Source organism: Halorubrum sp. FL23, assembly GCF_052439115.2.
Taxonomy (GTDB): Archaea; Halobacteriota; Halobacteria; order Halobacteriales; family Haloferacaceae; genus Halorubrum; species Halorubrum persicum.
Map to the genome: position 1 here is coordinate 332,145 of NZ_JBQVRO020000001.1, position 53,351 is coordinate 385,495.

Annotated in this window: 63 protein-coding genes (2 of these 63 cut by a window edge); 28 read left to right on the forward strand and 35 right to left on the reverse strand. The window is 69.7% G+C overall.

Annotated elements, in window-relative coordinates; all coding sequences use genetic code 11:
* From nuoL to purE, 10 genes are all read right to left on the reverse strand, one after another.
* Positions 1-255, reverse strand: the beginning of a protein-coding gene (gene nuoL / locus ACT4MF_RS01675; RefSeq protein WP_444681536.1) for an NADH-quinone oxidoreductase subunit L. It extends 1,788 nt beyond the left edge of the window; 255 of the gene's 2,043 nt are visible here — the first part of the coding sequence; it begins with the start codon at positions 253-255; its stop codon lies beyond the left edge, outside the window.
* A gap of 1 nt (position 256) precedes the next feature.
* Positions 257-577, reverse strand: a complete 321-nt coding sequence (gene nuoK / locus ACT4MF_RS01680; RefSeq protein ID WP_099254718.1) for an NADH-quinone oxidoreductase subunit NuoK — start codon at positions 575-577, stop codon at positions 257-259.
* Positions 574-933 (reverse strand): hypothetical protein, encoded by a 360-nt coding sequence (locus ACT4MF_RS01685; protein ID WP_099254717.1) that lies wholly within the window; start codon positions 931-933, stop codon positions 574-576. The genes nuoK and ACT4MF_RS01685 overlap by 4 nt, the downstream gene beginning before the upstream one ends.
* A complete protein-coding gene (locus ACT4MF_RS01690) occupies positions 930-1,196 on the reverse strand; it encodes an NADH-quinone oxidoreductase subunit J (protein ID WP_004049822.1) in 267 nt (88 codons plus the stop codon). The genes ACT4MF_RS01685 and ACT4MF_RS01690 overlap by 4 nt, the downstream gene beginning before the upstream one ends.
* A gap of 49 nt (positions 1,197-1,245) precedes the next feature.
* The gene (locus ACT4MF_RS01695) at positions 1,246-1,707 is read right to left on the reverse strand and encodes a NuoI/complex I 23 kDa subunit family protein (protein WP_099254716.1); all 462 of its coding nucleotides are present in this window, start codon (positions 1,705-1,707) and stop codon (positions 1,246-1,248) included.
* 1 nt (position 1,708) lies between these two features.
* Complete coding sequence (locus ACT4MF_RS01700) at positions 1,709-2,782, reverse strand: complex I subunit 1/NuoH family protein (protein WP_099254715.1); 1,074 nt, start codon at positions 2,780-2,782, stop codon at positions 1,709-1,711.
* Positions 2,782-4,446, reverse strand: coding sequence for an NADH-quinone oxidoreductase subunit D (locus tag ACT4MF_RS01705; protein ID WP_099254714.1), 1,665 nt, complete (start codon positions 4,444-4,446; stop codon positions 2,782-2,784). The genes ACT4MF_RS01700 and ACT4MF_RS01705 overlap by 1 nt, the downstream gene beginning before the upstream one ends.
* Positions 4,443-5,141 carry an NADH-quinone oxidoreductase subunit B gene (locus tag ACT4MF_RS01710; RefSeq protein ID WP_006113007.1) on the reverse strand — a complete coding sequence of 233 codons (699 nt, stop codon included), beginning with the start codon at positions 5,139-5,141 and terminating at the stop codon, positions 4,443-4,445. Before ACT4MF_RS01710 ends, ACT4MF_RS01705 begins: the two co-directional genes overlap by 4 nt.
* Positions 5,138-5,557: an NADH-quinone oxidoreductase subunit A gene (locus ACT4MF_RS01715; RefSeq protein WP_099254753.1), complete on the reverse strand. Its 420-nt coding sequence runs from the start codon at positions 5,555-5,557 to the stop codon at positions 5,138-5,140. Before ACT4MF_RS01715 ends, ACT4MF_RS01710 begins: the two co-directional genes overlap by 4 nt.
* Positions 5,558-5,699: 142 nt before the next feature.
* On the reverse strand, positions 5,700-6,320 hold the full coding sequence (purE, locus tag ACT4MF_RS01720) for a 5-(carboxyamino)imidazole ribonucleotide mutase (protein WP_444681537.1): 621 nt from the start codon (positions 6,318-6,320) through the stop codon (positions 5,700-5,702).
* Between the two features lie 122 nt (positions 6,321-6,442).
* Between purE and ACT4MF_RS01725 the strand changes: the two genes are divergently transcribed.
* On the forward strand, positions 6,443-7,666 hold the full coding sequence (locus ACT4MF_RS01725; RefSeq protein WP_444681538.1) for a PQQ-binding-like beta-propeller repeat protein: 1,224 nt from the start codon (positions 6,443-6,445) through the stop codon (positions 7,664-7,666).
* Positions 7,667-7,699: 33 nt separating this feature from the next.
* Here ACT4MF_RS01725 and ACT4MF_RS01730 read toward each other — a convergent pair whose 3' ends face one another.
* The 5 genes from ACT4MF_RS01730 to aglJ all read right to left on the reverse strand — a co-directional run bounded on the left by ACT4MF_RS01730 (position 7,700) and on the right by aglJ (position 13,232).
* Complete coding sequence (locus ACT4MF_RS01730; RefSeq protein ID WP_099254711.1) at positions 7,700-8,875, reverse strand: 5-(carboxyamino)imidazole ribonucleotide synthase; 1,176 nt, start codon at positions 8,873-8,875, stop codon at positions 7,700-7,702.
* Positions 8,876-9,009: 134 nt separating this feature from the next.
* Positions 9,010-9,744, reverse strand: a complete 735-nt coding sequence (locus ACT4MF_RS01735; protein ID WP_444681539.1) for a profilin-fold protein — start codon at positions 9,742-9,744, stop codon at positions 9,010-9,012.
* 59 nt (positions 9,745-9,803) lie between these two features.
* Positions 9,804-10,955 carry an FtsZ/tubulin family protein gene (locus ACT4MF_RS01740; RefSeq protein WP_444681540.1) on the reverse strand — a complete coding sequence of 384 codons (1,152 nt, stop codon included), beginning with the start codon at positions 10,953-10,955 and terminating at the stop codon, positions 9,804-9,806.
* Positions 10,956-11,073: 118 nt separating this feature from the next.
* Entirely contained in the window at positions 11,074-12,180 is a 1,107-nt protein-coding gene (locus ACT4MF_RS01745; RefSeq protein ID WP_099254708.1) for an AI-2E family transporter, read from the reverse strand.
* Positions 12,181-12,299: 119 nt separating this feature from the next.
* Positions 12,300-13,232, reverse strand: coding sequence for an S-layer glycoprotein N-glycosyltransferase AglJ (aglJ, locus tag ACT4MF_RS01750; protein ID WP_444681541.1), 933 nt, complete (start codon positions 13,230-13,232; stop codon positions 12,300-12,302).
* 101 nt (positions 13,233-13,333) lie between these two features.
* On the opposite strand from aglJ, the gene ACT4MF_RS01755 reads away from it, so the two are divergent.
* Complete coding sequence (locus ACT4MF_RS01755; RefSeq protein WP_099254752.1) at positions 13,334-13,714, forward strand: DUF7522 family protein; 381 nt, start codon at positions 13,334-13,336, stop codon at positions 13,712-13,714.
* 52 nt (positions 13,715-13,766) lie between these two features.
* Here ACT4MF_RS01755 and ACT4MF_RS01760 read toward each other — a convergent pair whose 3' ends face one another.
* Entirely contained in the window at positions 13,767-14,126 is a 360-nt protein-coding gene (locus ACT4MF_RS01760) for a response regulator (protein ID WP_099254706.1), read from the reverse strand.
* 191 nt (positions 14,127-14,317) lie between these two features.
* Between ACT4MF_RS01760 and ACT4MF_RS01765 the strand changes: the two genes are divergently transcribed.
* From ACT4MF_RS01765 to ACT4MF_RS01790, 6 genes are all read left to right on the forward strand, one after another.
* Positions 14,318-15,349, forward strand: coding sequence for a phosphate signaling complex PhoU family protein (locus ACT4MF_RS01765; RefSeq protein WP_099254705.1), 1,032 nt, complete (start codon positions 14,318-14,320; stop codon positions 15,347-15,349).
* A 107-nt stretch (positions 15,350-15,456) separates the two neighbouring features.
* Positions 15,457-15,639 carry a DUF7525 family protein gene (locus tag ACT4MF_RS01770; RefSeq protein WP_008004477.1) on the forward strand — a complete coding sequence of 61 codons (183 nt, stop codon included), beginning with the start codon at positions 15,457-15,459 and terminating at the stop codon, positions 15,637-15,639.
* A 51-nt stretch (positions 15,640-15,690) separates the two neighbouring features.
* The gene (locus ACT4MF_RS01775; RefSeq protein ID WP_007998354.1) at positions 15,691-15,918 is read left to right on the forward strand and encodes a DUF7123 family protein; all 228 of its coding nucleotides are present in this window, start codon (positions 15,691-15,693) and stop codon (positions 15,916-15,918) included.
* 104 nt (positions 15,919-16,022) lie between these two features.
* Positions 16,023-16,451, forward strand: a complete 429-nt coding sequence (locus ACT4MF_RS01780; RefSeq protein ID WP_099254703.1) for an SRPBCC family protein — start codon at positions 16,023-16,025, stop codon at positions 16,449-16,451.
* Positions 16,448-17,254 (forward strand): carbon-nitrogen family hydrolase, encoded by an 807-nt coding sequence (locus ACT4MF_RS01785; RefSeq protein ID WP_099254702.1) that lies wholly within the window; start codon positions 16,448-16,450, stop codon positions 17,252-17,254. Before ACT4MF_RS01780 ends, ACT4MF_RS01785 begins: the two co-directional genes overlap by 4 nt.
* Positions 17,255-17,878: 624 nt before the next feature.
* Positions 17,879-18,883: a presenilin family intramembrane aspartyl protease PSH gene (locus ACT4MF_RS01790; protein ID WP_444681542.1), complete on the forward strand. Its 1,005-nt coding sequence runs from the start codon at positions 17,879-17,881 to the stop codon at positions 18,881-18,883.
* A gap of 14 nt (positions 18,884-18,897) precedes the next feature.
* Here the strand turns inward: ACT4MF_RS01790 and aroA are convergent, their stop codons facing one another.
* Positions 18,898-20,259: a 3-phosphoshikimate 1-carboxyvinyltransferase gene (gene aroA, locus ACT4MF_RS01795; RefSeq protein ID WP_444681543.1), complete on the reverse strand. Its 1,362-nt coding sequence runs from the start codon at positions 20,257-20,259 to the stop codon at positions 18,898-18,900.
* Between the two features lie 154 nt (positions 20,260-20,413).
* Between aroA and ACT4MF_RS01800 the strand changes: the two genes are divergently transcribed.
* Positions 20,414-20,947: a multiprotein bridging factor aMBF1 gene (locus tag ACT4MF_RS01800; protein ID WP_099254699.1), complete on the forward strand. Its 534-nt coding sequence runs from the start codon at positions 20,414-20,416 to the stop codon at positions 20,945-20,947.
* A 38-nt stretch (positions 20,948-20,985) separates the two neighbouring features.
* Here ACT4MF_RS01800 and ACT4MF_RS01805 read toward each other — a convergent pair whose 3' ends face one another.
* Together ACT4MF_RS01805 and ACT4MF_RS01810 are read right to left on the reverse strand one after the other, a co-directional pair.
* Positions 20,986-21,402: a disulfide bond formation protein B gene (locus ACT4MF_RS01805; protein ID WP_444681544.1), complete on the reverse strand. Its 417-nt coding sequence runs from the start codon at positions 21,400-21,402 to the stop codon at positions 20,986-20,988.
* On the reverse strand, positions 21,399-22,229 hold the full coding sequence (locus ACT4MF_RS01810; protein ID WP_444681545.1) for a DICT sensory domain-containing protein: 831 nt from the start codon (positions 22,227-22,229) through the stop codon (positions 21,399-21,401). The genes ACT4MF_RS01805 and ACT4MF_RS01810 overlap by 4 nt, the downstream gene beginning before the upstream one ends.
* 152 nt (positions 22,230-22,381) lie before the next feature.
* On the opposite strand from ACT4MF_RS01810, the gene tpiA reads away from it, so the two are divergent.
* The 6 genes from tpiA to ACT4MF_RS01840 all read left to right on the forward strand — a co-directional run bounded on the left by tpiA (position 22,382) and on the right by ACT4MF_RS01840 (position 28,210).
* A complete protein-coding gene (tpiA, locus tag ACT4MF_RS01815; protein WP_444681546.1) occupies positions 22,382-23,026 on the forward strand; it encodes a triose-phosphate isomerase in 645 nt (214 codons plus the stop codon).
* Positions 23,027-23,272: 246 nt separating this feature from the next.
* Positions 23,273-25,204 (forward strand): molecular chaperone DnaK, encoded by a 1,932-nt coding sequence (gene dnaK, locus ACT4MF_RS01820; RefSeq protein ID WP_180271729.1) that lies wholly within the window; start codon positions 23,273-23,275, stop codon positions 25,202-25,204.
* An 81-nt stretch (positions 25,205-25,285) separates the two neighbouring features.
* The gene (gene dnaJ, locus ACT4MF_RS01825; protein ID WP_099254694.1) at positions 25,286-26,449 is read left to right on the forward strand and encodes a molecular chaperone DnaJ; all 1,164 of its coding nucleotides are present in this window, start codon (positions 25,286-25,288) and stop codon (positions 26,447-26,449) included.
* A gap of 54 nt (positions 26,450-26,503) precedes the next feature.
* The gene (locus ACT4MF_RS01830) at positions 26,504-26,824 is read left to right on the forward strand and encodes a cupin domain-containing protein (protein WP_099254693.1); all 321 of its coding nucleotides are present in this window, start codon (positions 26,504-26,506) and stop codon (positions 26,822-26,824) included.
* 81 nt (positions 26,825-26,905) lie between these two features.
* A complete protein-coding gene (locus tag ACT4MF_RS01835; RefSeq protein WP_444681547.1) occupies positions 26,906-27,640 on the forward strand; it encodes a hypothetical protein in 735 nt (244 codons plus the stop codon).
* 72 nt (positions 27,641-27,712) lie between these two features.
* On the forward strand, positions 27,713-28,210 hold the full coding sequence (locus ACT4MF_RS01840; RefSeq protein WP_099254691.1) for a LabA-like NYN domain-containing protein: 498 nt from the start codon (positions 27,713-27,715) through the stop codon (positions 28,208-28,210).
* 40 nt (positions 28,211-28,250) lie between these two features.
* On the opposite strand, the gene ACT4MF_RS01845 is transcribed toward ACT4MF_RS01840, so the two are convergent.
* Genes ACT4MF_RS01845 through dapA form a run of 6 tightly spaced genes read right to left on the reverse strand, consistent with a single transcriptional unit; the run spans position 28,251 to position 34,423 of the window.
* The gene (locus tag ACT4MF_RS01845) at positions 28,251-29,447 is read right to left on the reverse strand and encodes a M20/M25/M40 family metallo-hydrolase (RefSeq protein ID WP_444681548.1); all 1,197 of its coding nucleotides are present in this window, start codon (positions 29,445-29,447) and stop codon (positions 28,251-28,253) included.
* Entirely contained in the window at positions 29,444-30,361 is a 918-nt protein-coding gene (dapF, locus tag ACT4MF_RS01850) for a diaminopimelate epimerase (protein WP_444681549.1), read from the reverse strand. The genes ACT4MF_RS01845 and dapF overlap by 4 nt, the downstream gene beginning before the upstream one ends.
* Positions 30,358-31,743 (reverse strand): diaminopimelate decarboxylase, encoded by a 1,386-nt coding sequence (gene lysA, locus ACT4MF_RS01855; RefSeq protein WP_444681550.1) that lies wholly within the window; start codon positions 31,741-31,743, stop codon positions 30,358-30,360. Before lysA ends, dapF begins: the two co-directional genes overlap by 4 nt.
* Entirely contained in the window at positions 31,740-32,579 is an 840-nt protein-coding gene (locus tag ACT4MF_RS01860) for a 2,3,4,5-tetrahydropyridine-2,6-dicarboxylate N-succinyltransferase (RefSeq protein ID WP_444681551.1), read from the reverse strand. Before ACT4MF_RS01860 ends, lysA begins: the two co-directional genes overlap by 4 nt.
* A gap of 57 nt (positions 32,580-32,636) precedes the next feature.
* Positions 32,637-33,428, reverse strand: a complete 792-nt coding sequence (gene dapB / locus ACT4MF_RS01865; protein ID WP_444681552.1) for a 4-hydroxy-tetrahydrodipicolinate reductase — start codon at positions 33,426-33,428, stop codon at positions 32,637-32,639.
* Positions 33,425-34,423, reverse strand: a complete 999-nt coding sequence (dapA, locus tag ACT4MF_RS01870; protein ID WP_444681553.1) for a 4-hydroxy-tetrahydrodipicolinate synthase — start codon at positions 34,421-34,423, stop codon at positions 33,425-33,427. The genes dapB and dapA overlap by 4 nt, the downstream gene beginning before the upstream one ends.
* Before the next feature lie 317 nt (positions 34,424-34,740).
* On the opposite strand from dapA, the gene ACT4MF_RS01875 reads away from it, so the two are divergent.
* The 3 genes from ACT4MF_RS01875 to ACT4MF_RS01885 all read left to right on the forward strand — a co-directional run bounded on the left by ACT4MF_RS01875 (position 34,741) and on the right by ACT4MF_RS01885 (position 37,876).
* Positions 34,741-35,661, forward strand: a complete 921-nt coding sequence (locus ACT4MF_RS01875; protein ID WP_444681554.1) for an HD domain-containing protein — start codon at positions 34,741-34,743, stop codon at positions 35,659-35,661.
* Positions 35,662-35,711: 50 nt separating this feature from the next.
* Positions 35,712-36,245 carry a PUA domain-containing protein gene (locus ACT4MF_RS01880; protein ID WP_099254683.1) on the forward strand — a complete coding sequence of 178 codons (534 nt, stop codon included), beginning with the start codon at positions 35,712-35,714 and terminating at the stop codon, positions 36,243-36,245.
* Positions 36,246-36,703: 458 nt separating this feature from the next.
* Positions 36,704-37,876, forward strand: a complete 1,173-nt coding sequence (locus ACT4MF_RS01885) for an ArsA family ATPase (protein WP_444681555.1) — start codon at positions 36,704-36,706, stop codon at positions 37,874-37,876.
* Here the strand turns inward: ACT4MF_RS01885 and ACT4MF_RS01890 are convergent.
* Together ACT4MF_RS01890 and ACT4MF_RS01895 are read right to left on the reverse strand one after the other, a co-directional pair.
* The gene (locus tag ACT4MF_RS01890; RefSeq protein ID WP_394338353.1) at positions 37,873-38,460 is read right to left on the reverse strand and encodes a DUF2238 domain-containing protein; all 588 of its coding nucleotides are present in this window, start codon (positions 38,458-38,460) and stop codon (positions 37,873-37,875) included. The genes ACT4MF_RS01885 and ACT4MF_RS01890 overlap by 4 nt on opposite strands.
* Positions 38,461-38,522: 62 nt before the next feature.
* Positions 38,523-39,284 carry a hypothetical protein gene (locus tag ACT4MF_RS01895; protein ID WP_180271740.1) on the reverse strand — a complete coding sequence of 254 codons (762 nt, stop codon included), beginning with the start codon at positions 39,282-39,284 and terminating at the stop codon, positions 38,523-38,525.
* A 90-nt stretch (positions 39,285-39,374) separates the two neighbouring features.
* Between ACT4MF_RS01895 and ACT4MF_RS01900 the strand changes: the two genes are divergently transcribed.
* The 8 genes from ACT4MF_RS01900 to ACT4MF_RS01935 all read left to right on the forward strand — a co-directional run bounded on the left by ACT4MF_RS01900 (position 39,375) and on the right by ACT4MF_RS01935 (position 46,399).
* A complete protein-coding gene (locus tag ACT4MF_RS01900; RefSeq protein WP_444681556.1) occupies positions 39,375-40,163 on the forward strand; it encodes a DUF2103 domain-containing protein in 789 nt (262 codons plus the stop codon).
* Positions 40,164-40,252: 89 nt separating this feature from the next.
* Positions 40,253-40,912, forward strand: a complete 660-nt coding sequence (locus ACT4MF_RS01905) for a metal-dependent transcriptional regulator (protein WP_099254911.1) — start codon at positions 40,253-40,255, stop codon at positions 40,910-40,912.
* Positions 40,913-41,045: 133 nt separating this feature from the next.
* Positions 41,046-41,744, forward strand: coding sequence for a LysE family translocator (locus ACT4MF_RS01910; RefSeq protein ID WP_099254910.1), 699 nt, complete (start codon positions 41,046-41,048; stop codon positions 41,742-41,744).
* A gap of 80 nt (positions 41,745-41,824) precedes the next feature.
* A complete protein-coding gene (locus ACT4MF_RS01915; RefSeq protein ID WP_099254909.1) occupies positions 41,825-42,877 on the forward strand; it encodes an NAD(P)-dependent glycerol-1-phosphate dehydrogenase in 1,053 nt (350 codons plus the stop codon).
* Positions 42,878-42,986: 109 nt separating this feature from the next.
* Entirely contained in the window at positions 42,987-43,649 is a 663-nt protein-coding gene (locus ACT4MF_RS01920) for a DUF420 domain-containing protein (RefSeq protein ID WP_099254908.1), read from the forward strand.
* Positions 43,650-43,753: 104 nt separating this feature from the next.
* Positions 43,754-45,070: a M28 family peptidase gene (locus tag ACT4MF_RS01925; RefSeq protein ID WP_444681557.1), complete on the forward strand. Its 1,317-nt coding sequence runs from the start codon at positions 43,754-43,756 to the stop codon at positions 45,068-45,070.
* Between the two features lie 58 nt (positions 45,071-45,128).
* Positions 45,129-45,941, forward strand: a complete 813-nt coding sequence (locus tag ACT4MF_RS01930; protein WP_444681558.1) for an NAD(+)/NADH kinase — start codon at positions 45,129-45,131, stop codon at positions 45,939-45,941.
* Between the two features lie 14 nt (positions 45,942-45,955).
* Positions 45,956-46,399 carry a DUF7313 family protein gene (locus ACT4MF_RS01935; protein ID WP_099254905.1) on the forward strand — a complete coding sequence of 148 codons (444 nt, stop codon included), beginning with the start codon at positions 45,956-45,958 and terminating at the stop codon, positions 46,397-46,399.
* A gap of 413 nt (positions 46,400-46,812) precedes the next feature.
* Here the strand turns inward: ACT4MF_RS01935 and ACT4MF_RS01940 are convergent, their stop codons facing one another.
* From ACT4MF_RS01940 to ACT4MF_RS01970, 7 genes are all read right to left on the reverse strand, one after another.
* Positions 46,813-47,091 carry a DUF7314 family protein gene (locus ACT4MF_RS01940; protein ID WP_099254904.1) on the reverse strand — a complete coding sequence of 93 codons (279 nt, stop codon included), beginning with the start codon at positions 47,089-47,091 and terminating at the stop codon, positions 46,813-46,815.
* A 4-nt stretch (positions 47,092-47,095) separates the two neighbouring features.
* Positions 47,096-47,527, reverse strand: a complete 432-nt coding sequence (locus ACT4MF_RS01945; protein ID WP_099254903.1) for a DUF7315 family membrane protein — start codon at positions 47,525-47,527, stop codon at positions 47,096-47,098.
* Between the two features lie 39 nt (positions 47,528-47,566).
* Entirely contained in the window at positions 47,567-48,355 is a 789-nt protein-coding gene (locus tag ACT4MF_RS01950) for a cytochrome b family protein (RefSeq protein WP_444681559.1), read from the reverse strand.
* A gap of 4 nt (positions 48,356-48,359) precedes the next feature.
* Positions 48,360-49,169 (reverse strand): cytochrome b, encoded by an 810-nt coding sequence (locus tag ACT4MF_RS01955; RefSeq protein WP_099254901.1) that lies wholly within the window; start codon positions 49,167-49,169, stop codon positions 48,360-48,362.
* 7 nt (positions 49,170-49,176) lie between these two features.
* A complete protein-coding gene (locus ACT4MF_RS01960) occupies positions 49,177-49,566 on the reverse strand; it encodes a DUF7318 family protein (protein ID WP_099254900.1) in 390 nt (129 codons plus the stop codon).
* Entirely contained in the window at positions 49,563-50,207 is a 645-nt protein-coding gene (locus ACT4MF_RS01965) for a halocyanin domain-containing protein (protein WP_099254899.1), read from the reverse strand. The genes ACT4MF_RS01960 and ACT4MF_RS01965 overlap by 4 nt, the downstream gene beginning before the upstream one ends.
* A gap of 95 nt (positions 50,208-50,302) precedes the next feature.
* Entirely contained in the window at positions 50,303-51,151 is an 849-nt protein-coding gene (locus ACT4MF_RS01970) for a DUF7319 domain-containing protein (RefSeq protein ID WP_099254898.1), read from the reverse strand.
* A 126-nt stretch (positions 51,152-51,277) separates the two neighbouring features.
* Between ACT4MF_RS01970 and ACT4MF_RS01975 the strand changes: the two genes are divergently transcribed.
* Positions 51,278-51,760 (forward strand): DUF7321 family protein, encoded by a 483-nt coding sequence (locus ACT4MF_RS01975; RefSeq protein ID WP_099254897.1) that lies wholly within the window; start codon positions 51,278-51,280, stop codon positions 51,758-51,760.
* 115 nt (positions 51,761-51,875) lie between these two features.
* Positions 51,876-52,496, forward strand: a complete 621-nt coding sequence (locus ACT4MF_RS01980; protein ID WP_444681560.1) for an HAD family hydrolase — start codon at positions 51,876-51,878, stop codon at positions 52,494-52,496.
* 14 nt (positions 52,497-52,510) lie between these two features.
* Here the strand turns inward: ACT4MF_RS01980 and ACT4MF_RS01985 are convergent, their stop codons facing one another.
* On the reverse strand, positions 52,511-53,351 hold the 3' portion of the coding sequence (locus ACT4MF_RS01985; RefSeq protein ID WP_444681561.1) for an MBL fold metallo-hydrolase. Its footprint extends 68 nt past the window's final position; 841 of the gene's 909 nt are visible here — the last part of the coding sequence; its start codon lies beyond the right edge, outside the window; it ends in the stop codon at positions 52,511-52,513.

Below are 53,351 nucleotides of genomic sequence, written 5' to 3' on the forward strand. Positions count from 1 at the left end.
GATCCCGAAGGACAGTTCGATGTCCGTCGGACCGATCCCGCCTGCGTCGGACCACGTGTAGAGCGTACGGTTCGCCGCCTCCCCGCCCGCGACCGTCGCGAGCACCCACAGCGAGAGCAGGAACGATCCCGCCGTCGCCGCGATGCCGCCGAAGGCGCCGCCCTTCGGAAGGTGTTTGCCGACACCGAGGGCGACCAGGAACGAGAAGAACGGGAGGAGAACGATCGCCGGAACGTATGAGAACACGTCTATCATGTTACCACCTCATCTCCGTTGGAACGGTCACGTCGGTGACGCCGAAGTTGCGGTACAACACGAGGATGATGCCGATCCCGATCGCGACCTCTGCGGCCGCGAGCGCGATGACGAACAGCGCGAACACCTGTCCCGTGAGGTCACCGTAGTACAGCGCGAACGCGACGAAGTTGATGTTCGCGGCGTTCATCATGAGCTCGACGCTCATCAGGAAGTACAGCGCGTCGTTCCGCGTGAGCACGCCGAACAGGCCGATACAGAACACGGCGGTGGCGAGCAGCAGGTACCACTGGGGCGGTATCGAAGCGGCGACAGCGGTCATTTCCGCTCACCCCCCTCTTGCCCGCCGTCAGTAAGCGCCTTGCCCACCGCGGCGACGATGGAACCGTCCTCCTCGCGTTTCGCCAGGTAGACGGCGCCGTCGACGGCCACGTCGAGTGCGACAGCCGCGATCAGGAACGCCGCCAGGAAGCCCTCGGACGGCACCGAGCCGAGCTCGTACTCGCCGAGGTTGAAGAGGGCGTACCCGATGTTGTGGACGATTGACGCGTCCGCCGGGAAGCCCCCGACCGCGCCGAATTCGGCCGACAGCGCGGTCAGGGCCATGATGACGAACAGGAGTCCGACCGCAATTGCGGGCACGAGACGCCCGCGGCTCCGGGAGCCATCGTTACTCATGCGCTATTCACCTCCGTTTCCGTGTCCGATCGCGTGAGCATCACGGCGAACGTGACGAGAATCAAGACCCCGCCCACGTAGACGAGGATCTGCATGGCGGCGATAAACTCCGCCTGCAGCATCACGTAGTGCACCGCAACGCTCGTCAGGGCACCGCCCAGAAGCAACGCGGCGTGGAACACGTCGCGCGCCAGGACGACCCCGAGGCCGAACGCCAGCGTGACCGCGGCGAACAGCCCGAACGCGATGGTAGCATAAACCATTGTGTGTGTCTCCTATGAGAGTCCCTTTGAAGATTTCGAGACGCGCCCGCTACTGGTAGTCGACCTCGCCGTCTCCCTCCCCGATCCACGCGCCGCGATCGGGGTTCCGGGACTCCAGCGGGTCGATTCCCTTGTACCACGGGACGTTCTTGAGCTGTTCTTTGTTGAACACGAAGTCGTCCTTCGTGTCCGCGGTGAACTCGAAGTTCTGTGTCAGGAGGATCGCGTCGACCGGGCAGACCTCCTCACAGAGCCGGCAGTAGATGCACTGGCCGATGTGGAGGTTGTACTGCTCGCCGTTGCGCTGCTCGTCCTGCACGATCTGAATCGTGTCGTTCGGGCAGACGTTCTCGCACTGGCGGCACCAGATGCACCGCTCCTGACTGAACTTGTGGACGCCGCGGAAGCGCGGGCTGACCTCGGGCGCTTCCTCCGGGTATTCCACCGTGAACGTCTTCCCGTCCAGCGCGTGCTTCATCGTCGTCGCCATGGATTTCATGAGTCCAATCATATTACGCGATCACCCCCACGATTACGGCCGTGAGCACCAGGTTCGCGAACGACAGCACGAGCATTCCCTTCCAGCCGATCTCGATCAGCTGATCGATCCGGACACGAGGTATCGCCGCACGGGCCCACTGCGTGAACAGGAAGAAGCCCCAGACCTTCACCACGAACCAGATGAAGCTGATGCTCTCCGGGCCCGGACCGGACGCGCCGCCGAGGAAGACCACGGAGAGGATCGCACCGCCGAGGAAGATGTGGACGAACTCGCCGAGGTAGAACAGGACGAAGTACGCGGAGGAGTACTCCGTCTGGTACCCGGCGACGATCTCGGTCGGCGCTTCGGGGATGTCGAACGGGTTCCGGCCGATCTCCGCCATGTTCGCCGTGAGGAACAGCACGAACGCGAACGGGTTCACGAACGCGAACCACGCCGGGATCGAGACCCCGGCGATCGTCACGAGCGTCTCCGTCTGCGCCCCGACGACCCCGCTTATCTGAAGCGTCCCCGCGAAGATCACGACGGACATCGCGGTGACGATGAGCGGGATCTCGTACGCGAGGTTCTGTGCGACGGCGCGGAGGCCGCCGAGCAGCGAGTACTTGTTGTTCGACGCGTAGCCGGCCATCACCAGGGAGACCGAGGCGATGGACGCGAACGCGAACACCAGCGCCAGTCCGACTTCGGGATCGGCGAGATGGATGTTCAGCGGCCCGATATGCCCCATCGGAATGACGGAGAACCCGAGCATCGCCGACGCCGGCAGGATGATCGGGGCGATGTCCCACGTCGGGCGGTCGACGCCTTCGGGGATGATGAGCTCCTTCGCGAGCAGCTGGACCGCCGCCGCCGGAATGATGAGCAGCCCGTAGGGCCCGATCCGGTCGACCGCGATACGGTCGGTGAACGCGGCGGTGATCTTCCGCTTCGCCCACGGCCCGGCGACGCCGGAGAACGCGAGGATGATGTTGGCGACGAGCGCCGCCCCGATCAGGGAGGCCACGACATCGCCGAGGATGCTGTCGATCCCGAACGTGTCGACGAGGAACTCGGGGAACAGCTGTGCGGGCGCCGTCCCCATCAGCGGTCCACCTCCCCGAGCACGATGTCCAGGCTACCGAGCGCGGCGACCACGTCGGGGATGTACTCCCCGTTTGCCATCTCCGGGAGCGTCTGGAGGTTCGAGAAGCACGGTGAGCGGATCTTGAAGCGGGCGGGTTTGTCGGTGCCGTCCGCGCGGATGTAGATGCCGAGTTCGCCCTTCGCCCCCTCGACGGCGCGGTAGATCTCCGTGTCGTCGTCCGGGCGCAGCGTGCGCGGCACGTTCGCCTGGATGTTCCGCTCGTCTTCGGGCCAGTCCTCGAGCAGGTCGACGCACTGCTCGATGATCTTCGCGGACTCCTCGACCTCGCGCATCCGGACGAGGAGGCGGCTGAAGTTGTCGCAGCCGTCCTCGGTGATCACGTCCCAGTCGAGCTCGTCGTAGTAGCCGTACGGGTCGTCGCGGCGCAGGTCGTAGTCGACGCCCGACCCGCGGGCGACGGGACCGGTCGCGCCGTAGTTCTTCGCCACCTCCGGGGGGAGAACCCCGGTATCGATCGTCCGCATCTGGAAGATCTCGTTGGAGGTGATGAGGTTGTGGTACTCCTCGATGGACTCCGGGAGCTGGTCGAGGAAGTCGCGGGTCTTCGAGAAGAACTCCTCGCGGGGCTCGGGGAGGTCCCAGACGACCCCGCCGAGACGGAAGTAGTTGAACATCAGCCGCTGCCCCGTCAGATCCTCCAAGAGGTTCTGGACGCGCTCGCGGTCGTTGATGGCGTACATGAACGTCGCCGTGAAGTCGCCGTTGATGTCGAGCGCGAAGGTGGCGAGCGCGAGCATGTGCGCGGCGATCCGGCACATCTCCGCGCCCATCGTGCGGATCACCTGCGCGTACTCGGGCACCTCGATGTCGGCGAGGTCCTCGGCCGCGCGGGCGTACGCCCACTCGTTGAGCAGGCCCGCCGAGATGTAGTCCCAGCGGTCGGGGTACGGCATGATCTGGTGCCGGTACGTCCCGTTCTGGGCCATCTGCTCCTCGCTGCGGTGGAGGTAGCCGATGTCGGGCTCGACGTCGATGACCTGCTCGCCGTCGAGCGTCGTCTTCAGGTGGAGCACGCCGTGGGTCGCCGGGTGGTGCGGCCCGATGTTGAGGAACATCGTGTCGGACTCGGCGTCCTTGTGGTGCTCCTGGAGCGGGTTCGCGTGCTCCGGCAACGTGGCGATCTGCGGCCGGTCCTTGTCGTAGTCCATCGAGAGCGGGTGGCCCTGCCACGTCTCGGGCAAGAGGATCCGGCGCAGGTCGGGGTGATCGTCGTACTCGATGCCGATCAGGTCGTACGCCTCCCGCTCGTGCCAGTCCGCCGTGCGGAACACCGGCTCGGCGGATTCGGAGACGGGGTTGTCCTTGTCCGCGGGGACGACGACGCTGACCTCCTGGGTCGGGTCGTCGAACTTCTTCAGGTGGTAGATCGATTCGTAGCGGTTCTCGTACTCCTGTGCGGAGACCACCGAGAGGTGGTCGTACCCCGCCTGCTCTTTCAGGATCGAGAGCGTCTCCTGAACGGTGTCGGGCCGGATCACGAACCCGGGCGCGTTCAGGTGGTCGTCGCGGTCGACGACGAGGTCGCCCAGGAGCGCCTCCAGCTCGTCCGGAGTGCGCTCGACGGCGCCGTCGTCGACGGAATCTGGTCGTTCGAGGCTCATGGCGAATCAGCGAAGTTGTACCGCATGACGAGTTCGTCGTCGTCAATCTGGTCGGCGAGCTTGTCGACGAGCTCGTCGCGTTCGAGGTCGGAGAACTCCTCCAGCTCGTACGGCTTGACGGTGACGGGCGCGGCCTCGCCGTTGGCGACGCGCTCCTGCAGCTTCACGACGCCGTAGACGAGCGCCTCGGGGCGAGGCGGGCAGCCGGGGACGTGGATGTCGATCGGGATGACCTCCTCGGCGCCTTTGATCACGTTGTACCCCTCCTGGAACGGACCGCCGGAGATGGTACACGAGCCCATGCCGACCACGAACTTCGGCTCGGGCATCTGGTCGTAGACGCGCTTCATCCGCGGCGCGAACTTCGAGACGATCGTCCCGGGGACGATCATCACGTCGGCCTGTCGCGGCGACGCGCGGGGGACGCCCGACCCGAAGCGGTCGAGGTCGTGTTTCACCGCGTAGGTGTGCATCATTTCGATGCTGCAGCAGGCGATGCCGAACTGCAGCATGAACATCGAGGAGCCGCGACACCAGTTCAGGAACTTGTCGAACTTGGTGAGGATGAACGGCGAGGAGCCGAACGCCTCCCGGAGCCGGGAGTTAAACCGGTCCCCCTGCCCGGTCATCCGGGCGTCGCGGGTCTCGGTTACGACTTGCGATTCGTCGGTGATGAATGGTTGATCGCTGCTCATTGGTTGAGGTCACGCTCCGTCTTTCGGCTGGTCGCGCGGGGACTCCGGGCCCAGCTGATCGCCCCAGAGCGCCACGCCCAGACGAGCCCGATCGCGAGGACTCCGACAAAGGCCAACATCGGCCACAGCAGGTCGATCATCGGCACGCCAGCGCTGATCGCCGGACGGTAGATGACGGCCCACGGGAACAGTAACACGGTCTCGATGTCGAACACGACGAACAACAGCGCGACCATGTAGTACTGGATGTTGAACCGGATCCGCGTCCCGCCCGTCGGGGTCTCGCCGGACTCGTAGGTGGTACTTTTACCGGTCTCAGGCACACTCGGACGGAGCAACGCCGACACCGACATCATCCCCAGCGGGATGAGCAGGCCGACGGCCGCCAAGGCGCCGATCGCTATCCAATCGCTCATATAGGTCTCCGTAACGTGCGAGGATTTGGACCGCCCCCTCATAAGCGTTGAGTCTTCACCGCAACGCCCCCACGTCTCCGAAAACGCCGGCGAGCGGTCCGGAGCGGCGATCGGGATCCGATGCCCGCTGGGTTTCTCGCCGCTACTCCGACGCGTCGCGCTCCCGGAAGCCGTCGATGCCGAGGTCGTGGAGACCGGCCGACACGTCCGCGACGCCCGCCTTCTGCTCGTCGTGGAGACCGATCAGCCGCTCCTCGACGGCGTCGTGCTCGCGCGCGAGCACCTGCGCGGCCGACAGGGCGGCGTTGTACGACTTGCCGGCGTCGACCGCGACGATCGGCGCCCCGGTCGGCATCCCGATGACGGAGTCGACCGACTTCTCCTGGACCGGGACGCCGATCACGGGGATCGGGTAGGCGACGGAGGCGGTCATGTTCGGGAGGTCGGCGGACTTCCCGCCCGCGCCCGCAACGATGACGTCGAGCCCGCGGGCCGCCGCGGTCTCCCCGTAGGCGTACATGAGCTCCGGCGTCCGATGCGCCGACACGACGTAGCTCTCGTAGGTGAACCGCGCGTCGGGGGCGTCGTGGAACTCCGTCTGTTCCGCGAACCCGAGCTCGTCGAGCGCGTCGTAGGCGCCCTCCATGACGGGGAGGTCGGAATCGGACCCCATGATGATCCCCACGTCCGGGGTGGTCTCGGGGGCGGCGTCGGCCGCCGCCTCCGCTTCGAGCCGGTCGATCAGGTCTTCGACAGTCGTCATGGGCGTGGGTGACACGAGCTGGGTTGTAAATCGTGCCGGTCTGCGGACCGACCTGCGCGTCGCCGACTGGCTCTCAGCGACCGCAAATCCGAAGGGATCGGTCGCCGAACCGTCGGACGAACATGCCCTCCAGACGCGCGTTGCTCGCCGGGCTCGGCGCGATCGGAGTGACGGCTACCGCCGGGTGTCTCGGCGGGTTCGACGGCGACCCCGGCACCGACGAGACGTACGACTGGCCGGCCGGCGGCGGCAACGACTGGAACTCGCGGGCGGTGCCGAACGGCGTCGCGCCGCGCGACGACCCGACCGTCGACCGGACGCACGAGTTCGACGGGACCCCGGCCGGCGACCCGGTCGTGACCGCCGGGACAGTGCTCCTAAACACCGGCGTGGACGTGGTTGCGCTCGATCGCGAGGACCTGACCCCGCGCTGGAGCGTCGCTCCCGACGGCAACGACGCGTTTCGCTACACCGGGGCGCCGGCGGTCGCGGACGGCGTTGCGTACGTCCCGGAGAGCGACACGCTGGTCGCGCGCGACCTCGACACCGGTGAGCGGCTGTGGAGCCGAGCGTTCGAGTACGTCTTCGGCGAGACGACGCCCCTTCTCGTCGAGCGTGGAGACGGCCATCGGGTCGTGATCGGCGCCGGCGAGTCCCTCCGGGCGTTCGACGGCGCGACGGGCGAACGACAGTGGGAACGCCGGCTCGACGGGATCGTCCGACGTGCCGTCGCCCGCGCGCAGGCGTCGGTGTACGGGGCCGTCTACGCCGCGACCGCTGGCGGGGAGCTGTACGCGGTCGACGACGAGGGGCGAGTGCGCTGGAACCGGACCGTCGACGCCGGGATTCGTACCGCACCGACCGTCGTCGCGTCTCGCGGGCCGGACGACGAGTCGATACGGGGATCGGGCGACGTGGTGGTCGGCGGCGGAGACGGCTCGGTCCGCTGTTTCGACCCGAACGGAACCCCGCAGTGGCGTGCCGACCTTCGCGGGTTCGTCGAAGGGGGAATAGCGGTCGGCCACGAGGGAGTGTTCGCGGCCTCGGGCGGGCGGCTGTACGCGCTGAGCGCCGAGAACGGGACCCGCGCGTGGCAGACGGAGATCGGCAACGCCGTTCGACCGACGCCGCCGGCGCTCGTCGGTGACACGATCTACGTCGGCGGAGAGCGACTCCACGGGATCGGCGTCGACGGCGGGGTCGGTTTCCGGTCCGTTCGCCTCGGAGAGACGCGGTTCGAGCACGATGTCGACGGCGGCGCGAGCTACGTCACCGCCGCCGACGGGAGGCTGTTCGCGTCGGTAGCGACGGGGACCGGAGGCGGGCGATTGGTGGTCCTCTCCTGAGGGGTACGCGCGGACAGGGTCGCCGGCCCGCGACTACGCGTCCCGGAACGTCAGCCCGTCGCGGAGGGCTCGCGCCCGCGAGAGGAGGTCGTCGCGGTCGGCGGCGCCGTCGTCTCCGCCGGCTTCGAGTGTCGCGGTCAGGTGGCCCATCTTCCGGAGCGGGCGCACGTCGGCTTTCCCGTACCAGTGGAAGTCGGCCTCGGGCGCTCTGAGGACGTCGTCGACGCCCGACAGCGTCGCGGGGCGCGTCTCCTCGGTATCCCCGAGCACGTTCGCCGTGACCGCCGGCGCGACGAGGTCGGTCGGGCCGAGGGGCCAGCCGAGGACGGCCCGGACGTGGTTCTCGAACTGCGAGGTCCGCGCGCCCTCGATGGTCCAGTGGCCCGAGTTGTGCGGTCGCGGCGCGATCTCGTTGACGAGCACCTCGCCGTCCCGACTCTCGAACAGTTCGATCCCGAACACCCCCCGACCGTCGAGCACGTCGAGCACGTCGCGCGCGACCGACTCGGCCTCGGCGACGATCGCGTCGTCGGTCCGGGCCGGGGCGACGCTCTCGCGGAGGATCTCCTCGCGGTGGATCGTCTCCGTGACGGGGTACGTTCGGGTCTCGCCGTCGGCTCCCTTCAGGCCCATCACGGCGATCTCGCGCTCGAAGTCGAGGAGCTCCTCCGCCATCGCGGCCCCGCCGATCGCGTCGAGCGCGGCGGCGGCCTCGTCGGGCGTCTCGACCGGGACGTTCCCGCGCCCGTCGTACCCCCCCTCGCGGGCCTTCAGCATGGCGCCGCCGAACTCCTCGACGACGCGTTCGAGCCCCCCGGCGGTGGCGACCGCGGCGAACTCCGGAACCGGGATCCCGGCGTCGACCAGCGCCTCCTTCTGCACCAGTTTATCCTGAATAGTACGGAGTGTGTCCGGGTCGGGATGGACGGGCACGTCGTGTTCGGCGGCCGCCTCGGCCATCAGGTCCGGGTCGGCCAGCTCGATCTCGAACGTCAGGGCGTCGGCGCGGCTCGCCAGTTCGTGGATCGCGTCGGCGTCGTCGAAGCCGCCGACGATCTGGTCGCTGACGACGGGGGTGGCCGGACAGTCGGGCGTCGGATCGAGCACGACGACCTCGACGCCGAGCGGCGCGACCGCCTCGCCCATCATCCGACCGAGCTGTCCGCCGCCGACGACACCGAGCGTCGGCCCCGGTAACGTGATCGACATACGCGGCGATACCCGACGTTACTGCATAAATATTCCCACATCGAAGCAATAAATACGCACGCACATGCATATGATCGGAGCCACCCTCCGCGGGGATGACCGAGACGGCGGGCCGCTACGTCCGGGCGACGCTCTCAGCGTTCGACGCTCGCCAAGTCGCTCTCCAGTTCGGCGACGAACTCGTTGTACGCGTCGACGAACCCGCGGAACGAGTCGGCGTACTCGCGCACGTCGGCCGCCGACGGCGCCTCGTACTGCGAGAGCAGGTAGAGACCGCCCGATCCGCCGACGCGGAGGTACGAGACGGTCCCCTCGTCCCACTTCAGCTCCCACCGATCGCCGTCGACGCGAGCGGTGAACGTCCCGTAGTCGTCGCCCTCGTAGCGGTAGATCTCGCCGGCCATGACCGAGCAGGTGTCGCGCACGCGGTCCAGCACGCGGTCGCGCTCGGCGACGATTCCGTCGGTCGAGGCCGGTTCGGGGAACTCGGCGCTCACGCCGTCGAGGACGCCCGAGAGCGAATCTACCCACTCGTTCCACGCCGCGACGAAGTTCGCGTAGTCGTCGAGCGCGGTCGCCAGATCGGCCGGCTCGGGCGGCTGCTTCGTCGATATCACGTACACGTCCGACCCCGACTTCGGCGAGAACAGCAGGAACTCCAGCTCGCCGGCCTCGTGTTTGACGGTCCACGTCCCGCCCGGCGTCGACAGCTCCTGTCGCCCGTAGTCGCCGCCCTGCAGCCGCGCGAGCTGATAGGCGATCGTTCCCGCGTGGTCCCGCACGGCGGCGACGATCTCGTCGCGCCGGTCGGCGACCGCGTCCGTGTCGCGCACGTCGAGGTCGAGCCCGAGGTCGGCGTGGGTTGTCACGGGCGTACTGGGCGCCTCACGCGGTTAACGAGTTCGGGTCGGGCGGAGCCGGGACCCCATCACGCGATCGACTCCCGGATCTCCCGGACGCGAGGCGGTTCGTCGACCCCCGAACGCACGACCAGCGCGAACACCTCGTCGCCGCCCGGGACCGGGGCGTCGCCGCTCAGAATCGCGCCGGAGCCGGTCTCGTCGGCGAGCCACCGCCGCCCGTCGGCGATCGCCTCGCGGTTGAGCCACGCCGGCGGCCCGCCGACCACGAGCAGGGTCCGGTCCGCCCGCCCGTCCGGTACCTCGACGGTGTTTTTCCCGCGAGCCGCCTTGCGGATCGTCGTCTCGATCGCCGACACCGCTTCGCTCGTGTCCACGTCCGCCGGCTCCGAGGCGCCGAACAGCCCGAGCCCGAACCGCGACCCCGACTCGGGCGGCTCGACCGCCTGCGTCGCGTGGCCGATGGCGGCGATCTCCCCGTCGTCTCCGACCGCGCGCGCCACGTCGCTCGCGTCGAGCACCTGCTGGGGCGTCGACTCCGCGTCGTCGGCTTCCCCGGCGCCGAACAGCGCCGCCATCCGATCGGCGACGACGGCGTTCAGTCGGTCGCGGGCGTCGGCGATCGTCTCGCCCGGACGGAGCCACGCGTCGTTGTCGAACGGGAAGACCGCCGCGCACCGCTCCGACAGCGCGTCGAGGGTCCGCGCCGCGTTCTTCTCCGCGAGGGGGCGCTCCGGAGGTCGCCCCTCGGCGTCGTCCCCGGACCCGCTCGTGTGGGGAGGCTCGGGCTCGCCGCGCTCGGACTCCGCGGGCGTCGGGAGCAGTCCGACGGCGTAGACGGGGACGTCGTAGAGCCGCGTCAGCTCCTCGGCCAGCGCCGGCGCGACGCCCGCACCCGCGCCGCCGCCGAGCCCCACGACGAGGACGAACGCCTCCGCGAGCGACGGCTGCTGGTCGTCCATCGCTCGGCTGAGCTCGCTGGCGTGGGCGTCGCCGAGCCGCCGGGCCGCGTGGAGGTCGCCGTCGAGCCCGCCACCGCCGGCCGCGTCGCCGAAGCGGTACCGGCGGGACTCGTCGATCGACCGGAGGGCGTCGAGCGCGCTCGCGTCGGTGTCGAACGCGTTGACGCCCTGCAGGAACCGGTCCCCGTCGCCGTCGGCGACGAGCCGGTCGGCGATCCGACCGCCCGCGCCCCCGAGACCGATGACGTGTACTCGCATACGTCACTCCGGTCGTCGAGCGGGGGTTTATCTCTTCGGCCCGAGGCCGGGCGGCGGCCCAGAGCGCGCCGGCCGAGCCGCGTCAGCCAGGGCACGCCGAGCCGGCGCCGCCCGCCGGTCAGAACTCGTCGAGCCGGCGCTGCCCGCGCGGCATCGACGGACCGGTCTCCTCGGTGTCGCCCCCGAGGAGCCGTATCAGGGCGGTGTCGGCGAACGTGAGCGCCAACACGAGCACGATCGGGGCGAGGAACAGCCCGTGGAACCCGAACACGACCGGGCCGAAGATGTACGCCAGCATGAGCAGCCCGACGTGCGTCGTCTTCCCGCTGAAGTAGGGCCGGAGCACGATGTCGGGGATCGTGTCGACGACGATCGCGGAAACGACGAGGAACCCGGCGACGTACACGAGCGCGGCGACCTCGTCGGCGAGGACCGACGGGACCGCGGTCACCGCCGCGAGCGGGACGTACACGATCTTCATCCCGATCACGGGGATCAGGCTCGCGATGCCCGTGAGCGCCCCCGCGAGCGCGGGGTAGGGGACCTCGACGATTTCGGGCGCGACCACGTTGTAGCCGGTGTACGTCACGACGGCGATGATCGAGATGGCGATGACGTTGAGCAGGTTCCCGTACAGCACCGCCTCCAGCTCTGCGTCGACCGCTTCGAGGTACTCGCGGACGACGGCGTCGTCGTCGAACGTGAGCAGCCAGTCGTGGAACTTCGAGCCGTCGAGCAGCAGGTAGTAGGTGACGACGATCGTGATGAGGAGGTTCAGCGTGAGCCCGGAGAGCACGCCCGCCAGCAGCCCCGCCTGCTCGGAGACGAACTCGATGAGCGGGTCGAGCTGGCCGGACTGGTACGCCTGCATGATCCCCTCGAACGTCGGGTTCGAGAGCGCGGCGAGGTCGCCGACCCACGAGTTCTCGGCCCCGACCGTCTCGGCGACCGGATACCGCTCGATGAACCGGCGCGCTTCGACCAGCAGGAGGAGCACGGTGTAGCTCAGGAGCCCGATAAGCGGGATACCGATCAGCGACAGCGAGGCCACCGCCCTGACCCGCGCGGGGAGCCGGAAGCGCTCGAGGCGGTGGTAGAGTCGCCGGGTGGAGTAGTAGAGGAAGACGGCGACCGTGAGCGGGGCGACGAACCGATAGGCGATGAACCCGACGAGCAGCGCGACGACGAGACCGAAGAGGGCGATGACGAACCGCTTTTCGTCCATGGCGGTTCCTCTCTGTGGTCGGACATAAACTATGGGGGCTCGATAGGGACCGCGACGGAGGGAACGCGGCCGGGGACGGACGAGGCGAGGAGGAGCGGTGCGGGAGCGGCGATCGACGCTTACCGCTCCGATCCGTCGTCGACCGCGCGCTCGTAGCGAGCCACCTGCTCGCGGTGGAGCGAGAGGATCATGTCGGCGAGGAATCCGAAGATCAGAAGCTGGATCCCCAAGATTGCGGCGCCGACGGCGCCGATCGAGATTATCTCGTGGGTGATCCGGTTGACGACCCAGTCGTAGAGCACGTATCCGGTCATGAGCGCCCCGGCGCCCGTCAACACCGCGCCGAGGCTCCCGAAGTAGAACAGGGGGTTGTTCGTCTTCGCCTTCCGGTACAGTTCGAGGAAGATCACGCCGCCGTCGCGGACGGGGTGCAGATTGGTCGCAGAGCCGCCGGGGCGCTCGCGGTAGGTGATCGGGACGACCGCGACCGACTGTTGGTTCTTCACGCACTCGACCGCCATCTCGGTCTCGATCCCGAACCCGTCGGCGGTGAGGTGGAGTCTGCGGAACGACTCCCGGGTGAACGCGCGGTACCCGGAGAGGATGTCTCGGTAGGACTCGCCGTGGATGACGCGGAACGAGGCGTTGATGATCCGGTTCCCGATCCGGTTCAGCCGCGTCATCGCGCCCGGTCGCATGTCGGCGAAGCGGTTTCCGATGACGTGGTCCGCCTCGCCCGACAGCAGGGGATCGAGCATCGCCTCGGCGTCGCCCGCGTCGTACGTCGCGTCCGCGTCGGCCATCACGACGTACCGCGCCTCGATGTGGTCTCGGACCGCCTCTCTGACCGCCTGTCCCTTTCCTCGCCCGGACTGCTCGACGACGCGCGCGCCCGCCCCTCGGGCCGCCTCCTGCGTGCCGTCCGCCGATCCGCCGTCGATGACGAGAACCTCGTCGAGCCCGGCGTCGCGGAACGCCTCGACGACGCGCGCGACCGTCTCGACTTCGTCCATCGTCGGCAGCAAGACGCAGACGTCGTCGTACTCACTCATTACGGGGGTGATATCAGGGGAGTCGCTAAACTCTGTCCCTCCGCGTCGGATCCGCTGCGGACACCCATACGCTCATGTACCAGACGATCGATCGTGGTAGCATGCCACACCCACCGGACGAGAGCGTCGAGGAGCTGCTCAGCGCCGCGCGGACCGCCATCGGAGACGAGCTGCGGAGCCTCACGTACTTCACCGAGGGCGACGTCGAACAGCTCTACCTCCGCAGCGATCTGAGCCGGACCGCCGACCTCGTCGGCTTCGCGGAGAGCGAGCGACACGGGTTCCACGCGCAGTCGCTGTACGCCGACACCCAGCTCGGCGACTACCGGTTCACGGTTCGCGTCTTCGAGAACGGCTACCTCACCCGCGTTATCAACAACGGCCACGGGGTGTGGGTGACGACCGATTCGATGGACATCGACCGCTTCGAGGAGCTCGCGAGCGCGCTCGCGTCGATCCTGCGGTCGTTCGATCCGGCCTAAGGGGACCTGCGATCCCTCGATCCGACGCGAGAGCGGCGCCGACCGCGAGGTTTCACGCGAAGTGGCTCTGCATCTCGGGAACCAGCTTGTCGGCGTCGACCGGTTTCGTCACGTAGCCGTCGGCGCCGGCTTTCACCGCCTCCATCATCTTCTCCTGCTGGTCGACGCTCGTGCACATCACGATCACCGCGTCCGGCCAGCGTTCTTTGATCGCGGCGGTCGCCTCGATCCCGGTCATCTCGGGCATCACGACGTCCATCGACACCGCGTCCGGTTCGTACGCTTCGAACAGCTCCACCGCCTCCGCACCGTTCTCGGCCTCGCCGACCACCTCGAAGGGGCCCTCCAGCGCGTCCCGAACGACGGTCCGCTGGAACGAGGAGTCGTCGACGACGAGTACCCGCTCGGTCATGCCCCACCGTCGGCGGCAGAACGGCATAAACGCGCGGATCGCCTCGTAGTCGGTGAACACTCGCCCTTCGCGCAGCCGGTGAGCACCTCACTCCCTTTCGCCGGCAAATCGAGAATATCCCTTGTATATTCGACAAAGCGTATAATGGACATAGGAACAAGGTTAAGGTGTATCCGGCGGTATCAACCCGTATGGAAACGCGGAAAGTCCAGCGGTTGGGACCGTCGACGCTGGCGATGACTCTCCCGGCTGAGTGGGCGAAGGAACACGGTGTCAACAAGGGCGACGAGGTCTCGCTGCGGATGGGCGGCAAGGGCACGCTCACGGTCCTTCCGGAGTCCGTGAGCACGGAGGAGTCGGAGGCCGTTATCAACGCGGACGCGCTGGACGCGCGCTCGCTCGAACGCGCCATCGTCGCGCAGTACGTTCTGGGGCGGCGCGTGATCCACGTCCGTAGCGAGGGGACGCTCGACAGCGAACACATCAACGCCGTCTACAAGGCGGAAACGCAGCTGATGGGACTCGGCGTCATCGAGGAGACGCCCGCGGACATCTCGATCCGGTGTTCCGTCGACCCCGAGGACTTCACCCTCGACAACCTGCTCGAGCGACTGGAGAACACGGGGTCCACGATGCGCGGCGAGGCCGTGAAGGCGCTCGCGCACGGCAATCCCGACCTGGCTCAGCGCGCGCTCAACCGCGAGCGGCAGGCGAACAAGATCTTCGTGCTCCTGCTCCGGCTCATCTTCACGGCGTACCAGAACCCGAACCTCGCCCGCGCGGTCGGGTTAGAGGAGGGGTTCCCGCTCATCGGCTACCGGTCGGTGGCGAAGAACCTCGAACTCACCGCCGACAACGCGGAGGACATCGCCGACATCGTGATGGAGGCCGAGGGCCACACGCTCGACGTCGACAGCGCGACGATGCGGCAGATCCGAGAGTTCACCGATCAGGTGGACGACCTGACCGCGCTGGCGGTGCGGGCGGTCGTCGAGCGGGACTACGATCTCACGGTCGAGTGCCGGGAGCTGTTCGTCCGGCTCGAAGACCGCGAACAGGAGATCCTCGGCGAGCTCCCGAGCGACCTCGACAACGACACGCTGTTGATGACCCGCGAGGTGCTCGTCAGCCTGCAGCACACCGCGGAGTACGCGATGCGGAACGCCGAGATCGCCGCCAACCTCGCGCTCAACGAGGAGTCGGAGCACGTCGAGATCATCTAGTCGGAGCGCGTCGAGAACAGCCGATCAGGGACCGGGCCGCGCCCTCCGCTTCGGCTCTAACTCCCCGCGTTCGCATGAACTAAGTAGTCGCCCGCAAAGCGACGAGTATGAGCGAGGCATCCATCGAGTCTGACAAGGAGATTGGCGTGGCGCTCGCGTTGGGCGCAATCGCGGTTGTCGGCGCCGTCGTGATGTTCGGCCACCCGTCGCAGCTCGGGAAGGCGTGGGGGTTCGGGGCGGCGTTCGTCTTCGCCCTCTGCTCGGTCGTCGCCGTCCAGATTTTCGACTGAGCGCGGTCCCGACGAGAAACCGTTAAGAACGTTTGACGCCTACCTACAGACATGAGCGAGTACACCGAGGAGGAGCAGCGCATCCTCGCGTACCTCACGGACAGCGTCACCCGTGGCGAGCGGTACGTCCGCTCGAAGACGATCGCCGACGCTATCGGCCTCACCGCCAAGCAGGTCGGCTCGCGACTCCCCCGGCTCGCCGAGAAGTCCGACGACGTGGACATCGAAAAGTGGGGTCGCGCGCGGTCGACGACGTGGCGCGTGACGCCGCAGGGCTGAGACGGCGACCCGTTCGCCTGCGTTCGCCCCCACTCGCCCCGCGCGGTTGCGACCGCGGTGCCGACTCGCGTGCTTTTAACTCCCGTAGTCCCAAACGGAAGCGTATGACCGTCCGAGTTTCCCGGACGTTCGAGTTCGACGCCCCCGCCGAGGACGTGTGGGCGTTCATCTCGGATGCCGAGCAGCGCGCAGGGGCGATAAGCGTCGTCGACACCTTCGAGGTACACGGCGACGGGCGAGCGACGTGGCACGTCGCGCTCCCGATCCCGATGATCCGGTCGACCATCTCCGTCGAGACGGAGGAGGTCGAGCGCGACCCGCCGACGCGGGTGAAGTTCGTCGGCAAGTCGCGGGGGTTCCGCGTCACCGGCGAGCACACGATCACCGAGACCGACGGCGGCTGCCGGCTGGCCAACGAGTTCGTGGTCGACGGCCGGCTGCCGGGCGTCGAGTCCTTCTTCGAGCGCAACTTCGACGAGGAGCTCGACAACTTGGAAGACGCCCTGCGGGCGTCGCTCGGAACGACGGCATGAGACTCGCCTGCGTCCAGCTCGGCGTCGAGGGCGGCGCCGTCGAGGACAACGTCGCGGCCGCGATCGAGGCGGTCCGCGAGGCCGCGGCGGACGGGGCCGACCTGGTCGTGCTCCCGGAGCTGTTCGACGTGGGGTACTTCGCGTTCGACTCCTACGCCCGCGCGGCCGAGAGCCTCGCGGGTGACCGGCTGGGTCGGTTCGCCGCGGTCGCCGCCGAGGCCGACGTGAACGTGCTGGCGGGGACCGTCGTCGAGGACCTCGCTGCGTCCGCGAGCGACGGGATCGACGTCCCGGCCGACGAGGGGCTCGCGAACGCGGCGGTGCTGTTCGATCGGAGCGGAGAGCGGCGGCTCGTCTACCGGAAGCGCCACCTCTTCGGGTACGGGTCCGAGGAGACCTCGCGGATGGTCCCCGGCGAGCGGGCACCCGTGACCGAGTTGGAGGGCGTGCGCGTCGGGGTGACCACCTGTTACGACCTCCGGTTCCCCGAGCAGTTCCGGCGGATGGTCGAGGCGGGCGTCGACTGCGTCCTGGTGCCGAGCGCGTGGCCGTACCCGCGGGTTGAGCACTGGCGGACGCTCGGCCGGGCGCGAGCGATCGAGAATCTGGCCTACGTCGCGGCGGTCAACGGGAGCGGCGCGTTCGACGGCGACACGCTCTGTGGTCGGACGACCGTCTACGATCCGTGGGGAACGACGCTGGCGTCGGCGGGCGAGGAGCCGACGACCGTGACCGCCGAAGTCGACCCGGACCGCGTTGCCGCGGTGCGCGAGGAGTTCCCCGCACTGCGCGACCGTCGGTGACCACGGACCGTCTCATTTATACGGGAGAAGCGATTAGTCTCGGTTGCCGAAGTCCGACGCTTTTCTCGTTGGAGTTCGGCGACAAAACCACGCGCCCGTCCCGACCACTCGGGCGGCGACGCCGGTAACAGCCCGGGGGTCCGCTGTTCGGCCGCCGCCCGCCCGCCTCCCGTCGTTCAACCGTTCGCTCCGCGGTTCACCGTTTGCCACCTCACCTTCGCCTCTCGCCGCCTTCGCCTCCGCTCCCGTTTTTCGAACGCCACGCAGTCGTTGACTCGCGTTTCGTGGCCCCACGTCTCGCCCGCCGGTCACTCCCGACGGCGGGGGCCGGCGCGACTCTCGGAATCAACATCGATAACTGGGGCGATAGCTACTTACCTCGCTCGCGGCAGCAGGTAAACGCCGCGGACGAATCCGGTCGGCCCCACCCCGTTTCCGGGCGGGCCGGCCGAAGACTCGCTTCCACCGTCCGTCGTCCGTCGGCTTTCGGGTTCGGGTTCACCCGCTCCCACACCGTACCCGATCCCGTTTCTCTACGCGCACTGGCCTCCCGTAGCGGCCGGACGGGTCCGACCCGGAGCGAAACGCAAGGACGAAACCCTCCGATCCCGAACAGACGGTCGAATGTTCCCCCGCGAGTACCGCGGCGTCGCCTTCGTCGTGGGCCTGTTCCTCGTCGTCCAGTTGGGCGCGTTAGCGCTGGTGCCGGAGTTCGCCGAGAGCGGCTACCAAGCGGTCGAAAACCCGGAGAACCCGACGAACAGCCTCGTGTACATCGCCGCGATCATCGCCATGACCGGGGTGATGCTCGCCGCGTTCCGCTACGACCTCGATCAGGGGATCCGGCTGCTGATCGTCGGCGTCTCCGCGTGGCTCTCGTGGTACGTCTTCTCGGCGGTGCTCTCCCCCCTCGCGGCCGCCGTGCCCGCGGTCGCGGTCGGCGTCGCCCTGCTCGCGTACCCCGAGTGGTACGTGATCGACGCCGCCGGCGTGTTGATGGGAGCGGGCGCGGCGGGGTTGTTCGGCATCTCGTTCGGGCTGTTGCCCGCGCTGCTGCTGTTGGCGTTCCTGGCGATCTACGACGCGATCTCGGTGTACGGCACCGAGCACATGCTGTCGCTCGCGGAGGGCGTGATGGACCTGAACATCCCGGTGGTGCTCGTGATCCCGCTGTCGCTTTCGTACTCGCTTCTGGGGGAGGAGCCGGAAGGCGAGGACGACTCCGTGACCGCCGACGGCGACGACGCCGACGGCGATCCCGACACCGACACCGACGACGCCGAGGGCGCGGACGCCGACGTCTCGGAGCCGACCGACATCGAGGATCGCGACGCGTTCTTCATCGGCCTCGGCGACGCCGTGATCCCGACGGTGCTCGTCGCGAGCGCGGCGACGTTCTCGCCGGCCGAGACCCTCTCCGTGCCCCTGATCGGGGTCAACGCCCCCGCGCTGCTCGCGATGGTCGGGAGCCTCGCGGGGCTGTTGGTGCTGATGAGCTGGGTGATCAAGGGACGGCCGCACGCCGGGCTCCCCCTGCTCAACGGCGGGGCGATCGGCGGCTACCTGATCGGGTCCGTCGTCGCCGGCGTGCCGCTGATCGAGGCGGTCGGCCTCGCCGGGTTCCTGTAGGTCGCAGGCGCGCGCTACTCGCTCTCGCCGTCGCGCTCGACGGCCATGCCGAGGTCGGCCATCGCGTCGAAGAAGTTCGGGAAGGAGACGTCGACGTGCTCGCCGCCGCGGATCGTCGTGGTGCCCTCGGCGACCAAGGCGGCCACCGCGAGCGACATCACGATCCGGTGGTCCGCGCGCCCGTCGACGCTCGCGCCCCGGAGGTCGCTCTCGGAGCCGTGGACCGTCAGCGTGTCTTGCTCCTCGGTCGTCTCGGCGCCCAGCTTCTCCAGCTCCTCGGCCATCGCGGCGACGCGGTCGGTCTCCTTGTACCGGACGTGTTCGCAGTTCGTGATCCGGGTGTCGCCCTCGGCGACCGCGCCCAGCGCGGCGATGGTGGGAAGCAGATCCGGCGTGTCGCCCACGTCGACCTCGACGCCGGAGAGGTCGGCGCGTCGAACGGCGATGACGCCAGCCTCGCGGTCCCACTCGGTGTCCGCGCCCATGCGCTCGGCGATCTCGACGATCGCGGAGTCGCCCTGCGCGCTCGGCACGGCGCCCTCGATCCGGACGGCCTCGCCGGGCTCGGCGGCGACGGCGCCGGCGGCGACCAGATACGAGATCGAGGAGAAGTCGCCGGGGACGGTGTAGCTCCCGTCCGCGGGCGCGTACGACTGCCCGCCGTCGACGACGAAGCCCGCGGCGCCGGCCGCGCCGTCGAGCGCCGACCCGCCGTCGTCGACCGGCGTGGCCTCGACCCCGAAGTCATCGAGTAGTTCGAGCGTGATGTCGACGTACGGGGCCGATTTGAGGGGTGTCGTCAGATCGATCTCGACGCCCGCCTCGGTGACCGCGCCGGCCATCAGCAGGGCGGTGACGTACTGCGAGGAGACGTCGCCGGGGATCGCGACCTCGCCGCCCGCGAGCGGTCCGGAGACGACGAGGGGCGCCTGCCCGTTCCCGCGGGTCGACTCCGCGCGCACGCCGAGGTCGCCGAGCGCCTCGAGGAGCGGCCCCTGCGGGCGCGACCGAAGCGATCCGTCGCCCGTCAACACCGTGGTCCCGTCCGCGAGCGCGGCCGCGGCGGTGACGAGTCGCATCGTCGTCCCGGAGTTCGCGCAGTCGATCACGTCGCCCGGGACGGCGGGTCGACCGCCGAACCCGTCGACGACGAGCGCGTCGGCGTCGTCGATGTCGGTCGCCGACTCCGGCTCGACCCCGCCGCCGAAGGCGGTCACGGCTCGGGCGGTCGCCTTCGTGTCGGCCGAGACGAGCGGGGAGCGCACGGTCGCACCGTCGCTGTACCCCGCCGCCAGCAGCGCGCGGTGCGTGTAGCTCTTCGAGGGCGGCGCACGGGTGGTCCCCCGAACGGTCGAACTGGTTACGTGAACGTCCATACTACCTCTGCCGCCCGCGGCGACAAGTGGGTACCGGCCGCGGCACGATTCTGCGGTCCGACCGGCACCGGGTGAGGGGGAACAGCGCGGAGCGACCGGCCCGTCGGCGGCGCCCGGCGCACCCTTTATACCACCGGGAGCGCTACCGTCGCGTATGCCCCAGTGTGAGATGTGTGGCGCCGACCAGGCCTCGCTGACGACGACGAAGGTCGAAGGCGCCGAGCTGGAGCTGTGTAGCTCGTGTACGGACTTCGGTACCGAGGTCCGCGACGAGTCCACCGGCTCCGGCGGCAGCAAGTACTCCACGAGTTCGAGCACCGGGAAGTCGTCCGGATCCTCCTCCGGCTCCTCGGGCGGGTCGTCCCGGTCGTCGGGCGGCTCAACGCGTCCGCGCGACATGTTCGACGACATGGACGAGATCGCCACCGACTACGACGACCAGATCCGGAACGCCCGCGAGTCCCGCGGCCTCAGCCAGGAAGAGCTGGCCGACCAGCTCAACGAGAAGGCGAGCCTCATCCGGAAGCTGGAGCGCGGCGACACGCTCCCCACCGACGACATCCAGCGGAAGCTGGAGAGCGCGCTCGACATCTCGCTGGTCGAGGGCGAGTCGGTCGACGACGCCGACTGGGACGGCGGCGACGCCGGGACGATGACGCTCGGCGACGTGGTCAAGCGGAAGGACTGACCGCGGCTTCTCCCGGGCGTCGCTCTGAGCTCCGACGATTACCGCCGACCGATCCGAACCCACACTCCCGCGAGCAGAGCCACGAGCAGTCCGAACGCGACGAGCGAGAGGTTCGGGATCCTGAACCCGATCGCGGGGCTCTGCCACTGCACGGTCGCGCACGGGCCGCCGAGCGTGCACTCCGTCTGCGTCGCCTGGAGGAACGAGTGATAGGCGGCGAGAGCCGTACCGAGAGCCGCGAGCGGCAGGGCGGTCCTGACGACCGCCGGTCGTCGCTCGCCGGCCGCGACGCCGAGCACCACGACGAGCGGGTACATGAGGATCCGCTGGTACCAGCACAGATCGCAGGGCGTGAGCCCGAGTCCGAGGCTGAACCAGAGGCTCCCGCCCGTCGCGATCGTCGCGACGAGCGTGGCGACCGACAGCCAGGCGGTCGTCTCGGCCGCCCGATTCACACCGTCGCTCCGCCGTCGTCGGTCTGTTCCGAGCCGCCGTAGCGATCGGTCAGGTAGTCGATGATGTAGTCGACCGTCTCGGGATCGTAGCTCCAGAACCCGTAGAACTCTCCCGGGGCGCGCTCCTCGGCGAGCAGCGCGCACTTCGCGTCGTCGTACCCGCCGCCGTCGTACGCGACGAACCACGTCTCGCGGATCTCGGCGGTCTCGCCGACGTGGACGGTGTAGTGTTCCACGTCCGGGGCCTCGCCCTCGTCGGCGGCGTACGCGTGCACGTCGAGACGGTCTTTCCCGCCGAGGATATCGTAGGTGTCCGTCTCGCCGGTGAGCACGTCGAGCGTCTGAAAGCCGGCGTGAAGCTCCCCGTCTCCGACCCGCCACGCGCGGTCCTCGATCTCGCGGGAGGCGGCCACCATGTCCGCGCGCGAGTAGGAGGTGAACATCGTCTCGTCGAGGTGGTCTAACACCGGACCCCCGACGCGCTGGCCGACTGTCTCCCCGTCACCCCGGTCGGTGGTCTCCCCGTCACCCCGGTCGGCGGTCTCTCCGTCGCCCCGCGCTCCGGCCTCCGTCTCGCCGCCTTCCGCGGTCCCGGGTTCGTCAGACCCCGGCAGTAGCTCGCCGACGGGCACGGCCGTGACGAACTCGCCGTCGCGCGCGAGCACGGCGAATCCCTCCGGACCCGCGGCGGTCTGGTCCTCGGCGACCCGTATGTTGCGGTCGGCGAAGTGCGCCCGGAGTTCGTCCGTGATCTCCGGGTCGGCGTTGAAGACTGTCAGCGTGGCCTCGTGAGCTTCCACGCCGGCGATGAGCTCGATGAGGGACATCCCTTGCCGGACCCACAGTAGCGGGGTATAAGGTCGTTTCTGCTTTCGGGGTGGTGATCCGCCCCGAACGCGGGCGCCGAGGGCGTCGGGCACAGGCGGAGGAGCGTCGCCGGAGTATGAAGCTATTTGCGCCGCGCCCCCCGAATGGGGGTATGTTCATCTTGGTGAACCTCAAGGCGTACCTGTGTGATCCGATCGAAGTCGCGACCGCCGCCCGCGACGTGGCGGAGGCGTCCGGCGCGCGGATCGCGGTCTCCCCGCAGGCCGCCGACATCGCCCGCGTCGCCGACACTGGCGTCGAAACGTGGGCGCAGCACGTCTCGCCGAACGCGCACGGCTCCCACACCGGGTCGACCCTCGCCGAGGCGGTCGCCGACAACGGCGCCGAGGGGACGCTGATCAACCACTCCGAGAACCGCCTGAAGCTCGCCGACATCGACGGCTCCGTCCGCGCGGCCGACCGCGCCGACCTGGAGACGATCGTCTGTGCGAACAACCCCGCGCAGGTCGGCGCCGCCGCCGCGCTCGGCCCCGACGCGGTCGCCGTCGAGCCGCCGGAGCTCATCGGCGGCGACATCTCCGTCTCGACGGCCGACCCCGGAATCGTCGAGGACGCGGTTTCGGCCGCCGAGGCCGTCGATCCTACGGTCGACGTGTTCTGCGGCGCCGGCGTCTCGACGGGCGACGACGTGGCCGCCGCCGGCGACCTCGGCGCCGCCGGCGTCCTGCTGGCCTCCGGCGTGGCGAAGGCCGACGACCCGGAAGCCGTGCTCGAAGACCTGGTCGGCGGGATCTGAAGGGCGCGCGGCGGGCTCCGCGAGACGGGGATCTATTTCTGCGAACGCCTCACCAGCTGGCGGTGCCCGAACTCGCGACGCCGGCGACGGGGCGCGAGTTGCTGCGCTTGCGGATCGATATAAAAACACCGATGTGACGCGTTCACACGATCGCGGAAATCGCACGACAGCACCGGGATCGGCTGTGCGCTCGAATCGTGCCGTCTAGTAACCTTTAACCGACACAAGCCGGTACATTTGGGTAAGATGGCGAGCAACAAGATCCTCGGTATCGACCTCGGTACCACCAACTCCGCGTTCGCGGTGATGGAAGGCGACGAGCCCGAGATCATCGCCAACGCGGAAGGCGACCGAACCACCCCGTCGGTCGTCGCCTTCGCCGACGACGGCGAGCGACTCGTCGGGAAGCCGGCGAAGAACCAGGCCGTCCAGAACCCCGACCGCACGATCCAGTCGATCAAGCGGCACATGGGCGAGGACGGCTACACCGTCGAGATCGGCGACGAGGAGTACACGCCCGAGCAGGTGTCGGCGATGATCCTCCAGAAGATCAAGCGCGACGCCGAGGAGTACCTCGGCGACGACGTCGAGAAGGCGGTCATCACCGTCCCCGCGTACTTCAACGACAAGCAGCGGCAGGCGACCAAAGACGCCGGCGAGATCGCCGGCTTCGAGGTCGAGCGCATCGTCAACGAGCCGACCGCGGCCTCCATGGCGTACGGCCTCGACGACGAGTCCGACCAGACCGTCCTCGTCTACGACCTCGGGGGCGGGACGTTCGACGTGTCGGTCCTCGACCTGGGCGGCGGCGTCTACGAGGTCGTCGCCACGAACGGGGACAACGACCTCGGCGGCGACGACTGGGACGAGGCGCTCATCGACCACCTCGCCGACGAGTTCCAGAACAACCACGGGATCGACCTCCGCGAGGACCGGCAGGCGCTCCAACGGCTGAAAGACGCCGCCGAGGAGGCGAAGATCGAGCTGTCGAACAAGAAGGAGACCACCGTCAACCTCCCCTTCATCACCGCGACCGACAGCGGCCCGGTCCACCTCGAGCAGTCCGTCACCCGCGCCACGTTCGAGAACCTCACCTCCGACCTCATCGAGCGCACGGTGAACCCGACCGAGCAGGCGCTCGCCGACGCCGACTACTCGAAGTCGGACATCGACGAGGTCATCCTCGTCGGCGGCTCCACCCGGATGCCGCAGGTCCAGGAGAAGGTCGAGGAGCTCGTCGGCCAGGAGCCGAAGAAGAACGTCAACCCGGACGAGGCGGTCGCGCTCGGCGCGGCGGTCCAGGGCGGCGTGCTCTCCGGCGACGTCGACGACATCGTGCTGCTCGACGTGACCCCGCTCTCGCTCGGTATCGAAGTGAAGGGCGGCCTCTTCGAGCGGCTCATCGAGAAGAACACCACGATCCCGACCGAGGAGTCGAAGGTGTTCACCACGGCCGCGGACAACCAGACCTCCGTCAACGTCCGCGTCTTCCAGGGCGAACGCGAGATCGCCGAGGAGAACGAGCTGCTCGGCGCGTTCCAGCTCTCCGGCATCCCGCCGGCGCCCGCCGGAACCCCCCAGATTGAGGTCTCCTTCAACATCGACGAGAACGGCATCGTCAACGTCGAGGCCGAGGATCAGGGCTCGGGCAACGCCGAGTCGATCACCATCGAGGGCGGCGTCGGCCTCTCCGACGAGGAGATCGAGGAGATGCAGGAGGAAGCCGAGAAGCACAAGGAGGAGGACGAGGCCCGCCGCGAGCGGATCGAGGCCCGCAACGAGGCCGAGACGACGATCCAGCGCGCCGAGACCCTCCTCGAGGAGAACGAGGAGGAGCTCGACGACGACGAGCTCGTCGCCGACATCGAGGCGGCCATCGAGGATGTCGAGGAGGTCCTCGAAGACGAGGACGCCGAGACCGACGAGATCGAGTCCGCCACCGAGGCGCTCACCGAGGAGCTACAGGAGATCGGCAAGCAGATGTACGAGGGACAGGCCGCGCAGGCCGGTCCGGGCGGCGCGGGCGGTGCCGCCGGCGCCGGACCCGGCGGCATGGGTGGCATGGGCGGCGCCGGTCCGGGCGGTGCGGGCCCCGGCGGTGCCGGTCCCGGCGCCGACGGCGACGACGAGGAGTACGTCGACGCCGACTTCGAGGACGTGGACGACGACGAAGAGTAGCCACCGGACACCCTCCCTTCGGACGCGCCGCGTAGCACGATCAGATACGAACGACACATCACCGAACAACGAACGTAACGCATGAGCGAAGATTTCTACGACATCCTCGGCGTATCGCGGGACGCCAGCGAGGAAGAGATCAAGAAGGCGTACCGCAAGCAGGCCGCCGAACACCACCCGGACGTCAGCGACGACGACGACGCCGAGGAGCGGTTCAAGAAGATCCAGAAGGCCAAGGAGGTGCTTACCGACGAGCAGAAGCGCCAACAGTACGACCAGATGGGCCACGACCGATTCACGGAGGCCGACAAGCGCGGCGCGACCGGCGGCGGCCCCGGCGGTGCGGGCGGCCCCTTCGGCGGCGCGGGGGGCGCCGGCGGTGCCGGCGGCTTCGAGGACATCTTCAACCAGTTCTTCGGCGGTGGCGGCGGCCGCGGCGGCGGCGGTGGCGGCGGCAACCGTCCCCGTCAGGGGCAGGACCTCCGGACCGGGCTCACGATCGACTTGGAGGAGGCGTTCGAGGGCGCGACCAAGGAGCTCACGCTCACGCGACCGACCGCCTGTGACACCTGCGACGGCGCGGGCCACCCGCCCGACGCCGACGTGGAGACCTGTCCGCAGTGTAACGGCCGCGGGCAGGTTCAACAGGTCCAGCAGACGCCGCTCGGCCGCGTCCAGCAGACCTCGACGTGTCCCCGCTGTGATGGCGAGGGCGAACTGTACAGCGAGGACTGCGCCGACTGCGGCGGCGACGGCGTCGCCCGAGAGGAGGCGACGCTCTCGGTCGAGATCCCGGCGGGGATCCGCTCGGGGCAGAGCCTCCGGATGGAGCGCGAGGGCGCGCCCGGCGAGAACGGCGGCCCCAACGGCGACCTGCTGATCGAGGTCGACGTCGACATCGGCGACCGGTTCGAGCGCGACGGCGACGACCTCCGGGTGAACGAGGCGGTCTCCTTCCCGCAGGCCGTCTTCGGCGACACCATCGAGGTCGAGACGGTCGACGGCAGCGTCGAGATGGACGTGCCGGCCGGCACCCAGAGCGGCGAGACGTTCCGCCTCAAGGGGAAGGGGATGCCCCGGCTCCGCCGGCGCGGGCGCGGCGACCTCTACGTGCAGGTCGGCGTCGTGATTCCGGAGTCGCTCAACGAGGAACAGCGCGAGGCGCTGGAGGCGTTCGCCGAGGCCGGCGGCGAGGACGTCGACGTCGGCGGCGGCTTCTTCGAGAAGCTGAAGAGCTCCTTCTAGCGACGCGCCTTCGCCGACCCGTACCTTTTCCGCGGTTCGGACCCATGGTCAGGTATGGGCTACGACGCGACCACCTACGACGACGTGGAACCGCGCGCCCCCGGCATGTACTTCCTCCGCGACGCGCTCGACTGCGAGGAGCTGGGAGTCACGGTCGTCGAGGCCGACGACGGCTGGGAGGGGATGGAACACGACCACGCCGACGCCGGTCAGGAGGAGGTGTACGTGCTGCTCCACGGCGAGGCGACGCTCACCGTCGACGGCGACCCCGTCGAGCTCGGTCCCGGCGACGCGGTCCGAGTGGACGCCGACTCCACCCGCGACCTGACGTTCTCCGCGGACGGGTCGAAGATGGTCATCGCCGGCGCGCCCTGAGCGCCCCTCGGTCGACCCCCGAATCGCGCGGCTCGGGAACGCCTCCGCGTTTTTAAGTCTCACCCGCCCCGAGCACCGCGTATGGATGTCGTCGGCGACTTACTCGACCGCGACCGACGGAGCCGCGACACCGCGCTCGTCACGGCCGACGGGCGCGAGCGCACGTATCACGACCTGATCACGAACGCGTACAAGGCCGCCAACGTGTTGCGCTATCTCGGCGTCCGCGAGGGGGCGACCGTCGCCGTCGAGCCGACGCCGAGGCTCCACACGACCCTCGCCTTCCTCGGCGCCGCGGGGCTGGGCGCTCCGGCCCGGTTCGACCCCGCCGCGGGGATCGAACGGGGCGATCGCGTGGTCCTCGTCGCCGTCGCGGACGAGGCGGCGACCGAGCCGGCCCCCGGAACCAACCTCGTCGCCTTCGGCGGCCCGCCGGACCGCCCCGAAACCACGCACTGGGAGCAGGAGCTGTGGAGCGAGAACCCGGGAATGCCCCCGAGCCCGGTCGGTCCGGACGATCCGGTCGTGCGTACCGTCGACCGCGAGGTCACCCACCGCGACCTCCTCGCGGCGGCCGCCTCGGTCGTCGAGAGCGACGGGATCGACGCCGACACCCGCGTCGTCCTCCGGAGCGATCTGTCGGACCCGCGGGCGCTGGCCGCCGGCGTGGTCGCGCCGCTGTCGGTCGGCGGAACGGTCGTGTTGACGGAGGGCCAGGAGAGCGAGTCCCGCGGCGATCTCGCGGTGACCGTCGACAACGGGGAGGGACCGCCGGAGCCGCGGCGAGCGACGCTTCCCGCGCTCGGGGACCGCTGACTCCGGGGCCCGATCGGTTGGTTGCCGGGAACGGATCCCAAAACCCCTAACCCAGCGGGTCGAACGGGGCGTATGACCGAAATCCACCCCGACCAGCGCGTCGCGGTGCTCGCCGACTCGCAGAACCTGTACCACTCCGCACAGAGCGTGTACTCGCAGAACATCGACTACTCGGGACTGCTGGAGGAGGCGGTGAACGACCGGTCGCTCGTTCGGGCCATCGCGTACGTGATCCGCGCCGACTCGCCGGAGGAGGAGAGCTTCTTCGAGGCGTTGCGCGACATCGGCTTCGAGACGAAGATCAAGGAGATCAAGACGTTCGCCGACGGGTCGAAGAAGGCCGACTGGGACCTCGGGATGAGCCTCGACGCCGTCTCGCTGGCGAGCCACGTCGACACCGTCGTGCTCTGTACCGGCGACGGCGACTTCGCTCGGCTCTGCTCGCACCTCCGCCACGAGGGGGTCCGCGTCGAGGCGATGGGGTTCGGCAACTCCGCCGCCGACGAGCTGATCGAGGCCGCCGACGACTTCATCGACCTCGCGGAGAAGGAAGAGACGTTCCTGCTGTAGGAGACCGAAGTCGACGAGCCCCGCCGGCCTCCTGGCGCCGCTACCCGTCCGCAAGCAGCCCCGACACCGCGCGCTTGACCGCCGCCGCGGCCGCCGCCACCTCGCGGACGCGGACGTACTCCCGCTCGGCGTGCGCCACCGCGCCGGCGTCGTCCGCGAGGTCGCCGGGACCGAACACGACCGTCGGCGCCGGGGCGAAGTACGACGCCTCCGTCGCCGCGCCGAAGGGGCGGACCGCGCCGCCGCGGGACGCCGAGAGTCCGACGGAGTCGGCGGCGCTCCGGGCCGCGGTCGCGACCGTCTCCACCAGTTCGTGGTCCGGGTCCGTCGAGAACGCCTCGAAGAACGGCGACTCGCGGTCCGTCAGCGCGACGCCGACTCCAACGTCGTCCGGCGTCGACTCCCGGACCGCGTCCGCGAGCGACGACCGGAACCCCTCGGCGGTCTCCGGCGGGACGCTCCGGCGGTCGACCGTGATCGCACAGTCCGCGGGCACCTGATTCGTCGCGCCGCCGCCCTCGATGACGGTCGGCGTGAGCTTCGGCGGCCCGAGCTGGGGGTGTTCGTCGCTCCCGTCGTCGAACGTTCGGATGGCCGCGAGCGCGCCCTCGGCGGCCGCGACCGCGTTCGCCCCCGCGAACTCCGCGGCGTGGGCGGCGGTCCCCGACAGCTCGACGGTCCCCTGAAACCGCCCCTTCGCGGCGGTACAGGCGTCGAGGCCGGTCGGTTCGCCGACCAGGAACAGATCGCCGTCGAGCCGGTCCGCGGTGCCGGGCGAACGCCCGGTCAGCGCCGCCGCGCCGAGCGACAGCGACTCCTCGTCCGGAGTGAGCGCGAGGGTGAGCCGCCCGCGCTCCGGGTCAGCGGCGAGGAACCCGGCGAGCAGCGCCGCGAGCGGCCCCTTCGCGTCGCAGGCGCCGCGGCCGCGGATCACATCTTCGGGGGCGTCGCCCGCGGCGGGGCCGCCTCGCTCGTCCGCGGCCGCTTCCCCACGTTCGAACGGGACGTGCGGCGTCACGGTGTCGAGGTGCGTGTTCAACACGAGGTGCGGCCCGGCGGCGGGGGCAGCCGACCGCTTCTCGGCGAGCACGCAGCCGCCCGCGACGACCTCACAGTCGACGCCGAACCGGTCGAGCGTCTCGACGACGAGCGCGCGCATCTCGTCGACCGACTCGTGAGAGGGGGTCCGTACCGCCGTCTCGAGGAACGAGACCGGGTCGAACGCCGCCTCGCTCATTGCGGGTCGGCGGGGAGGGTCCCCTCGTACTCGTGGGCGACGGGGCCGGTCAGCGTCGCGTGGCCGCGGGCGGGCACCGTGATCTCGAGTTCGCCGCCCGGGGGACGGCTGACCGCCGACTCGCCGTCGATCAGGCCGAACCGTTGCGCGACCGCGACGATCGCGACCGCGCCGGTGCCACAGGAGCGCGTCTCGCCCTCGACGCCGCGCTCGAAGGTGCGCTGGTCGATGACGGCGGGGCCGTCGCCGGACCCGTCGTCGACGACGCTCGCGAGGTTGACGTTCGCGCCCTCGGGGAACGCGTCGGCGTGACGGACCGCCGGAGCGACCGCGTCGAGGTCGACCGTGTCGATCCCGTCGGGGTCGTCGCGGCCGCCGTCGACGAACGCCACGGCGTGCGGGACGCCGGTGTTGACGGCGGTGACGGTCAACCCTTCGACCGGCTCGTCGACCAGCGGTTCGTCGCGGGCGACGGGGACCCGCGCGGGGGCGAACGTCGGCTCGCCCATCTCGATGGTGGCCGCGGTCGCGTCCGCGTTCACGGAGGCGCGCCGAGTGCCGGCCTGCGTGTCGATCATGAACTCGCGGTCGCCGGTCCGGTCGTGGGCCCACCGGGCGACGACGCGGGCGCCGTTGCCGCACATCGTCGCCGTGGAGCCGTCGGGCTGGACGAGCGTCATCACGACGCGAGTGGGGTTGAAGCGCTCCTCGACGCTGAGAAAGAGGACGCCGTCGGCGCCGCGTCCTCCGTCGCTCTCGGCTCCGAAATCGGCCCCGGCGGCGCCCGTCTCGCGGTCGCAGTGGGCGCGCGCGAACGCCGCGCGGTCGCCGACGACCTCGGCGTCGGCGTCGACGACGAAGAAGTCGTTGCCCGTGCCGTGGTACTTCTCGAACGGGACGGCGTGGGCGCTCATCGGCCCGCCCCCGTTCGGTCGGACCGGTTCGGTCGGTCCGTTCGGTTCGAAGTCGCGTCCCGCTCGACCGTCGTCAGATCGGCGAGCGTCTCGCGGCGGCGGACGACAGCCGCGGTCTCGTCGTCGAGTGCGACCTCAGCCGGTCGCGGTCGTGAGTTGTATTGGTTCGCCATTTCGTATCCGTACGCACCCGCGATTCCGACCGCGAGGAGGTCCCCGCGGGCCGGATCGGCGAGCGCTCGGTTCCTACAGAGTGTATCGCCGGTCTCACAGATAGGTCCGGCGACCGTGACAGGGGTTGCCGACCGGTCGTCGGGGGCCGGGGCGTCGGTCCCGTCGGATCCGCGTCCGCCCCCGAGGTTCCGGATCGGGTGGTAGGCGTCGTACATCGCCGGGCGAAGCAGGTCCGTCATGCCGGCGTCGACGCCGACGACGCGCTCGTCCGGCGTCGGCTTCACGGTGTTCACGCGCGTCAGGAGCACCCCAGCGTCGGCGACGACGTACCGTCCGGGTTCGATCGCGAGGTCCACGCCCGCGGGCAGGGGTGCGACCGCCTCCCGAGTCGCCTCGGCGACCGCCGGGAGGTCGAGCGGCGGCGCGTCCTCCCGGTAGGGGACGCCGAAGCCGCCGCCGACGTCGACGTACTCGATGTCGACGGGGGGTTCGGCGCCCTGTGGCTCCGCCAGCTCCCGCGCCAACTCGCCCATTCGCGCCACCAGCTCGCGGTGGCTGTCGAGCTGGTCCGGGTCGATGCCGGAGCCCGCGTGCGCGTGGACGCCGACCACGTCGAAGCGCTCGGCCGCGTCACGCGTCGCGGCCGCGGCCCGGTCGTACGGGATCCCGAACTTCGCCGCGCCGCCGGTCTTGACCTTCTCGTGGTGGCCCGCGCCGACGCCGGGGTTCACTCGGACACAGACCCGCCCGTCGTAGCCGCGCTCCGCCAGCCGGTCGAGGGTGTCGACCGCGCCGACGGTGACCGTGAGGCCCGGCTCCGCCTCCGCGACGCCGACGACGTAGTCGAGGTCGCGGGCGGGCGGGTTGACCGCGGTGTAGTGGAGGCGGTCCCCGCCGAAGCCGGCCGCAAGTGCGCGGTCGACCTCGCCAGCGGAGGCGCACTCGGCGTCGAGGCCCGCCTCGCGAACGGCCTCCAACACGGACCGGCCGGTGTGGGCCTTCACCGCGTACCGCACGTCGGCGTCCGGGAACGCCCCGCGCAGGCGCTCGCAGTTCTCGCGGACGCGGTCGAGGTCCTGCACGTAGAGCGGGGTGCCGTGTTCGCTCGCGAGCGCGGCGAGGCGGTCGGCGTCCCAGTCGCTCACGCGCCGGACCGAGGGGTTGGCGTCGGGTTCGGCGGTCGGTCCCGCGGCCGCGTCGTCGCTCATTCGCGGAGCGCGTCCTCCCGCTGCGTCGCCTCGAGCGTCTCCTCCTCGACGTGGGTCGCGACGACCGCGGGCTTGTACGCGCCGCCCTCGAACAGGTCGTGGTCGCCGACGGACGACTCCACCATCCGGGTGAACGCGCGGCGCTCGGCCGGGAGGTGGCCGTAGATGACTTCCTCCTCGACGAGGTCGTAGACGGGGATGCGCGGGGTCAGCAGGGTGTTCTCGCCGACGATGCTGTTCTCGCCGACGCGGAACCCGCTCGTGACCCGACAGCCGGCGCCGAGCGAGACGCCGTCCTCGACGATCACCGGCGCGTCCTCGACGGGTTCGAGGACGCCGCCGATCAGCGTGTTGGCGCCGAGCTTGACGTTCTCGCCGAGCTGGGCGCAGGAGCCGACCGTATCACACGAGTCGACGAGCGTCCCGTCGCCGACGTACGCGCCCATGTTGACGAACGACGGACTCATCATGATGCAGTCGCTGCCGAGGTACGCCCCCCGGCGGATCGCCGTCCCGTCCGGCGTGTTTCGCGTGCCGCGCTCGCCGAGGTCGTCGGTGTCGCGCAGCGGGAGCACGTCGTGGTAGGTCACCCCGCCGTACTCTCGCGCCTCGGTCTCGCGCAGGCCGAAGTTGAGCAGGATGCCCCGCTTGACCCACTCGTTGGCCTCCCACGAGGTCACGTCGTCGCCGGTCTTCTCGGCGGCGCGGACCTCGCCGGCCTCGAGGGCGGCGAGGAACTCGTCGACGACGGCGGCGTCCTCGTCGGTCGCGTCGGCGGCGGTCAGCCCGTCCTGATAGCGGTCCCACAGATCGGATACGTCGGCTTCCAGCGTCATTGATTGGTGTATGGATGAGTGTCGGTATTTATTCGTCGATGTGAGGATGCCCCATGGTTATACCCCTGCGTCGCCGGCGTCCAGCACGTCGCCGAACCCGTACCAGCCGGGGTCGCGGCCGGCGAGCCAGTCGGCGGCGTCGAGCGCGCCCTCGGCGAACACGCCGCGGTCGCCGGCGCGGTGGGTGAGTTCGAGCGTCTCCCGGTTCCCAGCCAACAGCACCTCGTGTGCGCCGGTCACGTCGCCCGCGCGCCGGGCGTGGACGCCGATCTCGCCCTCCTCTCGGGGCGCGTCGCCCTCGCGGCCGTGGACGCGCCGATCGAGGTCGTCGCGGACCGACTCCACGTCGTCGAGGATCGACTTCGCGGTCCCCGACGGCGCGTCTCGCTTGGCGTTGTGGTGCGTCTCCGTCAGCTCTACGTCGTAGCCGGGGAGCGCGGCGGCGGCCTCGCGGACCGCGCGCCTGAGCGCGGCGACGCCGCGCGCGAAGTTCGACGCCTTGAGGACCGGCACCGACTCGCTCGCGGCCCGGAGGCTGTCGAGTTGCGCGTCCGCGAACCCGGTCGTCCCGGTGACCATCGGCACCCCCGCGTCCGCGCAGGCCTCGGCGTACGCGACCGCCGATTCGGGGCCGGTGAAGTCGACGAGCGCGTCCGGCTCCGCGGCCGCCAGCAGTTCGTCGAGGCGGTCGGCGTCCTCGACCGCGACCCCCGCCACCGGGTCGGTCGGGGTGCGGTTGACGGCGACCTCGACCGCGACGCCCTCGCGGTCGACCGCGGCCGAGATCACTTCCCGGCCCATCCGACCGCCGGCGCCGGTGACGGCGACCGTCAGGAGGTCGCCGCTCATTCGGCCCCACCCGCCGCGGACTCGACGCCCGCCGGATCGACGGTGCCGGGCGCCCCCTCGTCGTACTCGGCGAGCAGCGCGCGCAGGATCTCGCGTCGTTCCTCGGAGAGCCGTGAGAGCGGCGGGCGAACGCGCGGACCGCCTCGCCCGCGGATATGCATCGCCTCCTTCACCGGAATCGGGTTCGTCTCGGCGAACAGCTCGCGGACGAGCGGCGACAGCTCGTGGTGGAGGGCCCGAGCCCGCTCGTAATCGCCCGAGAGCGCGGCGCCGACCATCGCGCAGGAGCGCTCCGGTTCGACGTTGGCGACGACGCTGATGGTGCCGGTGCCGCCGACGGAGAGGACCGGAAGCGTGAGCCCGTCGTCCCCGGAGAGCACGGAGAACTCCTCGTCTCGGGTGCGCTCTATCACCTCGCTGACGAGGTTCAGGTCGCCGGACGCCGCCTTGTACCCCTGGATGTTCGGGTGCTCGGCGAGCTCGACGGTCACGTCGACGGGGACCGACTGGCCCGTCCGGCCCGGGACGTTGTACACGATCTGCGGGAGGTCGACCTCGTCGGCGATCGTCCGGAAATGCTCCAGGAACCCCTGCGGTTCGGGCATGTTGTAGTACGGGGAGATGAGGAGGAGCCCGTCGGCGCCCGCGTCGGCCGCGCGCCGGGACAGCGAGAGCGCCTCGGCCGTGTTGTTCGAGCCGGTGCCGGCGATCACCGGCACGTCCTCGACGGCGTCGCGGACCGTCTCGATCACGTCGATGTGTTCGTCGTGGCTCATCGTCGCCGACTCGCCGGTGGAGCCGACAGGGACGACCCCGTCGACGCCGGCGCGTTCGAGGTACCGGGCGTTGGCGGCGAGCTGCTCGTGATCGACCTCGTCGTCGTCGGTGAACGGGGTCGTCATCGCCGGGTAGACGCCCTCGAAGGGCTCGTCAGTCGTCTCTCGATCCGTCTCGTCCTGCGTCGTGTAGGGTGTCGTGGTCGTGGTGTCCGTCATGAGTGTGTCGTTCGCGTCTGTGTCCGCTCGGTGTCGGCGGTCGGTCGGAGAACGATACGCGCGGGTCGGGGGTCGTCCGGGACGGGGTCGCCACTCCCGCCGGCGGACGGTTCACGCGCGTTTTTTCGAGAAGAGCCGCGTCGCTGTCGGCGTTGGCGAGCCGCGTTCGGACGCGGGTCGGGTCACACCAGAGTATGCGCCTTTGGCTCGCTTATAGATTGCGCCTCGGGCTGAAACTGCCGCTCCGGGCGGTTCCACCCGGATCGGGAGCGTCCACGAACATTCTTTTATCCGTCCGTCGTGTTTGTTTCACTCTCATGACCGACTCTCCGGACGCCGGACCCGATCCCGCCGAACCCGACGGCGTCGACGCCGAGGCCGACCCTGTCGACGCCGCCGACGCTGAGTCCGACGGCGACACCGACCCCGACCGCGACGCCGACCGCCACGAGTACCACCCCGACGGAGAGCACGGCTTCCCCGACGATCGGCTCAACGAGATGCTCGACCGGATCGAGTCGGACCCGGAGATCACGGCGTACCTGGAGGCGCAGAACGTCAACCCCGTCGACCGGAAGGGGTACAACGACCACGGCACGAAACACGTCGAGATCGTTCGAGACCGCGCACTCCGGCTGTACGACCTGCTGAAGGCCGGCGGCGTCGAGTTCAACGGCGCCCGCCAGCAGGGGCTCGACGAGGCCGACGAGCCGGTGATCATCGCGCTCGCGGCCACGCTCCACGACATCGGCCACGTCGTCCACCGCCACGATCACCCGTACTACTCGATCCCGCTCGCCGCGGACTTCCTCGACGACTTCCTCCCGTCCTTCTACGGCGTGCCGGATCGGGTCCGGATCAAAGCCGAGGTGCTCCACGCCATCCTCTGTCACCACACCGAGGAACAGCCGCTGACCCGCGAGGCCGGCGTCGTCCGGATCGCCGACGGCCTCGACATGGAACGCGGGCGCTCGCGGGTCCCCTACGAGGAGGGCGGCCGCGGGATCAACACCGTCTCCTCGCAGGCGATCGAGCGCGTCTCCCTGCGCGAGGGGGACGAGACCCCCGCGCAGGTCGTGATCCGGATGAACAACGCGGCGGGCGTCTACCAGGTCGACTCGCTGCTCAAAGCGAAGATCGAGGGGTCCCTGCTGGAAGACCAGATCCGAACGGTCGCGATCAACACCCACCGCGACAGCGACGGCAACGGGTCGATCGTCGACCGGATCGAGCTGTAGCGCTCGTCCCGTGTCGCAACCGCTTTGCGGGTGGCCGCGGTAGCCGAGGTATGAGCGACGCAGCGGCCCTCGCTGACCTGCGGACCGGCGCCGACTACCAGTTCGGTGCCGGCGCGGGCGACGCGCTGTTCCCCCCGGACGAGACGCTGACCCTCCGGCGGTCGAGCGGCGGCCGCCCCCGACAGGTGATCGTCGGCGACGTGGACGACGACCCCGGGAGCCCGGAGGGCGACCGACTCGTCTCGTACGGCACGGACGGGCGATTCACCCTCGGCGTTGCCGGCGGGAGCCGGCTCCGAGAGGCGTTCGCACCCCCGCGTCACCGGATGGTCGTGGGCGAGGAGAGCGAGCCGTTCGTCCGCGAGGGGCGCAACGCGTTCGCGAAGTTCGTGACCGCGGCCGACGACGGGATCCGCCCCGGCGACGAGGTGCTCGTCGTCGACGAAGACGACGCGCTGTTCGCGGTCGGGCGGGCTGAACTCTCCGGCGCCGAGGCCGAGAGCTTCGCGAGCGGCGTCGCCGTGAAAGTGCGGAACGGTACCGGGAGCGACGGGGACGAGAACACGAACGAAGTCGGCGAGTAGCGCGCACTCGCCGTTTTTAAACGACTTTCCAGGATCTGTATGCGGTGGCGCGCCCCGGTGAGCGGTCCGGAGGGGCGCGAACCGACGGTGCGAGGGACGCGGCGAACGCGAGCGGCGAAGCCGCGAGCCGTGAGCTGCGAGGCTGGGGAGGCGTGAGGTTGTGGTGCTGTGCGGGCGGGTGGGACTCAAAGGGGCAGGCGGGAGGTGGGCGCAGGCGACGTAAGCACTGGAGGGAGCGAGCAACGCGAGCGACTGAAGCGCGCAGCGAGCGTGCGCCCACCTCCCGGCTGGGGCTTTGGAGAAGTCCACCACCGATCCATGACCACCGATTTATAGGCGATCGACGGTAGCCACGCCGTCCACTCGCGCTCTCGAATCACCGAATTGCCCAATCACTCACTACATGCATTCGTATCCGGACCGACGGGTACACAAGCGGGCCGCGCCCACGACCCGGTATGGACGATATCGACGTCGAGCCGGTGGATCGCGTCGAGGAACCGGAACGCGACGAACACGCCGAGAAAGATCCCGAGAGCGACGAGTCTGAGCTCCCGACCGAGACGGACGCCGCCACGGACCTCCAGGTGGGCGTCGACGCCCCGGACTACGTCCTCTACGGCGGGAAGGGCGGCGTCGGGAAGACGACGATGGCGGCCGCGACCGGGCTCGCCTCGGCGGCGGGCGGGGTCAACACCCTCGTGGTCTCGACCGACCCGGCCCACTCCCTCTCCGACACGTACGAGACGGAGATCCCGGCCGAGCCGGCGCGCATCCGCGAGGACATCCCCCTGTACGCCGCCGAGATCGACCCCGACGACGCGATGGAGGAGGGGATGTTCGGTGCCGACGGCGACCCGCTGGGCGGAATGGGCGAGATGGGGGACGCGATGGGGGGGATGATGGGCGGCGCCGACGGCGCGGGGGACGGCGAGGGCGACGGCGGCCTCGGCTCTTTGCTCGGCGGAACGATGCCCGGCGCCGACGAGGCGGCCGCGATGCGCCAGCTGCTGGAGTACCTCGACGACCCGCGGTTCGACCGGGTCGTCGTCGACACCGCGCCGACGGGACACACCCTCCGGCTCCTCCAACTCCCCGAGACCATGGACTCGATGATCGGCCGCGTGATGAAGCTCCGAAACCGCTTCTCCGGGATGATGGACGGGATCAAGGGGATGTTCGGCGGCGGGGAGGACGAGCCGGACCCCTCCGCCGACCTCGACGAGCTCCGCGAGCGGATCGAGCGCCTCCGGAGCGTGCTGCGGGACCCCGCGAAGACCGACTTCCGCGTGGTAACCATCCCCGAGGAGATGAGCGTCGCCGAGTCCGAGCGCCTCGTCGCGCGCCTCGACGAGTTCGGGATTCCGGTGAACACGCTCGTGGTCAATCGGGTGATGGAGGGCGTCGGCGACGTGACCGACGGGAGCGGGGCCGCGATCGATCCCGACTGGATCGTCGAGCCGAACCCGAACACCTGCGAGTTCTGTGCGCGTCGGTGGGAGGTCCAGCAGGACGCGCTGCGTCGGGCCACGGACCTGTTCCGCGGGCGCGACGTGAAGCGCGTGCCGCTGCTCGCCAAGGAGGTCCGCGGAGAGGCCGCGCTACGGGTCGTTGCCGCCTGTCTACGCTAGGGTCGCTCCTCCGACGGGCCGAACAGCCCCTCGCGGACTCGCGCTGCTACGCCCGAGAGGTACGCCTGTCCGAAGGTCGCGACGATCAGCGCTCCCGCGGAGTTGTACATGAGGTCGAGTACCGTATCGTCGAGTCCGAACTGGGCGAGCGGCATCGAGATCCCCGTCTCGTCGGCGACGATGTCGAGCGTGAACTCGAACAGCTCCCAGACGACCCCGAACGCGAGCACCACCACGAAAATGAACACGAAGGCGAAACGCGAGGGTATCTGGATCCGGTCGCTGTGGATGTCTATCGCGCGCAGTGTCGTGTATCCCGCGCCCGCGACCAGCGACGCTGAGAGCGCGTGGGTGACGTGGTCCCACCAGCCGATCTGCGCGTAGAACCACGCCGACCCGAGCGTGTGGAAGAACACCGCCGCCGTGATCCACACGCCGAGCCACGGATCGAGCGGAATGTCGTAGTTGCGCTCGACCAGCGCCGGCACGAACGTGACGAACAGCCCGAGTCCGCCGTTAGTGATTGCCTTCGGATGGCCGAACGCGACGCCGTAGGCGACGATGGCGACCAGCAGGACCTGCATCACCCTCGTGAGTCGATTCTGCGTCCGGGTCGACGGGCGGGCTCGAAGGGCGCCGCGGACGGTCATCGGCGCACCACCCCCCAGATGGCGCCCCGAAGCCGCGCCCCGCGCCGCCGGAAGTACGCGTCGAAGAGGACGCCGGCGGCGAGTCCCGCCAGCGTCACGTAGATCCACTCGATCATCAGCGCCTCGTTCGTCGTCAGGAACGAGGTGCCGAGCAGCCGATCGGCGTTCCACCGGAGCACCGTCCACGCGGCCGCCGTCGCCATCGTCGTCAGCACGACGAACAGGACGGCGAACCAGTGAGTGACCCGCAGCGACGTGAACATGTGGAGCTCGACGGTGACGATCAGCGCGAACGCGGCGATCGCCAGATACGTCGAGAACGTCCCCAGCTCACCGCCGAGAAGCGCCCGAACCAACACCGGCAGCAATGCGAGACCGAGCACCTCCCACGGGAGCATCACCCGCGGGTCGCGCGCCGCGACCGCCGGCGCGACCACGACCGCGGTGATGGCGGCGACGAGGACCATCGGGAGGAAGTCGAACCCGAGCAGGCTCTCGACGAACACCCCAACGAGGACTGCCACCATGGCCCACGCGATCACCGCGTTCGTCCGCCCGCTGCGGAACAGCCGCGCCAAGCGGTCCTCGATGGCGCCGCCGTCGGGAACGTCCGGCTCCGGATCGCCCGGATCGGGGTCGCCGAGAACGCGATCGAGCGGATCGGAACCGTCGGGACCCGGCTCGTCCGGATCTCGCCCCTCGATCTCGCCATCGGACTCCCCGTCGGAGGCGTCCGCCGCGGATCGGTCGGTGTTCATACTCTCCTTCAGGCCGGCCCCCACTATATGGGTTGCCTCCGCGAGAGAGCGAACGGACGCGCTTTTACCCGGCACGCGCCTTCGTCCGGTATGAACTGCAGGCGGTGTGGAACCCCGCTCCGCAAACCCGGGGACTACTGTCTCACCTGCAACACCGCCAACGCCGACGCCGTCGTCGTCGAGTTCTCGGCGGACCGCGCCCGGCTCACGATGCTCGACGAGGACGCGGTCGTCGGCGAGACGACTGTGACGACCCGGCCCGAGACCGACGAGCAGCTGACCGAGATCCAGCTCCGCAACTTCGCCGGGCGCGTCGCCGACGAGATCCGCCGGAAGCGACCAGACACCGTCTACGCCGCCGGCGACCGGGAACCCCTCCGCGAGACGCGCGCGCAGGTCCACCACGAGTTCTACCGCGTTCCCGACGCGGGTGTCGACGAGGGCTCCGGCGGGGACCGCGGTCGCACGAACGATGAGGGTCGCGGCCGCGAGAGCCCGGTCGTCTCGTGGGTGCTCAACCGCCGCGGCGACCGCGCGCTGGAGGTGGTCGAGACGCCGCCCCGCGAGAAGATCGGCGGGTCGCACTCGACGCTGATCGGCGACCGGAAAGGCCGGAAGGCGGTCAGTACGGTCGCGCAGCACCCCCACGTCAAGAAGATCGTCCCCGGTCCGATCGACGCCGGCGGCACCGGTTCGCGGACGGGGTTGCGCGCGAAGGCGACGCGCGCCGGCACGAACGGGAACGTCCGGCTCCTCCTGCGGGACGGCTCCAGCGTGCAGGAGAACCGGATCGTCACCACCGCGATGGACCGCGAGACCGGCGAGCGCGTCCGCGAGGACCTCAACGAGGCGCTTCGGGACGCGGAACTGCAGGACTGACCACGCCGGCGCGACCGGGGGTGCGCCGAGCGACGCCGCGGCGGTAACTCCCGGTAGATATTTCCGCCGGCGCACGCGATCGCTTATAAATGCTGAGCGACGTGATGGAGGACTACCTGAAGGCGATCTACGTCCTCCAGTCCGAGCAGGGCCCGCCCGTCTCGACGTCGGCGATCGCGGAGTACCTCGACAAGACCTCGCCGTCGGTCACCGACATGCTGGGCAAACTCGAGGAGCGGGGGCTCGTCGAGCGCGAGCCGTATCGCGGCGCGGAGCTGACGGCGGAGGGCGAGGCGGTCGCCCTGGAGATCGTCCGCCACCACCGGCTGTTGGAGGCGTTCCTCGCCGAGCGGCTCGACTACGACTGGAGCGAGGTCCACGAGGAGGCGGACGCCCTCGAACACCACATCTCCGAGGCGTTCGAGCGGCGCGTGGCGGAGGCGCTCGGGGACCCCGCCGTCGACCCCCACGGGGACCCGATCCCGAGCGCGGACCTCGAACCCGTCGACGAGGGGAGCGGCGCGCGGCTCGCGGACCGCGAGGAGGGCGACCGCGTGCTCGTCACCCGCGTCTCGGACCGCGACGAAGACGAACTGGAGTACCTCGCCGACGCCGGGATCACCCCCGGGACAGATATCGAGGTCGTCGACGTCGCCCCGTTCGGGATGGTAACCGTGGCGACGCCGACCGGCGAGCAGAGCCTCCCGGTCGAGATCGCCCGCTCGATCCGGGTCGAGGACGCGGACTGACTGCGGTCCGGCTCCGCCCGACCGCAACACCTGCGCCCCACCGCCCACACTCGTACATCGGTGTCGGTTCCCCGCCCGTAACGCCCACGGTTCGTTCGCGGGACTTTTCACGAAAACGCCCCTCTCGGTCGGTGTGAGTCTCCTCGTAACGCTCGGCGCCGGCGTCGTCTTCGGGCTGGCGCTCGCGGCCCCGCCCGGACCGATGAACGCCGTGATCGCCGAGGAGTCCGTGCTGCGCGGTCGCTTCGCCGGCTTCCGGGCCGGCCTCGGCGCCGCGACCGCCGACGCGATCTTCTTCGTCCTCGCGTACGTCGGCGTCGTCGCGGTCGTGGAGTCGTTCCCGCTGCTCCAGGGCGCCATGGTCGCGGTCGGCGGCGTCCTGATGCTGTACTTCGCCGTCGGCGCGGCGCGCGGCGCCCGAGCGTCGTTCCGGCCGACCTCCGGCGACGAGCCCATCGTCGAGGAGGGGAAGGGGTTCCGCAAGGCGCTGGTGCTCGCCTTAACCAACCCGTACCAGGTGCTGTTCTGGCTGACGATCGGGGTCGGGCTCCTCCGTCCCGGCGAGCTCGACGTGCTCTCCCGGCTCCCCGTCGTCGGCGGGGACCTCGCCGGAACCCTCGTCGTCGCCACCGGCTCCCCGGCGCTCATCGGCGGCTTCTTCCTCGGCGTGTTGACGTGGATTGTCGGGTTCCCGACCGGGCTCGTCGCCGCCGAGCGCCGGATCGAGACGTTCGCGCCGATGGTCGCGGTCGGCTCCGCGATCGTCCTCGCCGGGTTCGGCGTCTACTTCCTCTACGACGCGGCGACGACGCTGGCGGCGCTCGGAGCCTGACTCTCCGACGGGCGAACCTGTCCGGCGTCCCGGCGATCGACATTGACAACGGCTTTCACTCGCGGGCGTGACCGCCCGGTATGTTCGAGAAGACCACGTGGATCAAGCTCCCGCGGAACGTGCTCGTGGGGCACGGCGTCCTCGACGACCTCGGGGAGGCGGTCGGCGAACTGTATCTCACCGGTCGCCCGCTGATCGTGACGAGCCCGACACCCGACGACATCGCCGGGGACCGGGTGCGCGCCCAGTTCGACGACCCCGCGACCGCCGTCGTCGAGGAGGCCTCTTTCGACGCCGTCGAGGAGCTGAAGGAGACCGCGGAGGCGGTCGACCCCGGCTACCTGATCGCCCTCGGCGGCGGGAAGCCGATCGACATCGCGAAGATGGCGGCCGACCACCTCGGCGTCGGCTTCGTCTCCGTCCCCACGGTCGCCTCCCACGACGGGATCGTCTCGGGGCGGTCCTCGATCCCGGAGGGCGACACGCGCCACTCGGTCGCGGCCGATCCGCCGCTGGCGGTCGTCGCGGACACGACGCTGATCGCGGACGCCCCGTGGCGGCTCACCACCGCGGGCTGTGCGGACATCATCTCGAACTACACCGCGGTGAAGGACTGGCGGCTCGCCCGGCGGCTCCGCAACGTCGAGTACAGCGAGTACGCGGGGGCGCTCTCGGAGATGACCGCGGAGCTGCTCGTCGAGAACGCCGACATGATCCGCCCCGGGTTAGAGGAGTCGGCGTGGGTCGTCGTGAAGGCGCTCGTCTCCTCCGGCGTCGCGATGTCGATCGCGGGCTCCTCGCGGCCCGCCTCGGGCGCGGAACATCTCATCTCCCACCAGCTCGACCGGACCGCGCCGGGGCGGGCGCTCCACGGCCACCAGGTCGGCGTCGCCTCGATCATGACGGAGTACCTCCACAGCGGCGAGAACGGCGAGTGGGCCGCGATCCGCGACGCGCTCGCCGAGCTGGACGCGCCGACGACCGCCGCCGAGCTCGGCATCGACGACGCGGAGCTGATCGCCGCCCTCACCAGCGCCCACGAGATCCGCGACCGGTACACGATCCTGCAGGGCGGGATCAACGAGGCGGCCGCGATCGAGGTCGCGACCGCGACGGGCGTCATCGACAGGTGACAGCCCCTCGGTGACCCGACCCGTCGACCGTCGGTGACCTGACCCCCCGACAGCCGGCGACCCGTTCCGCCCTCGAAAGCGAAATAACCGTCCCGCGACAACCCCGCGTATGTCCACCGCCAGCGTTCGCGACCGGGTCAAAGAGCGGGCCGGCGCGGTCACCGTGCTCCTCACAATCGTCGGCTACGGCGCGGTCGGCGGCGTGTTCCTCGTCCCGCAGTTTCAGGCGCTGTTCCCCGAACTGACGCGGAGCACCGTCGACCTCTTCGCGCACGCCATCGCCGCCGTCAACACCGTCACGATCGGCACGCTCTCGCTCGGGTGGTACTGGATCCGCAACGGCGAGGTGAAGAAGCACGCGGCGGCGATGACGACGTCGTTCGCCCTCATCCTCGTGTTCCTCAGCCTCTACCTGCCGAAGGTCGCCGGCGGGGGGACCCGAGAGTTCGTCTTGGAGTCGGCGTACGCGTGGGTCCCCCTCTGGGACTGGATCTACCCGGCGTACCTGATCATGCTCGCGATCCACATCATCCTCTCCGTCGTCGCCGTGCCCGTCGTCCTCTACGCCGTCGTCCTCGGCCTCACGCACTCGCCCGCCGAGCTTCGGAACGAGACCCCCCACCGGCGAGTCGGGCGGATCGCCGCCAGCGCGTGGCTCCTCTCGCTCGTGCTCGGCGTCGTCACCTACCTCATGTTGAACCACGCGTACGACTCGACGTTCGCGGCCGCGGAGGCCGCGACGGCGCTCGTCCCGGTGGTCCCCGGGACGTAACTCGTCCCCCCTCCGCGGCCCCCCTTCGACGCCGCACCGCGGCGGCACCCACCCCCGTCCGCCGGCACCGAAACGTTTGACCCGCGCCACGGCCACCCACAGGCATGACCGACTGGATCGGCGACGTCTTCACCAGCGAGGCGGGTTGGAATCACCTCGAATCGCTCGTCGACATCGGCGACCGCATGGCCGGGTCCGACGGCGAGCGCGCCGGGCTCGAACTGACACGCGACGCGCTGGCCGACGCCGGCGCGCGGGACGCGCGAGTCGAGGCGTTCGACATTCAGGGATGGGAGCGCGGCGGCAGCGAGATCCGACGCGGCGGCGACCCGGTCGCGAGCGGACGCAACGCCTGCATCGCGCTCCCACGGAGCCCGAGCGGGGACGGGACCGGCGAGTTCGTCGACCTGGGGTACGGGGTCCCGGGGGACTTCGAGGAAGACCTGACGGGGAAGGTCGTGATGGTCTCCTCGACGACGCCCGACTCCGTCGACCGGTTCATTCATCGCCGCGAGAAGTACTACCACGCCGTCGAGGCCGGCGCCGCGGCGTTCGTCTTCGCGAACCACGTCGAGGGAACCCTCCCGCCGACCGGGAGCGTCGGCACCGCGGACGCGCCGATCGGCGAGATTCCGGCGGTCGGCGTCTCGAAGGAGGTCGGCGCCCGACTCGCGCGCCGCCGCGAAGGGGAGCCGCTCACCGTCGCCGTCGACTGCGAGACGGCCGACGCGACGAGCGGGAACGTGACCGCCGACATGGGCCCCGACACCGACGAGTACCTCGTGGTCTCGTGTCACGTCGACGCTCACGACCTCGCGGAGGGGGCGATGGACAACGGCGCCGGCACGGCGACGCTCGTCGAAGTCGCCAACGCCGTCGCCGCCCGGGAGGACGAACTCGACACGAGAGTGCGCTTCGTCGGCTTCGGCGCCGAGGAGGTGGGGCTGGTGGGCTCCTCCCGGTTCGCCGCCGGTGTCGACCCCGACCGCGTCAAAGCGGTCGTCAACATCGACAGCAACGTGTTCGGTCGCACCCTGAAGCTCGATCACCACGGGTTCGACGCGCTGGCGGCGGCCGGGAAACGGGTGAGCGACCACTTCGACCACCCGATCACGCTCGGCGAGGAGCTGGTTCCCCACAGCGACCACTGGCCGTTCGTCGCGCGGGGAGTCCCCGGCTACATGGTCTCGGGGGAGACGGAGGGGCGCGGGCGCGGGTGGGGACACACCGGCGCGGACACGCTCGACAAGCTGGAGTCCCGAAACCTCCGCGAGCAGGCGATCCTCCTGACCGAACTGGTCGTCGACCTCGCCGGCGACGACGTGTCGACCGCGCGGCGGCCGACCGAGGCGATCGCGACCGCGCTCGAACGGGAGGGGAAGGCGACCGGGATGAAGATCACCGGCGACTGGCCGTTTTAGCTCCGCTCGCTCGCCGCGAACCGGGAAGTTTTCACACGCGCCGGCCACACTCCCGGCTATGGAACCGTCGGAACGCCGCGTCGCCGTCGTCGGCGACGACGATCGTGCGTCGGAGCTCCGAGACGCGGTCCGAGACGCCGGTGGGCGGCTCGCGGAGCCCGCAGACCCGATCGACGAAGCCGAGGCGGACACGGGTCCGGCAGCGGTCGGCGGCGAGCGCCCCGACGCGGCCCTCGTCGTGGCGGTCGGCGACGCGGCGGTCCGCGACGCGGTCGTCGCGGCGCCGCGCGGGACGGTGATCCCGGTCGGCGATCGGCGGCTCGGCTTCGATCGCGACGGCGCCGTCGCCGCCCTCCGGCAGCTCCTCGACGGCTCGGAGACCGACGATGTCGTCAACCGCGTCACGCATCCGGTTCTCGCCGTCGACGACGGGGCGGGAACACCCGTGCGGACCGCGTTCGACGTCACCGTCGTCACCGACGAGCCGGCGCGAATCTCGGAGTTCGCGGTCGAGTTCGCCCGCGGCCGAGAGGAGTCGATCCGCGCGGACGGCGTCGTCGTCGCGACGCCGCTGGGAAGCGACGGGTACGCGAACGCCGCCGGCGGCCCCCTCGTGGAGCCGGGCGGCGGCCTCGCGGTGGCGCCGATCGCCCCGTTCAGCACTCGCACGGACGCGTGGATCACTGCGGAGCGCGTGCGGCTCACGGTCGAACGGGAGGGCGAGCCGATCGCGCTCGTGGTCGACGGGGAGCGGCGCGGGGCCGTCGAGCCGCACCGACCGATCGAGATCGAGGCGGTCGACCGGGTCGCGTTCGCGACGCCGAAGGGGGGTCGCGAGCGCGCTGATCGGAAACACTCTAATAACTCGTGACCGGATGTGTGGGTATGGACCCACTGCAGTTCCTCGTTCCGCTCGGCTGGCTGTCCGAAGTCGGACCGATGCTGCCGTACGCGATTCTCGTGATGGCGGTCGCAAACCTCGCGACCCGACACATCGCGCACCGGCACCACGTCGAACAGGGGAGCGACGGCGACAGCGTCGAACCGTACACGCCCCACGCGTTCACGAACATCGGACTGATGCTCTTGACGTTCCTGTTCGTGCTCAACGCCCCGATCAGCGGGACGATCCTCGCAGTGATCGTGATCACGATGCTGATCGCCGACCTGTTCGAGCTTGAGGCGCGCAACGTCGAGGCGCGCAACGACATGCCGATCGAGGCCCCGAAGAGCTCGATCGCCGCGTCGTTGCTCCTGATGGTGTTCGTCGCCTACTACTCGCTGTTCTTCCTCGTCTCGGGGATCTGGAACCAGTTCGTCGTCGCGTAAGGCGACTGCCGCCCCGTATCGAGTTCTGTTCGTTGCCCGCCGTTCTCGAAGAGCGAAGCCTCACTGCGAAAGGCGAAGCCGACCGTCGAAGACGGGGCGTCGGCTGAACGACCGCCGGTAGCGGGCGATGACCCCCGCGCCGAGGGGTCGACGCGTCACGCGAGCCTCCGAACGTCGCCGTGTGCGAACCGTTTCGCCTCCGAGACCTGTCGGTCCCGCCGGACTCGCTGTGTCGGCGTCGACATACGACGGCGATCGGCGGCCTCGACGAACGACGGCAGAGACGGACTTGACGACCGACGGCAGGATGACCGAGACGGCCTCAACAGAGAAAGTGCGGCGCCGGCAGTGCGGGAGAAAACGGCGGGCAGAGCGTGAACGTCGAGGAGAGAACGGTCGCGTCCGGTTCGCGGTCAGTTCGCGGCTTCGGCTTCGTCGCTGAGCATGTCGCGGAGCTGGCGACTCACCGGGATGAGCACCCAGAATGTGAGCGCACCGAGGATCATCAGCCAGAACGAGGCGTCGCCGAGAACCAGCCCGATCTCGCCGTAGGCCGTGTTGACCCCTTCGGCCGGGTTGACGAGCTGGACGATCTCGTAGTACGAGGGTGTCCGGTACCAGCCGCCGAAGGTGAGCCATCCGAGACCGCCGAGCGTGAACAGGGTGAACCCCTTCATGAACTCGTCTGCCATTACCTCAGGTTTCGCTGGAATCACCTTGAGGCTTTCCCATCCCTTGCCCGCGGAACCGCGTGCCGAGAACGTACACCGCCGTTCCGGCGACGAGGAACGCGATTCCGGTGATCGCGAGGACCGCGACCAGCAGGTCGTCGGAGGGGTAGAGCCCGGCGTTGTTGAGCAGATAGACGATCGTCGTCCGGACGAAGCTGATCTGCAGCGTCGCCGCGTCGATCAGCGTGAAGCCGATCAGATACGCGATCACGGCGGCGAGCGTGGAGAAAACGGTGACGGCCTTGTACAGCCGAAACGGAACGACGATCTCCCGACCGTCGGGACCCACGCGCGGGCCGGTGGGCTCGTTCCGTGGATCCTCGTCGGCGTCCTTCGCGACGGGATCGCCGGTCTCGTCGAACGCCTGTGTGTCGTCGTGGTCGGGTGGTGGTGACATCGGTGACGGAGACCGCAAAATCGAGGTGGTTCAGCCGGCTTACTTCGGCGGCCGCAGCATGTAGTACCGGCGGTTCAGGTCGTACATGTACCCTTCACGCATCGTCTTCAACACCGCGTAGGTGATGATGCCGCCGAGCACCGGCAGGATGAACGTGAGAGTGAGCAGCAGGTCGAGCGAGATCGGGAAGAAGTTCTGGATCGCGAGCGCCGCGAGCGTGAACGCCAGAACGACGCCCGTCACGCCGACGGCGGCCCAGAACGGCTGCTCGACGGGGCGACGCGCGCTCCCCTTGTTGAGGAACGGCACGAGCCCGATGACGCCGAAGATGACCCCGTGGGCCACGATCCCGAGCAGCTCGTTCGACATCACGATGTTGCCGCCGAGCACGGCCAGATTGGGATTGATCGGGTTGAGCTTCAGCAGCCCGAACGACCAGTAGAGGTACCAGTCGGGGAGGATGATCGCCGGCGTCGCGCCGGGGTTGGCGGGCTCGCCGAAGTGGGCCGGCATCAGCGCCGCGACGAGGATCATGATCCCGACGAAGAAGCTCGTGATCGCGAGGTTCCGAAGCGTCTCGTGGGGCCACGTCGGGAAGCCGAGCACGTCGCGCTCGACGTACGTCGACTCCGTGCGGAGGTCCTCGTCCTCGCGGCGCGAGCGCTCGAAGTACTGGTAGGTGAGCTGTGCGAGCCCCTGCGAGCGCTCTTTGCGGTCCGACCAGGCGGGGGTCTCGTCGTCCGGCGGCACGGTGGCCGGCGGGCCGCCGTCCGTGCGCGCTTCTGCGTCGGTGCCTCCGTCCGTCATGGGAGTGTCGTTGTCGGTCATTGGATTAGTGCGGCTCCGCGATGCCCTGCACCCAGACGATGCCGACGTGGAGGGCGATGAGCCCCGTCACCACGAACGGCAGCACGAAGACGTGCAGGATGTACATTCTCACGAGCGTCGCCTGTCCGAGCGTGAAGCCGCCGAACAGGAGCTGTGCCGCCCACTCGCCCACGATGGGCGTCGCGAGCGCCATCTCGACGCCGATCTGCGCGGCCCAGAACGACAGCTGCTTCCACGGGAGCACGTACCCGGAGAAGCCGAACAGCAGCGTCAGACCGATGAGGACGATGCCGAGGATCCAGTTGACCTCGCGGGGCTCCTTGTAGGAGCCGGTGAAGTACACGCGAAGCATGTGGAGGAACACCGCCGCCACCATGAACTGGGCGGCCCAGCGGTGGATGGAGCGGAGCATGTACCCGAACTGAACGTCCTTCATGATCATCACGAGCGAGTCGTACGCGGCCGTCGGGTCGCCCTGCGCGGCGGCGCCGGCGGTCGACGGGGCGTAGTAGAAGCCCAGTAGCGCGCCGGAGACGGCGGCGACGAGGTACGCGACGATCGACAGGGACCCGAGCGAGTACAGGGGGTACCAGTACCAGAACTTGTTGTCGAGGTCGTACTGTTCGGTGTGGCTTTTCGGCATCTGGAGGTTCGCGCGGTAGTACATCGTCTCCAGCAGCTCGAGGTAGTCGACGATGCGAAGCCGCTTGTCGAGCCAGATGAGCGTGGTGAGGAACGCGGTCTCGATGACCGTCAGGTCCTGTTTTTTGAGCCACGCGTTGTGGTCCATCTCGTCTTGTTTTTTGAGGCTCATTGTCGGGTTACTTCTTGTAGTACGGATAGACGGCCTGTTTGATCGTCTCGGTCAGGTCTCCGGTGTCGACCTCGACGCCGTCTTTGTCCTCCTCGCGGACGTAGAGGTCCTCCCACTTGCGGCGGCGCTTCTTCACGATCATCACGTCGGGGAGGAACTCCTTGCGGTAGAGGAGGAGGATGAAGGCGAGGTCGATGAAGATCATCGCCAGCAACGCGCCGGCGAACATGTTCCCGAACTCGGTCGAGGCCCACGAGGACATGAGCCCGTACACGAACAGGGAGACGAACACGACCTCGACGACGGTGAGGAGCACGATCGCGATCGCGGCGGCGGTGCTCTCCCGGGCGGGCTCGTACCGGTGGATGTCGCCGTACGAGGAGCCGCCGGAGCTCATTGGTTCCCTCCGTGGCCGGTGTGAGCCGACTCACCGTACTTCAGCAGGTAGAACGTGAACACGAACGTCAGCGCGATGCCGAGGATCGCCGCGATGCCGACCCAGTGGGCGTGCAGCGGAACGCCGACGTGAGCGATGTTCTCCGGCCATCCGGTGTTCCCGCCCGTCTCGACGGTCGGAACGTCCCCACCGACGGCGATCCCGCCGTGCATCCCGACCGCGGTGTGGGGGACGCAGTGATAGTGAGTGATGCCGGCGTCCTCCTCGCTGGTTTCGTACTCGTAGGTGTGCCCCTCTTCGCCGATCGGGTCGCCGCTGTCGAGGCTGGCCGGGCCGCCGCCCTCGACGGTCTGGACGTTGTGGTCGCCACCGCTCCCGGTCCACTCGAAGATGATCGTCGTCCCGGGATCGACCCACAGCAGCGTCGGGTCGAAGGCGAGCCCCTGATCGCCGGCCCCGACTTGAACGGTGACCTCGCTCTCGCCGCGGGCGTCCTGGTAGGACCCGACGTTCCCGCTGCTGGCTCCACTCGGCCAGTCCGGTTCTGCCTCCTGTGCGGAGGCCGTTCCGGTCGCCCCGGCCGAGGCCGCCACCGCGGCGCTGGCACCGCCGGCCGTCCGCACAAATTCCCGCCTTTTCATACAGGTTTACTCGGGACGGGGTGCGCTTAAACCCACCGACTGAATCCGTCGGCGGGGATGGGTTTACAAGGCTTGTGTCCCGCGAAATCGGCAGTTCACTCGTTGCGATCGTTTTCGTTCACGACCCCGCCTTCGACCGGCACGAAGTCGGGACGCTCCTTGGCCTCTCGGAGGGCCCGAAGCCGCTCGCGATACTCCTCCGAACGGAACCGATCGGAGAGCCGCGCGTTCGCGACCATGACGAAAAGCAACAGCCCGATGAGCAGGAACACGATCCCCATCGCCGGCGCGACGATCGTGTTCAGATCGGCGACGAACGAGGCGACGAGCAGTGCCCCCCCGGCGAGCACCTGCACGACCGCGATCACCTGAATCATCAGGTTGCCGAACTCCCCGGACCCCTCCGGAACCGTGTCCGGGTGCGGGAGCGACCAATCCTCCGGGGGTTCGGGCACGTCGTGCGACTCCATCGCCGCCAGCGCGACGACCGGTTCGATGTCGCGGAGCACGGTCCCCTGCCCGGTCACCTCGCCCGTCGGCCTGACGATGGCGTACCCCTCGTCGGAGTAGACGAGGAGCCGCTCCTCCCCGTCCTCGCGGACGCGCTCCAACACGCCGAACACGTCTCGGCGCGCGATCCGAGACTTCAGCTCCGCCTCGGCGCGTTCGAGCAGCCGGTCGCCGGTGATCCACGACTCCGGATCGAACGCGGCGTCCCACTCCTCGGCGCTCATCCGGGCCATGTCCGCGGGGCCGAAGTCGTCGAAGTCGTACTCCTCGTCGACCCGCTGACGGAGCGCGGCGAGATCGTCCGCGCCGTCGGGAGCGTCGCCGCCGTCCCCGTGAGATGCGTCGGCTCGGGGAGACCCGCCGTCGCTATCGGGCCCGTCCGGTTCCCGGTCCGGCCGCGACCCCGGATCCGGTTCCGTCGAGGTGTCCTCCATTGCTCGGTGGTACGTGCTCCGGAGGCTAACTGTTTTCGTCTACGGGCGCGGTGACGCGCGTCGGGACGCCGCGCCCGCGGAGCGCGGATCGCGGGGCTTTACGCGACGGAGACCCAAGCGCGGGTAATGGTCGACGAGTCGGTTATCGCGGCGGCGGCCGGGCTGTCGGTGACGGCGAGCCTCCCGTTCCTGCTGTACGGAGCGTGGATCATGATCGACACCGAGACCGTGACGTGGACCGTCCTCATGCGCCACCTGCGGTACATCGGCGTCGGGCTGGCGCTCACGACCGTCCCCATCGTCGGGTGGATGCTCCCGCGGCTCTTCGATCGCCTCTCCGGGCTCGCCGTGATCCACGCGTTCCTCGGGGTGCAGGCGTACGCGCTGTTGGCGTTCGCGCTCACCGGCATCGCCAGAATCCTGCAGGCGAAGCGCAACGCCGACGCCTACGAGGACCCCGACGTGGACATCGACGAGATCCACGAGGACATGGGCCACTGGCGCGCCCGGCTCCGAGCCGGCGTGGCCGGCTTCATGCTGCTCTGGCTGTGCGCGTGGGTGACCGGGCTCTACCGGTTCTATGCGATCCACGTCGCACCAATGGTCTGAGGGGGCGGTTTGGCGGGCGCTCGCCTCCCGCGTTCGGGCGAGCGACGGGGCGCCCGAAGCATCGATCGCACCGATCGACAGGTTCAATCCCGTTTTCGCCGTAGGAGGGGGTATCGTGGCAGTCACCTTCGACCTGTTCGGGACCCTCGTCGACGTCGAGTACCCGTCCGACCCCGCGGAGATCGTCGCGCGCGAGCTGGAGTCGCGCGGCGTCGAGGTGCCGGACGACTGGCACGTCGCGTACGGCGAGCGACATGTGGACGCCCCCTCGGGCGCCGAGGTCCCCCTCCCCGCTCACGTGGCACACGCGCTCGACTCCCGCGGCGTCGAGGCCGCCGACAACGTCGTCCGGCACGCCGTCGTCGCGGCGTTCGACCCGGACGTGAGCCGGCGCGACGGCGCGCTGGAGGCCGTCAGCGACGTGAGCGACCGCGGGCCGGTCGGGCTCCTCTCGAACTGCGCGGTGCCCGAACTCGTCCCCAAGACGCTGATCCGCGCCGGGCTCCGCGGCGAGTTCGACGCGGTCACGACCAGCATCGGCTGCGGCTGGCGGAAGCCCCACCCGAAGGCGTTCGAGGCGGCGGCCGAGGCCCTCGACATCGCGCCCGGGTCGCTGGTTCACGTCGGCGACGACCCGGCGGCGGACAGCGGGGTCGAAGACGTTGGCGGCCGGTTCGTGGACGTGACGGAGACCCCGCTCGACGAGTTGGCGGCGCACCTCGAAGCCGAGCCCTGAAACCGGCGAACGCGCTATTCGTCGCCCGAGTCGCCGCCGATCCGATCGCTCCACTCCGGAGCGATCCGCTCCTCCGCGAGGAGCTTTTCCAAGTGCGCGACGACCGTCGCCCGCGCGAGGTCCGCGACGCCGGTCAGGTCTTTCTCGTATGCCCCCGCCACCACGGCGTCCACGCCGTCGGCGCCGGCGTCGACCGCGTCGAGAACCGCCCGCTCGCGGTCCGCCCGGTGGTCGATCAGCCGCTGACAGGCGGACTCCGCGTCGTCGATTGCGGGGCCGTGTCCGGGGTAAAGGCGCCCGTAGCCGGTGTCGCGGACCCGTTCGAGGCTCCCCAGGTACGCTCGGAGGTCGCCGTCGGGAGCCCCGACGACGACGCTCCCCTCGGCGACGGCGAGGTCGCCGCAGAGGAGGTCGCGGGGACCGCCGTCCGCGGCGTCGCCGTCGGCGCTCTCGTCGCCGCGCTCGCCCGCCGACGCGACGGCGAATGCGACGTGATCCGGCGCGTGTCCGGGCGTCTCGACCGCGCGGACGGGAGTGTCGCCGACGCGGTCGCCGTCGCGGAACGTCCCGTCCGGCTCGACGCCGGTCGCCCTCGCGAACCGGTCGACGTGGTCGGCGTGCGCGAACACGGGCACGCCGGTCAGCTCCGCGTACGCGGCGACCGCGCCGACGTGGTCGGGGTGCGTGTGCGTGACGGCGATCGCGTCGACCGCGACGGACTCCGGTTCGCCGTCGCCCACTCGCTTTCGGCCCCTCTCCCCCGCACCGCCGACGCCGACCGCCGCGTCGAGCGCGTCCGTCCGCGCCGCGGGGTCGACGAGGAGGCCGGCGGCGAGGTAGGCGTTCGTCGTCCCG

Coding starts and splice junctions, on each gene's coding strand:
- nuoK (WP_099254718.1), bottom strand. CDS start 577: ATGACCGCTGTCGCCGCTTCGATACCGCCCCAGTGGTACCTGCTGCTC.
- ACT4MF_RS01685 (WP_099254717.1), bottom strand. CDS start 933: ATGAGTAACGATGGCTCCCGGAGCCGCGGGCGTCTCGTGCCCGCAATT.
- ACT4MF_RS01690 (WP_004049822.1), bottom strand. CDS start 1,196: ATGGTTTATGCTACCATCGCGTTCGGGCTGTTCGCCGCGGTCACGCTG.
- ACT4MF_RS01695 (WP_099254716.1), bottom strand. CDS start 1,707: ATGATTGGACTCATGAAATCCATGGCGACGACGATGAAGCACGCGCTG.
- ACT4MF_RS01700 (WP_099254715.1), bottom strand. CDS start 2,782: ATGGGGACGGCGCCCGCACAGCTGTTCCCCGAGTTCCTCGTCGACACG.
- ACT4MF_RS01705 (WP_099254714.1), bottom strand. CDS start 4,446: ATGAGCCTCGAACGACCAGATTCCGTCGACGACGGCGCCGTCGAGCGC.
- ACT4MF_RS01710 (WP_006113007.1), bottom strand. CDS start 5,141: ATGAGCAGCGATCAACCATTCATCACCGACGAATCGCAAGTCGTAACC.
- ACT4MF_RS01715 (WP_099254753.1), bottom strand. CDS start 5,557: ATGAGCGATTGGATAGCGATCGGCGCCTTGGCGGCCGTCGGCCTGCTC.
- purE (WP_444681537.1), bottom strand. CDS start 6,320: ATGACGACTGTCGAAGACCTGATCGACCGGCTCGAAGCGGAGGCGGCG.
- ACT4MF_RS01725 (WP_444681538.1), top strand. CDS start 6,443: ATGCCCTCCAGACGCGCGTTGCTCGCCGGGCTCGGCGCGATCGGAGTG.
- ACT4MF_RS01730 (WP_099254711.1), bottom strand. CDS start 8,875: ATGTCGATCACGTTACCGGGGCCGACGCTCGGTGTCGTCGGCGGCGGA.
- ACT4MF_RS01740 (WP_444681540.1), bottom strand. CDS start 10,955: ATGCGAGTACACGTCATCGGTCTCGGGGGCGCGGGCGGTCGGATCGCC.
- ACT4MF_RS01745 (WP_099254708.1), bottom strand. CDS start 12,180: ATGGACGAAAAGCGGTTCGTCATCGCCCTCTTCGGTCTCGTCGTCGCG.
- aglJ (WP_444681541.1), bottom strand. CDS start 13,232: ATGAGTGAGTACGACGACGTCTGCGTCTTGCTGCCGACGATGGACGAA.
- ACT4MF_RS01755 (WP_099254752.1), top strand. CDS start 13,334: ATGCCACACCCACCGGACGAGAGCGTCGAGGAGCTGCTCAGCGCCGCG.
- ACT4MF_RS01760 (WP_099254706.1), bottom strand. CDS start 14,126: ATGACCGAGCGGGTACTCGTCGTCGACGACTCCTCGTTCCAGCGGACC.
- ACT4MF_RS01765 (WP_099254705.1), top strand. CDS start 14,318: ATGGAAACGCGGAAAGTCCAGCGGTTGGGACCGTCGACGCTGGCGATG.
- ACT4MF_RS01770 (WP_008004477.1), top strand. CDS start 15,457: ATGAGCGAGGCATCCATCGAGTCTGACAAGGAGATTGGCGTGGCGCTC.
- ACT4MF_RS01775 (WP_007998354.1), top strand. CDS start 15,691: ATGAGCGAGTACACCGAGGAGGAGCAGCGCATCCTCGCGTACCTCACG.
- ACT4MF_RS01780 (WP_099254703.1), top strand. CDS start 16,023: ATGACCGTCCGAGTTTCCCGGACGTTCGAGTTCGACGCCCCCGCCGAG.
- ACT4MF_RS01785 (WP_099254702.1), top strand. CDS start 16,448: ATGAGACTCGCCTGCGTCCAGCTCGGCGTCGAGGGCGGCGCCGTCGAG.
- ACT4MF_RS01790 (WP_444681542.1), top strand. CDS start 17,879: ATGTTCCCCCGCGAGTACCGCGGCGTCGCCTTCGTCGTGGGCCTGTTC.
- aroA (WP_444681543.1), bottom strand. CDS start 20,259: ATGGACGTTCACGTAACCAGTTCGACCGTTCGGGGGACCACCCGTGCG.
- ACT4MF_RS01800 (WP_099254699.1), top strand. CDS start 20,414: ATGCCCCAGTGTGAGATGTGTGGCGCCGACCAGGCCTCGCTGACGACG.
- ACT4MF_RS01810 (WP_444681545.1), bottom strand. CDS start 22,229: ATGTCCCTCATCGAGCTCATCGCCGGCGTGGAAGCTCACGAGGCCACG.
- tpiA (WP_444681546.1), top strand. CDS start 22,382: ATGTTCATCTTGGTGAACCTCAAGGCGTACCTGTGTGATCCGATCGAA.
- dnaK (WP_180271729.1), top strand. CDS start 23,273: ATGGCGAGCAACAAGATCCTCGGTATCGACCTCGGTACCACCAACTCC.
- dnaJ (WP_099254694.1), top strand. CDS start 25,286: ATGAGCGAAGATTTCTACGACATCCTCGGCGTATCGCGGGACGCCAGC.
- ACT4MF_RS01830 (WP_099254693.1), top strand. CDS start 26,504: ATGGGCTACGACGCGACCACCTACGACGACGTGGAACCGCGCGCCCCC.
- ACT4MF_RS01835 (WP_444681547.1), top strand. CDS start 26,906: ATGGATGTCGTCGGCGACTTACTCGACCGCGACCGACGGAGCCGCGAC.
- ACT4MF_RS01840 (WP_099254691.1), top strand. CDS start 27,713: ATGACCGAAATCCACCCCGACCAGCGCGTCGCGGTGCTCGCCGACTCG.
- ACT4MF_RS01845 (WP_444681548.1), bottom strand. CDS start 29,447: ATGAGCGAGGCGGCGTTCGACCCGGTCTCGTTCCTCGAGACGGCGGTA.
- dapF (WP_444681549.1), bottom strand. CDS start 30,361: ATGAGCGCCCACGCCGTCCCGTTCGAGAAGTACCACGGCACGGGCAAC.
- lysA (WP_444681550.1), bottom strand. CDS start 31,743: ATGAGCGACGACGCGGCCGCGGGACCGACCGCCGAACCCGACGCCAAC.
- ACT4MF_RS01860 (WP_444681551.1), bottom strand. CDS start 32,579: ATGACGCTGGAAGCCGACGTATCCGATCTGTGGGACCGCTATCAGGAC.
- dapB (WP_444681552.1), bottom strand. CDS start 33,428: ATGAGCGGCGACCTCCTGACGGTCGCCGTCACCGGCGCCGGCGGTCGG.
- dapA (WP_444681553.1), bottom strand. CDS start 34,423: ATGACGGACACCACGACCACGACACCCTACACGACGCAGGACGAGACG.
- ACT4MF_RS01875 (WP_444681554.1), top strand. CDS start 34,741: ATGACCGACTCTCCGGACGCCGGACCCGATCCCGCCGAACCCGACGGC.
- ACT4MF_RS01880 (WP_099254683.1), top strand. CDS start 35,712: ATGAGCGACGCAGCGGCCCTCGCTGACCTGCGGACCGGCGCCGACTAC.
- ACT4MF_RS01885 (WP_444681555.1), top strand. CDS start 36,704: ATGGACGATATCGACGTCGAGCCGGTGGATCGCGTCGAGGAACCGGAA.
- ACT4MF_RS01890 (WP_394338353.1), bottom strand. CDS start 38,460: ATGCAGGTCCTGCTGGTCGCCATCGTCGCCTACGGCGTCGCGTTCGGC.
- ACT4MF_RS01895 (WP_180271740.1), bottom strand. CDS start 39,284: ATGAACACCGACCGATCCGCGGCGGACGCCTCCGACGGGGAGTCCGAT.
- ACT4MF_RS01900 (WP_444681556.1), top strand. CDS start 39,375: ATGAACTGCAGGCGGTGTGGAACCCCGCTCCGCAAACCCGGGGACTAC.
- ACT4MF_RS01905 (WP_099254911.1), top strand. CDS start 40,253: ATGCTGAGCGACGTGATGGAGGACTACCTGAAGGCGATCTACGTCCTC.
- ACT4MF_RS01915 (WP_099254909.1), top strand. CDS start 41,825: ATGTTCGAGAAGACCACGTGGATCAAGCTCCCGCGGAACGTGCTCGTG.
- ACT4MF_RS01920 (WP_099254908.1), top strand. CDS start 42,987: ATGTCCACCGCCAGCGTTCGCGACCGGGTCAAAGAGCGGGCCGGCGCG.
- ACT4MF_RS01925 (WP_444681557.1), top strand. CDS start 43,754: ATGACCGACTGGATCGGCGACGTCTTCACCAGCGAGGCGGGTTGGAAT.
- ACT4MF_RS01930 (WP_444681558.1), top strand. CDS start 45,129: ATGGAACCGTCGGAACGCCGCGTCGCCGTCGTCGGCGACGACGATCGT.
- ACT4MF_RS01935 (WP_099254905.1), top strand. CDS start 45,956: ATGGACCCACTGCAGTTCCTCGTTCCGCTCGGCTGGCTGTCCGAAGTC.
- ACT4MF_RS01940 (WP_099254904.1), bottom strand. CDS start 47,091: ATGGCAGACGAGTTCATGAAGGGGTTCACCCTGTTCACGCTCGGCGGT.
- ACT4MF_RS01945 (WP_099254903.1), bottom strand. CDS start 47,527: ATGTCACCACCACCCGACCACGACGACACACAGGCGTTCGACGAGACC.
- ACT4MF_RS01950 (WP_444681559.1), bottom strand. CDS start 48,355: ATGACCGACAACGACACTCCCATGACGGACGGAGGCACCGACGCAGAA.
- ACT4MF_RS01955 (WP_099254901.1), bottom strand. CDS start 49,169: ATGAGCCTCAAAAAACAAGACGAGATGGACCACAACGCGTGGCTCAAA.
- ACT4MF_RS01960 (WP_099254900.1), bottom strand. CDS start 49,566: ATGAGCTCCGGCGGCTCCTCGTACGGCGACATCCACCGGTACGAGCCC.
- ACT4MF_RS01965 (WP_099254899.1), bottom strand. CDS start 50,207: ATGAAAAGGCGGGAATTTGTGCGGACGGCCGGCGGTGCCAGCGCCGCG.
- ACT4MF_RS01970 (WP_099254898.1), bottom strand. CDS start 51,151: ATGGAGGACACCTCGACGGAACCGGATCCGGGGTCGCGGCCGGACCGG.
- ACT4MF_RS01975 (WP_099254897.1), top strand. CDS start 51,278: ATGGTCGACGAGTCGGTTATCGCGGCGGCGGCCGGGCTGTCGGTGACG.